The sequence below is a fragment of the Sphingomonas sp. BL-S-25 genome, from assembly GCF_055521555.1.
Genome location: NZ_CM145486.1, coordinates 1,652,228 through 1,709,898, shown reverse-complemented (window position 1 = coordinate 1,709,898; position 57,671 = coordinate 1,652,228). Strand labels below are relative to the sequence as shown.

Here is a 57,671-nt window from a genome sequence, read left to right as displayed (position 1 = left end):
CGTTGATGGGTCCGCGAGGTGCCGCTGCGCGTTCAGGAAATCGACCTTGATGAGCGATTTAAGCACGGCAGCGCCGCCCGGTTCGTTGCCCAGCGGCAGCGGTTGATATCCTTCCACCGCCTGAAACTTCGCATCAAATTGCGTGTGATCGAGGACGAAGTAGCGCAGCTCGTACTCGCGTCTCAGCTCCTCAAGCAGGTAGGCCGACAGCGATTTCGGCCAAGGCACATAATCGCCTGCGCCACCGACCAGCGCGGCCGCCCTCGCCCGGCCATCATCATGAGCGGCGCGGTAACGCTGGATCAGCTCGGCGATATTTTTCGGCGCAAGTTCGACGCGGACGCCAACGAGCGTTCCGGCCCAAGCGGTCGAAGGCAGGATGGGGATAACGAGATAGAGGTCTTCCGCTCCTACCTCGAACCATAGGTCGAGCGAAACGGTAGGAAACTCGGCCTCGGCGATTTCGCCCTCTCGTTCGCCGATCTCATCCAGCAACGGCCAGACATACGAACTGAAATCATACAGCGAGAACGCGTCTTTGCCGCCGGAGAGAAACATCTGCATCGCCTGCGTGGCAGATGTTTTTCCGCTGTTGTTCGCCCCAACGAAAATCGAGATGTCGGATGCGAGCTCGACATGAACGTCCCGAAGCCGCCGAAAATTCCGCAGTCGATAGGAATGTAGGTGCATCGTGTCCCCCCCGGACGTCAGACTATCGGCTGACAACACGCTTGGGAATCTTAAACACACACCCTTTCGGCGGTTGAATCTGAGGGTCCGTGCTGTCCCTAGTGTTGTCGCTTCCAATACAGTTCATGTGCGTGCGCTTTCAGGACCCGAACCGCCGCGACTGAATGTCCGAGCATTGCGCCTTTCTATCCGGCAACTGCCATGAATAGAAATGGCCGGTTCCGGCGGGGTCAGACATTCCCGGCGGATCATCGGAAAGGCATATGTTGGTCGTTAGCTGCCATATGGTTCGGGCTAGCCGCGAATGGCGCCTTGCGGCTCACAAGCAGTCAGTCTGCTGTGCCATAAGCTGCCCGTCGGCAACGCGCCCCATAGGCGGTCGCTCCGGAGGACGCGAAGCGCTCCTGTAAGCTGCCGTTCAAGAGATGTGCCGCGCTTCGCTGAACGCGAGAGCGCTTCCCGCCGCAACGGTGAAACCCCGCTTGCGTCCATGACGAGACCCGATCAGTCTGGCATGACAGGGGAGGGGGCATGGCCAAGGATCTAACCGCAGCCGTCTCCTGACGAGATGGAAGCCGATCTGAAGGTACTCGACGACTTCACGATAGAGCTTGGTAAGCGGCGAAAGGTGAGGTCCGCGGCGCGTTCCGCCCTCGAGAATCCGGTCGGCGCGACGCTGCTCTAGGCGAGCCTGATTTCCGAACATCCCTCCTTGCCAAGCACCTCCTTGGCGATTGCCGCCAAGTGCTCGTGGTGCGTGAAGAACAGGACCTGAGTTGATCGCGACAGCTCCGCGAGCACGCGAAATCCGGCGCGCGAGCGATCGTCGTCGAAGTTCACGAAGAGGTCGTCGGCGAGGAAGGGAAGCCGCACGCCAGCGCTCACAGACTGTTCAAGCGCCGCGATGCGCAGCGCCAAGAACAACTGATCAATAGTTCCTTCGCTCATCTGTCCCACTTCCACAACCGTCTTGCCGTCTTCGCAGAGGCCGATCAGTCTGGGCGTCGAGTCCTGCATTTCGGCATCTAGGCCTTTGTAGCGGCCCAGCGTCAGCGTCTCGAAGATCGTGCTCGCACGGGCGAGCAGCGGATCTTGGTGCCTCTTGCGGTACTTTTCGATCGCCCACCGCAGCATGACCGCCTGGGTGCGCTTCATCAGATAGGCCTCCGCCTGCACCGCCATTTCTGCACGCGCCGCCTCGGCGTCCGCCTGCGCGTCTGCGGCTGAGTGGCCGTCGACGTCGAGGTCCTCGAACCTGCGGCGCGCGTCGCCGTAGGTTCTGGCTGCATCCGAGATCGTGTCATCAAGCGCGTCGGCCTCCCTGATGATCTGCTCCCTACGCGATGCGATCTCGTCGGGCGTGGTCTCAGCGAGCGCTTCGAGCAGCTGTTCAAGTTCGTATCCGTCACCCTTCGCAACGATCTCCGTCTCGAGTTCACGAACCTTGGCACGCAAAACGCGCACCTGCGACGACGCGTCAAGGCGATCCGGGAGGAGGTCGGTGTCCTCAAGCGCGAGTTGTTTCATGACATCCGCGAGGCCGGTTCTGGCCGCTTCTGACTTTGCGTCAGCCTCGCCCTCTTCGGCCGATCGACGCGACACCTCGGCCTTGAGCTCTCGGGCCTGCGCCTCGGAGGTCCGGGCGTTCGCAAGACGACTTTTCAGGACGTTGAGCGGGTCGCTGCCGCCTGGGGCGCAGTCGAGCTTGGCAGCAAGTTCCGCCACGGCGGACTTGAAGCCGTTCGCGTCGCGCTCGATGCCGGCGACGCGAGTTTGAAGGGTGGCCAGCTCCTCGGAGGCGCTGCGAAGCTCGTCGATGATGTCGAAGCGCACATCGGCACCTTCCACCGGCAGATCGACCCCGGCGCGCTCCGACACGGCCTGCCACGCCCCAAGGCCCCTTTGCTCGTCCCCCTCGCGGGAGGCCATCGACCTGGTCAGGGAGTCCGCTTCGTCGACAAGCCTCGCGATTTCCTGTTCGAGTTCCCTTCTTGCGAGCGCCTGCTCCTCGCGTGTCGTCCGCGCGACTTCCGCTGCGGTGAGGATCGGCACGATCATCGGATTCGTCGGAGCTTCGATACCCAGAGCCCGACATAGCGCCGCCAACGCGACCCGCCGGCGAGAATGAGCACGCGCGAGTTCGTCTTCGACGCGGGCTGCAGCTTCGAATGCCTCGATCGCTTCGGTGCGAGCCGCTTGCCACGCGGCCAGAGCGAGCGGTGTAAGAAGTGGAAGTCCCGCCCGCGCGAGACGGTCGTCCCACTCGCGTCTAAAGTCGCTCAGAGCTGCCTCAGCCGCGGTCACGGCGCGGGCGGTTTGTTCTGACTCCAAGAGAAGCCGATTGCGCAGGTCGACCATCTCCGCGAGGCGGCCGGATGCCTCGGCCGACGAGTAGCGCCTATCGGCCAGCGCGTCCGCCTTCTCAACGAGATCGCCGTATGCGGCTGCTCTCCGTTGACCGTCCTCAATGACGGTTCCGGCCGTCAGTCCCTCCCGGATGAAATTCCAATCCGCGTCCCGGACCTGCCTGGCGGCTGCGAGCGCCTCCATCGTCACCGCTCCCTCCGAAACGCTTCCGCGCTCGATCTGCAGCGAGAGGGTCTCGGCCTCGTCCTGAAGCCGTGTGGCAGTGGTGGACGCCTTCTTCAGCTCGGTCTCCAGGTCCGCGAGGCGATCCCGCGCCTGCTGCAGTTCCGCGTCCGATAGCGAAGGTAGCATGAGCAGTTCGCCGGCCGAACCGCTCCAAGGCTTGAGTTGGGCAAGCAGCGCGTCCCGCCGGGCAACGGTCCGGTTCAAGGTTTCGGTTGCCGCGTCGCAGCGCTCGTCGAAGTCGGCGCCAAGCTGCCGGGCCGCATCGACAGCGGAGACGAGCCTGGGCAGGGCCGCGTCCACGGGCAGCTCGGCGAGCCTTTGCTCAAGGCGCGCGAGCCTTGAGCGTACGTCCCCAAGCTCCGATTCCGCCTCGTTGGCAGCTGAGCGCGCGGAAATGATGCCACTGAGGACCTGCCGGAGCTCGGCCACCTGAGTGCGTGTTGGCACGACCGCAATCGCGGATCCGAATTCCCTTTGAAGATTGCTTACCTGAAGTTCTAGCTGCTCACGCTTCGCGGCGAGTCTCGGCAAATCTTCGGCGGCCTTGGTCTCGGCTCCGCGCCGTTCGAGAAGCCTTTCGATCTGTTCCGAGACGTCGAGCACCGCGTCGTCGAGATCGACGGTGCCCAGTCGCCCTTCGGCCTCTGATAGGAGCCGCTTCGCTGTTTTGCGATCGCGTTCCGCCCGTTCGAGTGCGTCAAGGCACTCCCGTGCTTGCGACTCGATCTGCTCGCCGACGACGATGACGTCCCCGAGTTCGCCAAGCCCCTGGTGCGTCCGGGCGCGGGCTTCTACCAGACTGGCGACACCTCGGAGACGATCGAGCGAGCGCAGCTCCTGCTTCAGTGCCAGCCGCTCACCCTCGAGCTTATTCAGTGCCGCGTTAGCTTCTTCCGAGGCTGCGCGCGCATCCGACCACGCCTTCGGCTTGAGGCTCGCGTCTCGAACCGTGCGGAGACTGGCTTCTAAGTTGCGCTCGGCGGCGGTGTAGGTGCGGCTGGCCTTGGCACGCTTGCCCCAGATGCCGTCAGCATCGTCCTCGAGCTTGGCCAGCACCGATGCGACGGCCGTCAGGTTTGACCCCGCGGCGAAGAGCGCCTGACCCGCGTCGTCCTTCGCCTTCACCATCGCTTCGCCGCCTTCGCGCAGTGCGCTCTGATCAAGGCTGAAGGACCGGCCGAACGTTTCCCGCGTCTGACCGCGCAGCATGCCGACGAGCGGCGCCTCATCCATCGGCTTGTCGTCGACGTCGACCAGCGTCCCGCTGCCGCCCTTCCGTCTGCGGACGGCGATCTGTCGGTCATCCTCCTCTAAAAGGGCGCCTATGCGAAGCAGGGGATAGTCGAAGCGGAAGTTGTAGGGCGACCGGATAGGAATGCCGAACAGAAGATCCGTCACGGCGGCCATCGACGTGCTCTTGCCGGCCTCGTTCGCGCCATAGATGAGGTGGAGGTCGGAGGCGCCCGATCGGAACTCGAGGACGCGATCCTCGAAGTGACCATACTTCTCCAGACTGAGCTTGGCGAACCGCATCAGGCGTCTACTACCAGGCGAGCCCGCAGTGCGGTCGCGCTCACTTCGAGGATGCGGCCCCAGCTGCCGGCTTCGGCAAGCGCTCGCAGTTCGTCCACCTCGGGCGCTCCGAGCGAGGACCTGGCCGAGACGAGGAACGGTTCGAGCTCCCCGCTCAGCTCCGCCATGAGTTCGGGATCGGAATGCGCTTCGTCGATGATCTCGGCGAAGTCGAGACCAGCTTCCGGGCCTTGGGCGGCAGGCGGCGAGGTTACCTTGCTGACCACCTTCTCAATCCAGAGATCGGGCGAGATGGAGGTGGCGATCGCGCAAACCTCGTCGCGGAGTTCTGCAGCGCGGTCCTTCAGCGTGCCCGCGATCTCCGAGGATCCGTGAAGCGAAACACGGACGATCAGCGGTCGACCTGCGCCTTCGGTTGGCAAGGCGGACCCCAGAGCGGAACGGATCAGGTCGGTAACGCCGTCCATCCGGGCATCTGTGCAGTCCACCTCGATCCTGCTCCAGCGAAGCACGTCCAGCTCGACGGGCGTAACGGAGGTCACCTGCCTGTCGGCCACCTCCACGAGCACCGCGCCCTTCGGACCAGTCTCGCGGATGTTCCGTCCTTGAAGGTTGCCAGAGTACACGATGTGCGGTTCGGTGGAGACGATCTCCTGGGCGTGGACGTGTCCTAGGGCCCAATAGTCGTAGCCCTTCGCCCTCAGGTCGGGAACGTCGCATGGGGCGTAGGGCGCGTGCCCAGGAGCTCCGGAAAGAGCGGTGTGGAGCAGGCCGACGTTGAAGGCGTGCGGGATCGCGTCGGGGTATTTCTCAACGAGGTTGTCCGTGACCGCTGGCGTGGCGAAGCTCTGGCCATGCACCGCGACGCCGAGATCTTCCAGCAGGTGGGTCTGAGGCTGACGACTGCTGAAAAGCCGCACGTTGGCGGGCCACGGTATCTGGCGGGTTATCACCGAGGCCGCGTCGTGATTGCCCGCGAGCAGAAAGACCGGGATGCCTCCTCGATTCAGGCGGCCCATGGCGTGGGCGAAGTAGAGACCGGTCCCCATGTGCTTCCAGTCGCCGTCGTATAGGTCTCCGGCGATAACCAGGAAGTCGACATGTTCTCGGAGCGCTAGGTCGACCAGGTTGTCGAAGGCCGCACGGGTCGCACCGCGGACGTCTTCAAGCGGAATGCCCTCGTAGCGCGCGAGGCCGTGAAGCGGACTGTCCAAGTGCACGTCCGCCGCATGCAGAAATCGGAAGCTGCCCATTTACCTCCCCCCGGTTCGTCATTTCTCTGACGAACGAACGCCACGGTGCCCCATGCTTGGCTGACATTCAACAATCCGAGGCAACATAGCGAGCGTGCCGAGGCTCCGGAATAGGGTCAGCCGCTTCGCCAGACCGCTACGACTAACGACTTTTCGTTAGCAAGAGCTCGAATAGCTGGCCAATGGCTAATTTGCAGTCCGCCGTCCGACCTACTGACTCCGCAAGATACCCATGACCGCAGCTCCGGGCAGAACTCCAGCGAAAGTCTGCTATTACGCAATCTCAGCTTAGAACCTGCCGGGTAGCTTACGGCCCCGTTCCAGTCGTCAAGGCTTGCTATAAACCGCCTCTCAGTCATACCGTCGCCTGTGGTCAATCTGTTCGTCGGCATTACGGACCGCAGCTGGTTCGATCTGCTGTCCCAGGAGCAGCCTGAAGAGGTCAACTTCTGGCAGCCTAGTGGCTCGCGAAACTTCCGCGCGATCTCCGTCGGCGAACTCTTTCTCTTCAAGCTTCATGCGCCCAACGATTATATCGTCGGCGGCGGCGTATTCAGCCATGCTTCGAACGTGCCGCTGTCGCTGGCTTGGGAGGCGTTCGGGATCAAGAACGGGGTGCCGTCGCTCGTTGAGATGCGGCGTCGGATTGCGCGATATCGTCGTGACGAAGCGCTGCTCGATCCCCGCGTTGATCCGCTGATCGGGTGCCGGATCCTGACCCAGCCCTTTTTCTGGCCGCGCGAAAACTGGTTGCCTGTACCTCAGAGCTTTGCTCGCAACATCGTCACCGGCAAGCGATATAGCGCCGACCAGGCGGAAGGGCGGTACCTCTGGGATGCCGTCGTGGCGCGATCGACCTTGTTGGCTCCTCCCTCCTTTCAGGAGCCTGCGGGGCGATATGGCGCACCTCAAATGGTCCGCCCGCGCCTGGGTCAGGGTGCATTTAGGTTGGCGGTAACCGATGCGTATGAGCGGCGCTGTGCCGTATCGGGCGAGAAGACCTTGCCGATCCTGGATGCGGCCCACATTCGCGGCTATGGCGAAGGCGGCGCCCACGATCCGGCCAATGGTCTGCTCCTGCGCACAGACATTCACCGGCTGTTCGATCTGGGTTATGTCACCGTGTCCGACGATCATCGGTTCGAGGTCAGCCACCGGCTCAAGGCGGACTTCGACAATGGTCGCCATTATTATGATTTGCACGGCACGAGCGTTCGGCCGCCGCGCCCTGGCTATGCACCGCCGGCGCTGGATGCCCTCGCATGGCATCGTGAGAACCGGTATTTGGGATGATCTCTACCGATGCTCTCGATGCGGCCATGCGCCAGACTGCGATCGCTCATCTAGAGCGACTTGCGGCAAGTCGGCCGCTCTCGTCGGAGGATCTCGCCACGGGCTTTATATTCCGCGGCGAGCGCATCCCCCTGGTCAATATGCGGCGCGGTATCTTCAAGCCGCAGGTCATGCGCTACCTCCTCAGCATTCGGACCGTCTTCCCGCGCACCGGTGCTCGAATTTGGTATGATGATCAGCGGCGGGTTCACGAGCAAATCCACGCGGGTGAAGAACTGATCGACTATGCATTCATGGGCACCGATCCGGAGGCAGCCGACAATCGCTGGATGCGCGAAGCGATGGAGGCGCAGGTCCCGGTCATCTATTTCCTCGGCATTGCCCCCGGGCGCTATACCGCAATCTACCCCACCTTCATCGCGCATTGGTCTGCAGCGGACCTCGCCGCCAAGCTTGCCTTCGGGATGCCTCTCGCGTCGTCGGCGACTGCAATGCCGGCAGCGCCGGAACGGCGCTATGCCTTGCGCCTGGTGAGCCAGCGCCTGCATCAGGCGACGTTCCGAGAAGCGGTTCTGACCGCCTATGACGGTCGCTGCGCGATCTCCCATCTGCCCGAGCGCCGCCTCCTGGACGCGGCCCATATTGTCGCTGACCGGGACGAGCAGTTGGGCCAGCCGATTGTCGCGAACGGGCTCCCGCTCTCCAAGGTCCATCATGCCGCGTTCGACGCCAATCTCATCGGCGTCGATGCGGACTATCGGATCCATGTTTCCGAGCAGCTCTTGGTGCTCAACGACGGTCCTATGCTTGAACAGGGCATCAAGGCGATGCGGGGTCGTAGCCTGTTGATGCCGGCGCGCGACTTAGACCGCCCCGACCGCGACCGCCTGGCAGCGCGCTTCGAGCTCTATCAGGCTGCGAATTGATCAGCCGAGCTTGTCAGCGCATGCCGGGCCCTCGCTGGCCATTTCAGAGGTGTTGATGCTTCGCTGGGCCAGATGCTCTTTCATATGAGATCGACTTATCGATCCAACCTGGCTGTGGTCGAACGTGGCCCGTTCCATTCCGGTACCTGCTGGTCCTGACGCAGCCGCAGGCGTCGCCATTCGAGCGCGGTGAAGATGTCGTCCAGACTGGCACCGCGCTCGATCGGGAGCGCGGCATCGGCCTCGCGCAGAAAGCGGGCACCCAGTGCGGCGTCTTCAATCCAGGCGGACTGCCACCAACTGGTGACCCGTAAGCGTGCGCCGGCCATCGCCGACTGGCTGGGAAGGCGGTCGCGCTTCTGATGCTGATTGATCCGCCGGTCGGCCGGCATGAGGTTCCAAAGATCGCCGCACGGCCAAGCCGACCAGGGCAGGCAGTGGTCGATGTCGAGCCGCGCCGGGTTGAGGTGTTGGCCGGACCAGACGCAGCTGACGGGAAGGCGACGCGCAAGCAGGCGCTCGGCCGCCGTGCGTCCGAGGACTGTGTCGCGTAGCGGCTCCTCCCAAGCGAGCGCGGCTTCGGCTGCGCCAGGCGGGAGCGACCGCGACATGCGCTCGGCATAGCCGCGCATCAGCCGCGCCCATTCCGCGATCAGCACCGGCTCAACCCAGGCGCCGAGCCGGGTCAGCGTACGCCAGACCGGGCCGGGCACGGAGAGGCTGCCCCATTTGCGGAGCGTCTCGACATCGAGTGTCAGCGTCTCGGTCGGCCGAGTGGCGCGGGCCTTGCTGGCGCCGAAGACGCGTCGGTCGGTGCCGGGATAACGCGTAAAGTTCGCAGGCATGTTGGCGATGGTGGTTGCAGCCTCACTGATCGCGGCGGCTACCGCAGCTGCGCGGTCGCCGGCGAAGCTCGCACCGGGTCGCAGGTCGAGCGCGGCGAACCCGTCGGCGAGCAGCGCGCGGAACCCGGTCTTGGCGAAGCCAAGTCCTTCGGGTCCGCTGTTGCGCGGTGCCTGCGGCAGGCCAGCGCGAACAAGCGGCAGGTACATTCGGACCCAGTTCAGCGCGACCAGCCCGAGCGGAACCTCGACCGTATCCGGCTCGTCATGGCTCGGCCTGGCGGTTGCGGGGGCGACGTCGGCAACACGGGCGACGGAGCGGAGCAGCGCCAGCTTGTAGGTCGACGATTTATCGTCGGCGAGCACGATTCCGCGGATGAGCGGCAGCGCACCGCTCCCGTCGTCAGGCATGCGCAATACGACATGGGTCCAGCGAACATCGCCGCGGCCTATGCGATCGCCACTCGGGACCGCCCGGAGAAGTTCGAGGCCGTGCACGCGTGCCAGTCCCTCGATCTCGCCCAGGCTCACCTCGAACATCGGCCGGTCCGCGGGGGCAGCCCCTTCGCGAAGCGTGAGGATGATCAGCCCGCCCGGCTTGAGCAAAGTGACCAGCTTGCGGAACGCGCGCGCCCGATCCCCCGGCGCGATATGCTGCCAGACCGCTGCCAGCTGGATCAGGTCGTAGGCCAGGCCGAGCCCGTGCACCTTCGCCAGGCTCGGGAGCCGATCGTCGAGCCAGCGTATTGCCGGATCGGGGTGCCGCCGCTGCCCCTCGGTGCGCATGCCCGCTGCCGGCTCTACCGCAACCACCTGATAACCGCGCGTGACGAGCCACGCGGCATCGCGGCCAGAGCCCGCGCCGACATCGAGCGCCAGTGCGTCGACCGGATTGTCGGGCAGCAGGTTAAGGATGGGATCGTGGACCCGCAGTAGCGCCGGGTCGTCATAGCGTGCGGCGAGCGTGCTGGCCTGGGCATCGTAAATGCCGATCGCCGTCTCGCTGGCGGTCATATGGCGATGCGATCTTCCGGCCCGCCGAGCGCGCTCAGCCTCCTCCCGATCTCCTGCCACCGGGTCACGCCTGCAGCGTCACCGGCCAGGGTCAACGCGCCGATTCGCTCCGCGACGAATCGCGCCGCCAGGCTCCCATGGATCCTCTCGATCGCGAGCGCCTCCGCCCAGCGCTCCTCATCCTCGGTCACGACTGCGCGCCCCTGCTGTCAGCCTTGATTCTGGTTCCCGACATCGAAGCCCCTTTTGCGTCGCTGTGCGAACGCTACGAAGGGAGGCGGATGGCGGCAAGTGGTCGAGCCGTTGCGTCGCCGCCCAGTGTCGTGGGCACATGCTACCGGGATAGAGAGGCTGATGCCATGAGCGCGGCGATCAGGCCGGACACCGCGCGGACGCGGCGACGGTGGTAGCGATCGAGCGCTGCGGCGAGCGCGGATCGGTCAAGCTTGCTGAGAAAGCCCTGCAGAAGCGCCTGCTCCTCGATGATGTCGTCCAGCAGCTGCGGCTCGACCTTGCGAATCGGCGCCAGACGATCGTTCAGCTGCTCGACCGCGCGGACGTGCTCGGCATTGCCGCTAGTGCGTGCGATCGCGAGGAAGAGGGCGGGCAGGGGGATGGGTGTGTCCTGCGTCGGCGCGATCGTGCCGGGGCCTTTGCCGGTGGCCGGCCGCATCGCGCGCGCCGCGAGCACGAGGATCTGGCCGTTCCAGTCATAGAAATCGCGCAGCGCGGCCTCGGTCAGGAGCGGCACGCGGAAGCCATTGTGGTTTGGCGCTTCGACCAGTCGCTCGCCGGTGAGCCGGTGCAGCGCGTCACGGATGGGCGTGATGCTGGATGCGAGCTGCTCCCCAAGCAGGGTCGGCTCGAGCGGTGTGCCGGGCGGCAGCTCGCCCTCGGCCAGCATGCGCTTCAGTTCGTTGTAGACACGCTCAAACGTCGCGCCGGGGCTCATGGCCTGCGTTCCGCACGCTGGTTGGCGACATGCGCCTCGATCATGGCCTGCTGGTCCGGCCGGAGCGCATCGATTGCTCCGAGCGGGTGGCTGGTCTGCCGGTCTAGGAGGACCGACGGGCATTGGCCCTCGTAATTGCCGAGATTGGGCCGGTGCTGGCGGTAGCCGACGAGCGCGGCGAGCTCTGGCGCGAAGTGCCTAGCCGTCTCGGGCGGATAAGCGAGCCACTGGTTCTCGTACGGCTTTAGCCAGCCCAGGCAGTAGCTGACGATCGCGCCGCGGCGGGTTGCCGTGCTGCGATTGCCGCCGGCACCGTGCAGCGTCGAGCCGAGGAACAGGAGCGCGTCGCCGGGTTCGAGGTCGATCGCGATGGGTGTGATTTCGGCGCTTAATTCAGTGGCGCCGCTGCCATGGCTATCGGGCCAGATCAGCGTGGCGCCGTTGGCCTCGTGGTACGGCGTGAACGGCCACATCACATTGACCAGATATTCGATTGCACCCGTCGGTCCGCGCCACATGTCCTGGTCGCGGTGCGGCAGCTGCGGCAGCGCCTGCGGGTGGAGCGCGATCGCCTGGGTCAGATTGAGCTGGATGCAGTCGCACCATGGCTTGAGGACCTGCTCGGCGATGGCGAGGATCTCGGCATGCATGACGAGCTCGGCGGCGTGGGTGCTGCAGGCGAGCAGCCGTCCGAAGCGTTTGGTGCGCTCGCCGTAGAAGCCACCCTGGCAGAAGGGCGTGTCGGCGAAGGCTTGTGCGAGGTCGTGGTCGAGCGCCTCGATCGTCTTGGTACGGAGGGCCTGGCGCAGGATGCAATAGCCCTGATCGAGCAGTTGCTGGGTAGCGTCGTGGGGCGTCGGTGCGACGGGTCTGGGCTGGCTTGCCATCATGCTGCCTCCCGCTCGGGTTCAACCTCGGCATGGATGCCGTTGGCCGCAAGCAGCGCGGGCGTGTCCGGGGTGATCTCGATCCTGAGCGCCGCGAGCATCATGCTGCCGATCCGGCGCGGGCGGCCGAGAGGCTCGGCGTGCCAGCCGAATTGGAGGATCTGGTCGAGCCAGCCCTGCTCGGCGACGCCGGTATAGGTCGTGATGCCGTGCTCAAGTGCATAATGGGCCAGTGCCGCGACGAGTGCGTCCCGCCAGCGCCGGCGATCATCGGCGCGCAGGGTCCGCTCGAGGCAGAAGCGGGTGATCTCGAAAGTGTCCGGGCCGGTGGGCGGCGGCGCGTCGCACAGGTCGCCGAACAGGTCGCCGAGGATGTGCGGCCGGGTCGTCGGCAGCAATCGCGCCGAGGCGAGGTGGTTCTGGTTTGCGTCGGTGAGGATCAGGTATTGCGCATGGATGTCGTCATACCGGTCGACCTCATATCTGCCGGCGAGGACCGGCAGGTCCCAGCCGAGCAGGTCGATGAACACCCGCTTCCTAGCCTCGAACATCGCGCGCATCGCCGCGTCGCTTGCTGCACTCTGGTCGTCTTGCATGAACAACATCGCCGGGCTCCCCTGGTCGTGGAAAGCCCGGATGCTGTGCTCGCGCGGCCCCGCTTGCCATTCCCCAGAAATGGGGAGTTTTACCGGGTCATCGCATCGCTGAAGGTGAGCGCCCCGTCATAGAGGGCATGGATCGCCAGCTGGGTCCGGTTGAAGACCCCGTAGCGCTTCCGGGCCTCCTTCATGTGCTGGACCGCCGTATCATGTCCGATGCCGAGGATCTGCGAGATTGCCCAGTCCGACTTGCCGCGCGCTGCCCAATAGATGCAGTCGCGCTGCCGGTCGCTGAGCCTTGGTCGCTCGGTTGCGGCGCGGCGCACGCCCGACAGGCGGCGCGCGGCCTCGAATGCGGCCGTCCCGACATATTGGGTGAGCGGGATCCAGTCGGATCGGAAGCCTCGCCCATGCGCGGTCGCGAACGAGCACGATCCCTCGGATTCGCCGGGCATGTGCGCTGGCACCGTATAGCCGTCGGCGAGGCCCGCGCGCCTCGATCGCGCGAGTATCTCTTCATCGCGGCGCGACAGGTCGATGAGCTCGCCGAGCATCGCCCAGGAAAAGCCGAGTGCGCGCAGGTGGCTCGCCCGGTGCACCGGATCCGAGCGCCCCAGTTGTTCGCTGTCGAAATAGGATTCCCATTCGGCCGGATAATTGTGGAGGCGGATCGCCGGCCGGGCGCCGGGCATGGTCTCGACATGATGGGTCAGCGCGAAATAGCGAAACCCCATCTCGCGGGTGATCGCATCGACGAGCCTGGTGAGCTCGGCGACGCTTGCCGCGGCCTCGGCCGCCGTTGCGAATTGCTGTGCTGTCGCGATGACCATGAGCAGTGCCACACCGATATGGGACGCGCCCCAAGCCGCTGCGTCCGTGACCGAGCTTGCCCTGCTCCGCTGCGTCGCTTTCCCGTCGCCGCCGCGGTCGGATCGATAAGCCCTTGTCCCTAATCGAAATCCGGCGGCCGGGCAAACCTGCACCATGCGGGGTGCGATGGTGTCTGTCTGCAAGCGGGTCGGTTCTCCGGCACCTTGTGCATGAGGTCGGCGCCTGACGGCCGGCCCGACTGGCGGGCCAGCGCGCCGTACCGCGCGTTGGCCGGGATCGATCGTGCCGGTCTCGCCTGGGAGTGGCTGCGCCGCGATCCGGGCTATGCCGCGACGAGCGCCCGGCTGCGCCGCGTGGGCGCAGCGGCCCGGCATCTGGAGACGGAGGTGGACGCCCGGCCTTTCGGGCTGTGCTTTCGCCGAGGACGCACGCCTGAGCGCACCCGAGGCCCGGCTGCTCTGGCATGCCGATCTCGACCCTTTCGTCCTGCAGGTGCGTGCAGTGCCGACGCGTGGCGCAGACCCCGATGCGATCGACTTGGCCCGGCTGATGCGCTGGGCGACGATCGTGCGCGGGGGCGACCGCGAGCATGTCGCCTTGTCCGATGGCTGGCACCGGATCCGCATCGACGTGGTCGAGGGAACCCTCGTAGAGGAAGGCCCGGCCCGCCTCGACTATCTCCTCTCCGGCCTGACCCATGTCGATGCCCCGGTGCTGACGCTGCGCCGCATGCTGGGCCTCTGGCGCACCGGTCGGTTCGCCCGCCGCCTCTATCCGCCCGAGCCCGGGCTGCCGCGGCGCCTGGAGACATTACGCGTCGGCGATGCGATTGCGGCGGGAGCGTCGTATCGCGAGATGGCAGTCGCGCTCTATGGTGAGGAGCGTGTCCGCAGAGAGTGGCGGGGGCGTTCCGACTTTCTCCTGTCGCGCGTGCGCCGTCGCGCAGCCGAGGCTCGGGCAATGGCGGCGGGAGGCTGGCGAGCGCTGCTGCGAAACTAGGTGGTACGGCTCGGCAGGACGCCGTCATGATGGCGGTGCGTGAGAGCGGTCGATGATCGTCTTCAGAGACGGGGCGAGACGGTGACTTCCTGTACGGCGAAAGCCGACAGGTTTTCTGCTGCATTTCGCGGTTCGGTGGCGAGCGCGGCTTCGGTCTGCAACGTGCGCCGGTTCGATCGCATCGTCGCGCCGCTATGATTGCACAAGGTACGCGGTTCGGCCGAAATCCCCGATTGGGAACCGCCTTCTGCGACCCAGCAGCGTGGCGCGACATGCCCGGTTATTCCGACCTCGCCGCTTGTCTGCGCCTTCGCAGGTGCAGCAAATATAGTTAAGATGAAGGTAACCGAAGATGCAACGAGCCGCACGACGGGCCAAGTACGAATCGGATTTGCCATTTCCCGAACCATAGCAATGCAATGAATAAACCGAGATTATTCTCCCTGTCATCACAAAAAATCACACCATCATGATGGTTGCCTGTTGCGAATGTCTCGGTCGAGATCCCTCAACAATAGTCCGACAAGGTGTCATCGAGTCCGACTAGAGGGAAGGTGCGCTTATGTGCGGGCACGCTCAAATCCTCCCGTAGCCTGATCGATGCCGCCATCGCGAACCCCAACAGTTTGCCGTGGTGAGTCATGCAGCGACCCCGCCCAAACCCCTCGTGAGTCAGATTTCACAGGTTTTGGTATAAATCGCGCTGATCGCCCCCGTTCCCGCCGGCGAGTGAAATCGTTGCTTCGGGTCGACGTCGCTTGCAGAGGCCGCTGACGAGCGGCGCACGCAGGCCTATTTCATTCTGCCACTTTGGGCGCCCTGCAACCCGAATCAGGCCCCGTATCAACTGGATCGCCGGTCATTAGAGCCGTTTCGCAGTAGCCCTTGATACTATCGTCGCTCACCATTCCGGCGTTCCACGCTTCCCAAGCTGCGCGCATGCGTTTCAGGCGTTCCGGTTCGTGCGCAGCGCGGTTGGCATGTTCCATCGTGTCCACGGAAAGGTCGAAAAGGAACGGAAAATCGCCAAGCTGATAATATTTCCAGTGGCCCTCGCGCATTGCGCGCTGGCGATGCCCCTGGAAGCGCCAAAATAGCGGGCGATTGCGATCCTCCTTTCCTGCCAGCGCCCGCAGCAGCGAGACTCCGTCCCGCGCCGGTCGTCGCTTGTCGGGTATGCCGGCAGCGTCGAGGAAAGTCGCCATCCAGTCCATGGTCAGATTGGGAAACGCACTTTCCTGACCGCCAGCGACCCTGGCAGGATACCGCATGATCGCCGGAACGCGGATGCCGCCTTCCAGCAGAGATCCCTTCTTGCCTCTGAACGGCCACATGTCTGAAAATCGTTCGCCGCCATTGTCGCTCGTGAAGACGACGATTGTCTCTTCCGCCAGTCCGAGATTGTCGATTTCGGTCAACAGCCTGCCGATATTGCGGTCTAAGCTTTCGGTCATCTGCGCGTACACCTGCAATGACCCGCCATCGCGATGCATGTCTTGCCTGCCGAGTTGGCTATCCTCCGGTCCCTCCCATGGCCAGTGCGGTGCGTTGAAATGCAGGCTCAGCAGGAAGGGCTGGGCCCGTGTCGAGAATCGTCGCAAAGCATCGATTGCCTCATCGGCGAGGATCGTAGTCATATAGCCGGCGCGCTTTTCAGTGGAGTTCCCCCTACGCAGGGCCGGCTTTCCGAAATACTCATGCGTGAAATAGTCGATGCCGCCGCCGAGGAAGCCGAAGAATTCGTCGTATCCGTGCGCCAGCGGCCCCCCGGTCGGCGTGTCGCCCAAATGCCATTTACCGACCAGCGCGGTGCGATAGCCGGCGTGGCGAAGGGCACTGGCCATGGTGACGTGTCCCGGCGGGATCGCTTGATCACCCCAGGGTCCTGCGCTGAATGGCTCGACAAGTCCGCTGCGCAAACGCAGGTGATATTGACCGGTCATCAACGCCAACCGCGTTGGCGAGCATACCGGCGAGTTCGCGTAGCTGTCAGTAAATCGCACGCCTTGGGAAGCCAGTCGGTCCAGCACGGGTGTCCGAATGTGCCGCGACCCGTAGCAACCGAGATCCGCATATCCCATATCGTCGGCGAGAATGAATATGATGTTGGGCGCGCGTTTAGATGCTCGCGCGACTGCCGGAAGCGCGAGACTGGCCCCCGCCGCCGCCGCGCCGAGCAGAACCGCGCGGCGTCGGATATTGTCGGTCATTGCCATCTCGCTCAGTCCTTTCGCGTGATCAAACCTTGGCCAAACCCGGCCGGTCCGGTTTCTGATGTGACTAAGGTGTCACAATATTAAATTCGGGACTGAACTTGTCGAACAAGGTGAAAAATTCCGCCGCCTTTCCTGCGTCACCCCTGACAATGACCGCATTGGTCGTCACCCCATCAGCAAACGACAACGTGCCAAGCATTAATTTATCATACACCTCGTTCGACACCGTTATGTTTGCTTGGACGTTGCTTTCCGGCGACCTACTGTATCGAAACAGGCCGTCATGGACCGACACGTAGAAATCCTCGTCGGCAAAAGTGATTTTGATGCGGATGTCGGCCGTTGACGAGCGTTGCGGCGACAATGCAACACCGGAGTAATCGAGCAGCATTTCTGGCGAAATCTCGCTTATGTAATCTTTGGCTCGGGCGTTGACGGGAATTGGCGCAACGCCTTTTCGCAACTCAAGCGCAGCCGTGAGATAGATGTTTCGCATCGTTGCCGATGTCTGCTGATATCCGAGTTGCGTCAGTGTCCGTGCCTGAAGTTCGCGCGCCGCACGGTTCTCCGGCTGCGCCATGATGAGGCGGTTAAGCACCTCCGCGACCCACCGATACCGGCCTTCCGAATAATCTCGCTTTGCTCGCCCGATAATGGCTTCGGCACCGCCCATGTACTCCACATAGCGATTTGCACTTTGGGCGGCCGGTAGCTTGTCCAGATTTGCGGGGTTGCCATCATACCAGCCAAGATAGTGCTGATAGACGCCCTTCCCCGCGCTACGCAGCGTTCCGTAATAATCCTGCATCGGCCAGGATACTGCCAGTTCACGATTTCTTTCAAGATTCTCGCCGACCTCCTCAAGGGTGCTGCCCTTGTTGATCAGATTCAACGATCGATCGTGGACCAGCTTGTAGAAATCGCGGCTCTGCTCGAGGAACGTCCGAATTTCGGCGTTGCCCCAGGTTGGCCAGTGATGCTGGCCGACAACAACCTGAACGGTCTTGCCGTAGGTCAAAAGGGTCCTGTCGATGGTTTTCCACCACTTCGCAGTATCGCGCACTGGCGCACCACGTGGCGTGAGAACGAAATGCACCGTTCTCGCGGTCACTTCCGCCATGTTCAGGACGCCCGACTTGGGAAGATAGAAAATCAATTCGGCTGGCGCCTCCGTATCGTCTGCCGGCTGAAATTCGAACTGCACGCCATCGATTGAGCGGCTTTCGCCCTCGCCAGAAATTTCGACCGTCGGCGCGATGAACGATTGGCGGCCATTGGCTACGCCGGCACCCAGGCCTGCGCCGACGGTACCGAAAGGCGTGCGCGGGAGAAGGGCGCCCGAGAAATAGATGGTCCGCCGCAACATCGCCGTTCCGGCGGTAACGTTTTCGCCCACGGCCTCCTGGAGGAAACCCTTGGGTGCATAGATCGCAACCTTACCGGATGCCACGTCCTCGCGACTAACCACCCCCGCGACGCCGCCGAAATGGTCCACATGATTGTGGGTATAGATGACCGCAACCACAGGCCGCCGCGGCCGATGAGAGTAATAGAGTTCCAGCGCGGCACCGGCCGATTCGACTGAAATCAGCGGATCCACGACAATGATGCCGCTGTCCCCTTCGATCACCGTCATGTTGGCCAGGTCGAACCCACGCAGTTGGTATATGCCGTCGACGACCTTGAACAGCCCATTAGCAGAGTTCAGCTGCTGCTGCCTCCACAGCAGCGGGTGGACGGTCGCGGGCGCGGGCATGTTCCGGATTGCTTCGAAATCGGGAAATGTCCAGACTACTCGCCCGTTGGCATCTTTAATCTGGCTGTCCGCAGAGCGGGCGATCAAGCCTCGCTCTGCGTTCTTGAAGTCCGTTTGGTCCGACCAATCGAAACCGGCCTGCGATTCCCGAAACACCCGAGCGGTCGCAGGCGACGCACTCTCATCGAGAGAGGCGCTTTGCGCCCACACCTCCGAAAGACCACCAAGCAGCATGGAACCCGTCGCACTCAGGCCCATGATCACACACTTCGACCGCCGCGCGACGTTTCTATTCATGCAATCTCCGACATTGCGTTGGCCCGGCCGTCAATCCGGTCGGGAAAGCCGCTGGACATGGATGCAGGCGTCGTTGCGCGGCCCGCAACGGTGGTTGCCGGGCCGCCGCGACCGCTTGTCGAGCTCCAGGCACGGACGGAAGCGTTACCGCTGACACGTGGCCGGCTTGGATCTGCGGGCGACCTCATCTGTGCCTTGCAAAGAGTTTGCAAAAGCCCAAGCAGTGTGCATTGCACGTTCCGTACCTCTCGCCTGCCGTCATCCGCACCGAGCGACGACAGCGCGCCAGCAGCAATAGGCGACCTTGCGAGCCGTTGTCGGCTTGGCTGGAGCGCCCGCATCATCCCCTCGCTGCAATTCTCTTCATGTGTACCAGGACTATGTCGCAAACGGGCGCTCGCTGCCCTAACGATCGCGAAAATCCTCAGCACGATCACGCAGGCACTTAGTTGCGCCTGCCCTTGAAAACGGGCTTTGCATGACGACGAGCACTTCGGCCGGCAGTGGAGCTTTGCAGCGCGGCAGGTCGTTGATTCCGGTTATGGTAATCGCTAGCGTCGCTGACCGGAGATACCGATGTACGAACATTTCTCGAGCAGAAGGGTCAGTCAGGAGGGGAAGGTAGCGTGGTGGAACAACCTGCTGCAAAAGACCTATCCCGGTTTGAGCGCAGCCCCCGCGAGATCATGTTTTGATGCCGAAATTTTTCGGTGGGACTTAGGCGATATTCTGCTGACACGGCCGCGATCGTCCGCTGCGGTCGTCACCCGTCAACATAGCCAAGCCACCCGGAGCCAGGCGAACTTCGCCGTCCACCTCGTACACCAAGGGTCCGGGTATTTGCGGCAGCGCGGCCGGGAGGTGTCGCTTCGCTCAGGTGATTTGGTCGTCTGCGCGAGCGATGAGCCCTACCGTTTCGAGATGGACGGCCAACACGAGCTTCTCGTGATCGAATTCAAGAAGGACAAATTCGAAGGGCGGGTGCCGGGTTTAGATGAGCTCGTGGCCGTGCAGTTTGTTAGAGACGCTGCTGCCGTACGCATACTTCACCAGTATATCCTGTCCATGTGGCGGGAGGGCGAGGAGGATCTGGCCAATTCCATGGTCGACGGGTTGTCTTGTACGCTTCTCGATTTGCTGGCCCTCTCGGTGAAGGAGCGATCCAACCAGACTACGCGCCCAGACTGTCATCCGCTTCTAGTGAAAATGAAGCAGTTGGTCGAATGGCGTATAACCGACACTGCGCTTTCGCCATCAACATTGGCTGGCGAGCTTGGTGTGTCGCTGCGAACTCTGCAAAGTGTCCTGGCCGCACAGGGCACGACCCCCTTGAGCTATATCTTAGAAAGACGACTCCGGCAGGCGTCTGAAATTCTGCTTATGGAACGCGATCGCCAGATCATCGATGTCGCTTATCAATGTGGATTCTCGGACAGCAACTACTTCGCTCGCCAGTTTCGCAAACGCTTTGGACAGAGCCCTTCTGAGTTTCGTATCAATCATTGATACATTGTTGATGATGCAATCCTCTCGTCTCCCATCGGATCTTACAGTCGATTGGTGTGGGTAGCGCCCTCCGACGCCAACACGTCGGCCTTTCGCGTTCGTGCTGATAATCCGCGTAATCGTGCGCGCGCGCTTGGATATCGTCGCTAAAGAAGCTTCCGAAGCATCCCATGCGCAAAGTGGGAGCAAGCACATATCTGGGGAGAGAGATGATGTCGGCCACTTTCCGCGGTTCCGCAGTCATATTGCTGTTGAGCAGCGTTTCCGCCCCGGCGCTTGCTCAGACGACGCCCGGTGATGACGCCACCACGACTGACGGCGGACTCAACGAAATCATCGTTACCGCCGAGCGCCGACAACAGAGACTGCAGGACGTACCGATCGCTGCGACCGTCCTGACCGGCGAAGAATTGCAGAAGCGCGGGGTCACCAATCTCAACGATATCCAGCAGGTCGCCCCGTCGATAACGATCAACACGGTCAACCGGTCGACGTTCATCAACATTCGTGGGGTCGGGATTGCGCAGTCTGCTCCGACTTCCGGGCCGGGTGTCGCTTATTATATCGATGGACAACTCATTCCGCATGAGCAGTTCATCAGTCATAGCTTTTATGACATCGGTACGATTGAAGTATTGCGCGGCCCTCAAGGCACGCTTTCGGGACAGAACTCGACGGGGGGCGCGATCTATGTTCGCTCGCCCGAGCCCAAGTTCGATTCTGCTTTCCTCGTAGGCGATGTGACGATCGCCAATTACGGGCGTCATCGCAGTGTCGTCGCCGGCAATTTCGGCGGCGAAGACGTAGCGTTGCGCGTTGCCTATATCCACGAGGAGCGAGACAGCTTTACCCGCAACATCGCGCCGAATGCGCGCAGTCAGCCGGGCAATCTCAACATGGACGCTGTTCGTGCAAATTTGCGGCTACGCAGCATGGACGGCAAGCTCAACGTCAACGTTCGTGGCGAGGTATTCGACGTTCGCAGCGACAACATTGCTATAAAGAATCGAGGCGATCTCGCGTTGGCGGGCTCCCCGCTTTCCGATCCCTTCGTCATCTCGGAGGACGCTCGCTCTTATCTGGATCAATTCGGGTATCGAATTTCCACTGAAGCTAGATATGATCTTACGGGCGGCTTGCAGCTTCGAGGCCTTATCTCATGGCAGGACGGCAAGACGCGCGATCAAACCGATGGCGATCGCACGTCCAGCGCGCTACCGGTCCCCGCGAACCTGCTCACAACTGTTGCCAATACACGCCTTTTTCCCGGTCGTGTCGGCAAAATTTCTACCGATTTTAGGACCTTAGTCGGGGAAGTAAACCTCATCTCGACAGGGAACGGGCCGTTCAATTGGGTGGTCGGGGCCTTCCTGCTTGACGAGCAGATCTCACTCGATCTTCTGCGCGACAACCGCCACACGACCGATTTCGTGAGCTCCAACAGCGATATCGTTACGCTGGTTCGAAACAACTCCAAGTCCATCTTCGGACAGGCGAACTGGTTCGTGACCGACAGCGTCGAACTGATCGCCGGTCTGCGACACTCTTGGGATGAGCAGATTGACGTCCGTATTGCGGTTCCCGCCCCGCCCCCGCCCGCTGTTGCGGTCCCGCTGCCCTTCACTAGCGCGGCAAACTCGACACAATTGACTGGAAAGGTCGGCGTTAACTACCACCTGAGCGACGGTGCGATGCTGTATGCGACCGCCTCGAAGGGCTATAAGGCCGGCGGAGTCAATCTGACCCCGAACACCCCCAATTATCTGCCGGAGCGAAATTTCGTTTACGAAGCGGGATTCAAGACCGAGCTGTTCGATCGGCACCTCCGGGTAAACGGCGACGTTTTCCTTTCCGATTACAAGGACATTCAACTGGCCAGCCTGGTTCAGGGTCTGCCGCTCACGCAGAATGCGGCCAGCGGGAAATCGTGGGGCGGTGAACTGGAAGTGACTGCCCAGTTCGGTGGGTTGGGCATGAACATTGGTGTCGGGTATCTGAACGCTGAGTTCGCTCAAGGCGTGTGCCTCAATAATGTCAACAATCCTGCCGGCACGCCTGCGAGCTGCGGCGGATCGGCCGACGAATTCGTGCCGCAGGGACGAGTGCTGCCCTTCTCTCCCGAATGGACGGTCAACGCCGGCGTGCAATATGCCGTCGACCTCGGATCCTTCCAGCTCACGCCGAGGGTTCAGTGGTCCCACGTAACGACTCAATACGGGACCCCTTTCCCTAGCGGGGCTACGATCATCCCGGGCCGAGATCTTTTCGATGCGCGTCTCACCCTGGATATAAACGATGGCTATACAATCGAGGCTTTCGTGAACAACCTCACCAACGAAACGTACATCGCAACGCAGATTCAGAGCGCCTCGAGCGCCGACGGCGGCGTCGTGTTCGGTGCGCCACGCACCTTCGGTATCCGCCTGAAGGCTCAAATTGGCAGTTGAGGAGTCCTTTCACGTGGACAAGGCCGCAAGCACCATTTGCTACCTTCTTCTGTCAGCCGCCATGCTCGGTGGTGCCATCGTGTCATCCACGGCGGCGGGCGAAAACTATGATCGCTGGTGGACTCCGGGGGACGGGCAAACGTTCCCCGAGCAAGTCGATTATCCAAACGATCAGGGCACGTTGCGCGTGATGCTGACTGGCGGCCCGATGGCGACGAAGGGGCATCCGTTCTTCGAGCCTGTCGCGTCCAACGGGCGTGCATGCGTGACCTGCCACCAGCCCGCGGACGGCATGAGCCTTTCCTCCCAGACGGCACGTGAGCGTTGGGAAAGAACGGGAGGGAAAGACCCGCTCTTCGCTGCGGTCGACGGTTCGAATTGTCCGACCCTTCCGCAGTCTGAACGTGCGTCTCATTCGCTGCTGATCGATCACGGCCTGTTTCGGATCCAGCGCTCGTGGCCGCCGCGCGACGTTGCTGGCAAGGCGATCAAGCCGGACTTCAGGATCGATGTCGTCCGAGATCCCTGGGGCTGCAACAGCCGGGGCTATGGGCCGGCCAAGGGCAATGTCTCCGTCTATCGCCGGCCGCGGCCCGTCGCAAACCTGAAGTACCTGCTGGCTGTCGGCTTCGCCTACGATCCGAAACAGGGGATGCCCCTGCCGCTTGACCCCGAAACCGGTAAGCCAATGTCGGGCAACCTGATGGCGGACGGACGGGCGGGTACGCTGAATGCCCAGATGCGCGAAGCCAGCGCGACGCATCTTGCGTTGCTGCAAAAGATGAGCGCGGCGGACATGGCCCGCATTACAGACTTCGAATCCCGGATATTCGTCGCCCAGCAACGCAGCGCGCGTGGCGGCGCGCTTGATGAAGGCGGCGCGGAAGGCGGCCCGGCCAAGCTCGCCTCATCTCCAGCGGGCGTCCTCGGCGGTGCGCTGGGCAACGGAAAATTGCTCTGGAGCGAATATGCGGCATGGGAAAAGCTAGCTGATAAGGGCAAGCTTCCTGCCAACCAGCGTGCCTTTCGCGAGTCGGTTGCGCGAGGTGCTCGTATCTTCCGTGACCGCGCCTTTCTGGTATCGGATTCGGCCGGCATGAATGCGCCGATCGGCTTCGGCAACCCCGCCCGTTTCAGCTGCGCTACCTGCCACAACATGATGCAGATGGGAAACGACGTCGCGCCCGGTCAGATCGATCTCGGCACGACGACGCAGCCCTTCGCAGATCCGGCACCGCACCTGCCCCTTTTCCGGATCACCTGCCTGGGGGAACCCCACCAGTTCTACGGAAAGGTCATCTATACCAGCGATCCGGGGTTTGCGCTGACCACCGGCCGCTGCCAGGACGTCGGCAAGATCACGCTGCAATCGCTTCGCGGCCTCTCAGCCCGGGCGCCGTATTTTTCAAACGGGTCCGCCCGAGACCTGCAGGCGGTGATGGATTATTATGATCGCCGATACCGGCTGGGGTTCAGTGACCAGGACAAGCAGGACCTCATCAACCTGATGAGCGCGCTATGAAGACGTTCATTGCCATGATGATCGCCGCCGCCACCGGCGCGGAGGGGGCAGCCGAAACGGTCCAGTTCATCACCTGTCCCATTTATCGCGATACTGATGCCGGGGTGAAGTCGGGCTGCTGGCTGGCGGACGCGCGCGATACGGGCCGCCGGTTCGACATCAGCAATGCGCCATCGAAGCCGGACTGGAATCGCGAGGTGTTGATCGAAGGCACCGTTGCACCGGAAGCCACGAGCAATTGCGGGGGCGAAGTGCTGACCCCGGTTCGAGCCTCGATCTTGCCGGGGAAATGCTTGCCCCGCATGCTGCCGGCGGAGGGATATGAAGGGAATGCCTTTCGACCTCCGCGTCGACTTGTCCGACCATTGTCGGAACCGCGAACGGCGCCCCCACCGCCCTACGCCGACAAGCGCTTTTCGATCGTCTACGACTTCGACAAGGCGTTTCTGGTGTACCAGCTCGACGACTACCTGCTTGATCAGGCGGTTACCTGGCTCCGCGCCGCCAACCCGCGCCTGATCAAGGTGACCGGATGGGCAGCGACGCAGCCGAGGCCTGTGTCCGGGCGCATCATTGCGGAACGGCCGGGCATCGCGCGCGAACGGGCAGAGCGGATCGCCGAAGCATTGGTCAGACTGGGCATCCCGAGGCAGAAGCTGCGTGTATCGTGGCGGTCGGGCGCCCGACCCGCAGAGGTCGAAGGAGCGGACGGCCTTGTCGAGCCGTCACGGCGGCGGGTCGATATCGACGCCATCCTCTGACCCCGTGTCTCGCAGGCCGGCGGACGGTATCATACCTTGCCCCCGGCTCCAGACGTCACGGCGGACTGCATTTCCGCGCTCGATCCGTGGAGACCATCGGTTCTTCTGCTGCCGTCGCGGCTTCTCAAGGCAGGAAAAAGCTCATGACCCGTAAACTACTGATTGATGGCAACATGGTCGATGGCGCCGCGACGCTGGACGTCATCAACCCGGCAACGGGGGAGCGCCTGGAAACGTGCGCGCGAGCGGATGCGGATCAGCTGAATTTGGCTGTCGCGGCAGCGAGGCGCGCGTTCCCCGCCTGGGCGGCTCTTGGCTATGGCGGGCGTCGAACGCGCATGGTGGCCGTGGCAGATGCCGTGGAGGCGCGTTTCGACGAGTTCGCGAGGTTGCTGACCCAGGAGCAAGGCAAGCCGCTCGGCCAGGCCGCGTTCGAGGTCGGCGGCTTGGTTGCGGCATTCCGCTTCTTTGCAGAGCAAGAAATCCCTTTGAAGGTGATCCGGGAGGACGACAGTACGCGCATCCTCGAACAGCGCACGCCGCTGGGCGTGGTCGCGGCGATCGCCCCCTGGAATTTTCCACTTATGCTGCTGGCGCTGAAACTCGGGCCTGCGCTAGCCACAGGCAACACGGTCGTCGCCAAGCCGGCACCGACGACGCCACTCACGACGCTCCTGCTCGGGGAGGTCGCTGCGCCTATCCTCCCCCCCGGCGTGCTCAATGTTGTTACGGACGAGAATGATCTGGGCGCCATGCTCACGCGTCATCCGGATGTCGATAAGGTGTCCTTCACCGGATCCACCGCGACGGGCAAGCGCGTCATGGAGGGGGCCGCCAGCTCGTTGAAACGCCTTACGCTTGAGTTGGGCGGCAACGATGCGGCCATCGTGTTGGATGACGCGGATATCGTGGAAGTGGCACGAAGCATCTTCGCGGCGGCAACACTGAACGCTGGACAGGTATGTCTGGCCGCCAAGCGCGTTTACGCGCCGCGCTCTCTTTATGACCCGCTCTGCGCAGAACTCGCGCGTCTGGCGGATGACGCGGTGGTCGATGACGGCCTCAAGCAAGGGGCGCAGATAGGGCCCGTTCAAAACCGCCAGCAATTCGTAAAGATGAAGGAATTCCTCGCGGATGCCGAAAGCAACGGCGTCATCATCGCAGGTGGATTCATACCCGAGCGCTCAGGGTATTTTGTGGCGCCCACAATTGTCCGGGACATTTCCGACAGCTCGCGCCTTGTTCAGGAGGAGCAGTTCGGCCCCATCCTTCCCGTGCTTGCGTACGACGATCTAAATGACGCGATCATCAGGGCAAATAGCAGCGAGTACGGGCTTGGAGGAACGATATGGACTTCCGACCCCGATAGAGGGCTGGAGGTCGCCCGTAAGATCAACTCAGGTACAGTTTGGATTAACAAGCATATGGATCTTCCGTTCGATATCCCGTTCGGCGGCGCCAAGTCCTCCGGGTTTGGGACGGATGGCTTGCACGAATACACCCAGCAGAAGATTATCAACATAAAGTTGTGACTTGTTCATGCTCATTTCAGATTAGTGACATGATCCTACCGATATCTTTAATCGCGTCGAGGGGTAATTGAGCGATGAAAATTACTGCGGCCGTTGCCACATCTCCGGATCTTCCGATCGCGCTTAAGGAGCTTACTTTATCAGGTCCCGCAGCTGGAGAGGTACTGGTAAAGATGGTGGCAACGGGCGTTTGCCATACTGACGAGATGATGTGGAAGCAGGGTTTGCCCGTGCCGCAGCCAGTCGTCCTCGGCCATGAAGGGGCAGGCATCGTAGAGGCCATTGGTGAGGGCGTGAGGAGTATCAAGATTGGCGACCACGTGGTTATGAGCTTCAACTCCTGTGGCCACTGCCCGAGCTGCGATTCTCACGAAAGCAGCTATTGCTACCAATTCTTCCCGCGGAATTTCTTCGGAATGCGCGAGGACGGCACGAGTGCGCTGTCCGACGACCAAAGCCTGGTCCATGCCAACATCTTCGGCCAATCCTCTTTCGCTACATATGCCATCTCGCACGAGCGCAATACCGTCGTGATACCGCAGGATTTTGATCTGAAGATTGCCGCCCCGCTGGGTTGCGGCATCATGACCGGGGCGGGCGCTGTCATGAACGCGCTCCGCGTCAAGCAAGGGCAGAGCATCGCCGTGCTCGGCGCTGGGTCGGTCGGCTTGGCGGCGGTACTCGCGGCGGTGGTGGCTGGCGCCGATCCGATCATCGCGGTTGATCTGCGTGAAGACCGGTTGGCGCTCGCAGCACAGCTTGGCGCGACGCACACGATCTTGGCGGCCAGCGGCGATGTTTCGGAAAATGTCTTTGCGATTGCCGCGGCGGGCGTCGATTTCGCTCTGGATTGTACGGGCGTCGCCTCGGTAATAGACCAGGGGGTCAAAATGCTGGCACCCCGCGGCACATGCGGAATCGTCGGTGCGAGCCCGCCGGATGCCAACATCTCGGTCAACCTCGTTCACATGATGAGTGCGGGCAGAAGGTTGCGGGGTATCGTCGAGGGTGATTCGGCACCCAAGGATTTTATACCTCGGTTGATATCGCTCCATCAGGACGGACGCTTTCCGTATGACAGACTGCTGTCATATTACAACTTCTCGGACATAAACCTGGCCTTCGAGGATGCTCATCATGGACGGGTTATCAAACCCGTACTGTTGTTCAACTCGTAGGATGCGCTCGTGCGATCTGACTTGCCTTTGTCTGCAGGAGCGGGGGCGTGTTTCTGAAACTTCGTTCGCCGAACGAGATGGCAGGAGTCGGGCGTATGATCGCCGCATACCGAACGGAATTACTTCGGGCGAACGACACGGCTTCGTATCGACGGCGATGTGCCGCTTGCGTCCGACGACCTTCTTGCCCGCGTCAAACCCGCGCTTTTCCGCTGATGGAAGCTTGACCGACTGGCTGTCGATCACCGCCGCGCTCGGGCTCTCCTCCCGACCCTGCCGTGCGCGATCCAGCATCAATTCGACGTCGTGGATCGTCTGGAACAGGAAGCGCCGCGCCACTCCCGGAACCAGCCATAGGCCGTCTGCCATGCGCCGAAGTGGACCGGCAGCATACGCCACCCACAGCCCGAGCGAACCAGATAGCGAACCGCGTTGATGACTTCGCGTAAATTCACCTCACGAGGGCGGCCACGGCATCCGGGCTTGGGCATCAGCGGCGCAAGACGGTCCCATTCCTCATCGGTCAGGTGACTGGGGTAGCGCTTCGTCTTCCTGGCAATTCGAGCCATCCGCCGTCGGCTATCCTGTGTCAACATGCGCAGGATGAATCAGACCGCCACCCTTCCGGCAAGCCTTTCCAGCCGATTTCCAAACGGTCTCTTACTGTCCCGCCGCGCCGCTTGTCCGTCTGACTGCTTCGTGAGACAAGCAAGCTTCGCCATGACAGACAGGGCCACCGCCGACGCGCACGAGCAACTGGATCGCCGATGGCGCCCGGCGCTCAGGTCGTTCTTCCGGCGTCGGATTCACGACCAGCATGAAGCCGATGATCTTGTCCAGGAAGTGTTGACGCGGCTCTGCCAGCAGACCGAGCCGCGCCCGGACAGTTATGTGTTCCAGATCGCCCAGAACTTGCTGATCGACCGTCAACGCCAGCGCGCCGTCCGCGATCGTTATCGCGAGGCGCAATCGGCTTTGCCCGATCGAGACCGCGACCTCATTGATGCACATGTGATTGCGGAAGGTCGCGAACAACTCGCACTGGTGTCAGCCACCCTATCCCAACTGCCCGAGCGGACCCGGACCATCTTCATTCTCTACAGACTCGAGCAGATCAGTCAGGACGAAATCGGTGAAGCCCTCGGGATCTCGGCGAGCGCCGTGAAGCAGCACGTGGCCAAGGCAATGGTAGCGCTCGCGCGTGCTATGCGAGATGCGCGATGACGGGGATCATCCAGAACGAGCCGATGGATCGCGACGAGCAAGCCGCATTGTGGTGCATGGAATTGGCGGAGGGCGAGCTTTCGCCGGAGCGCCGTCAGGCGCTCGAACGCTGGACGTCCGACCCGGAAAATAACGAAGCGTTCCAACTTGCCGCCACCGCATGGGAGATGACCGAAGCGGCTTCGACGCTGCCCGAATTGGTGCGTATGAGAACGGACGCGCTCGACGCTTATGCGCGTGGCCAGATGCGGCGGTGGAAAAAGCCGACGGTTGCCCGTCGCGGGCTGGTGGCGATTGGTGTGGCAGTCGCGGCGGCGTTGCTCGCCGTCATCGGGTGGAGCTGGCTGCCTGATCGCCAAAGCTACATCACGCCGGTCGGGGAGCGCCGAGTGGCCATGCTCGAGGACGGGTCGAGGCTCTCGCTGGACGCCGACAGCGTGGTCCAGACGAGCTTCGACACCAGACGTCGGTCGATGACGCTGGAAAAGGGGCGGGCTCGATTCGATGTCGCCCACAATCCACTTCGACCCTTCACCGTGCTCGCCGGCGACAAGATGGTCGTGGCGACCGGGACGTCCTTCACGGTCGAACGGCTCGGCAACGAGGTTCGCGTCGTGCTGATCAACGGCCATGTCGCCGTCGTGGAGCGCAGCGACGATGCCGGGCCGAGCGCCGCTGCAGCCCGTTCGGACATCGTGCTGTCGCCTGGGCGTGAACTGGTGATGCCTGCGATCGGGAACGGGCATGTCACGGTCCGGCCGGTCGAACTGCAGAGGGTGGAAAGCTGGCAGCAGGGACAAGTCAGCTTTGAAGACACGCCGCTGCCGGTGGCGGTCGAGCGCATGAACCGCTATCTGCGGGAACCGCTGGTCGTCGGCAATCAGGCCGCCGGGCAGGTTCGGGTGACCGGCGTGTTCGATAGTACGGATGCGACCGGATTTCTGGAAGCGCTGCAGGCCCTGAGCAAAGTTCGCTCCGAACGACGCGATGGCAAGGTGGTGCTGACGGGCAAATGACGGGCGGCCAGTACGGCATTGGCGGCGTGGCATGGTGTCGCTGACCAAGCGATCCTTGGCGGGCACGGTCCTGGCGGCCGCGCATGTCCTCGTGCCCGATGCGTCCGCCCAGTCTTCCCAGCGTCGCTTCACCTTGCCAGCGGAGGATCTGGCAACCGCTCTGAGGCGCTTCGCCAGCCTGGCGGGAAGTCAGGTGGCCTTCGATGCCGCGACGGTGAAGGGAAAGCGTTCTCGCCCCGTGAGCGGGACGATGACGCCCGCGCAGGCACTTGGCCAGCTGTTGTCGGGCAGTGGGCTTGTCGTTCAACGAACCCGTTCGGGGGTCTTCATCATCGTGCAGGGGCGGGCGCCGGCGCGGGTGCCACCGCCTTATGTGGAACCGCTCCCGGAGACCGAGATCATCGTGACCGCGCGAAAGCGCGAAGAACGCGCGATCGACGTACCGGTGGCAGTGACCGCGCTGCCGGGCAGGTCGCTTCGCAGGCGCGGGGTGCGCTCACTCGGCGACGTCCTCCAGGAGGCGCCGGGCGTCGGCATCTACGAGCAGGGAGGCGCGGTCCAGAAGATCACGATTCGAGGAGTGTCCACGTCGCTGGGCGCCAATGAGAATGGCTATTATCTGGACGATTTGCCGTTCACCGGCGTTACCGTTCCGATCGCGCCAGACGTGCGCGCCTGGGACCTTGATCGGATTGAAGTGCTGCGTGGTCCTCAAGGCACGTTGTTCGGCGAGGGATCTATGGGCGGAACCGTCCGGATCCTGACCAATCGCCCAAGGCTCGATGACTGGGAAGCTGAAGGCGCGGTCGGGGCCTCCGCTACGACTGACGGTGGCGTGAATTCGAGCCTGAAGGCACTGCTCAATGCGCCGCTGCTTCCAGGAAAGCTCGCGTTGCGCCTTGCCGGTACGCGCGAGCACTTGCCCGGATGGGTCGACACGCCCGCTGGCGGGCCACGCAATGTCAATGATCAGCGGATCGCCACCTTGCGCGCAAAGCTGCGCTTGAAAGCGAGCGAGCGGCTCGATCTGGAGACGAGCTACTGGCGTTATCTCGGCGCTTTCCGGTCAGGCGGTGCCCTGGCGACCGATGACGGCCAGGCCTCCCGGTCGATACTCCTTGATACGACAAGCGGTTACCGCATTCTGAGCGCTACCGCGCGATACGATCTTGGAAAGGCAACGGGTTTCTACGGGTTTTCCGACGCACATCTCGACCTCGATCAATCAGGCTTGCTTGTGGGAGGCAAGGTCGAGTCGACGGCATATATCCGTCTCAGCACGCATGAAGCTCGTCTTGCTTCGTCATCGGGCGGGCCACTCAAATGGACCATCGGCGGCTATCTGCGTAATGCCCAGCGGACAGATCATTTTGGTTTCGGGCTCTATGGCTTGAACAATGAACGGATGGACCTGAGCAAAGCGGAGGCATTGTTCGGCGAAGCGACGTATCGACTAGGCTTCGCGCCGGTCGATGTGACGGCGGGGCTGCGCTACTTTCATGAGCGGCTTGCCAGTACCGAAGCGGCTGCGGGGCGGGTCACCGATATGCGGGGCGGTAGCTATCGAAGCTGGAACCCACGATATTCTGTTGCCTGGCATCCGCGCGCCGACGTCATCCTCTACGCCAGTGCGGCCAAGGGGTTTCGCGCCGGCCAATTGCAACCGGCCGTTGCCAAAGCGCTGGCGCCGTCAATCGGCCTGATTCTGCCCGAGACATTGGGCCAGGACTGGATCTGGACATATGAGGTCGGTGCGAAGGCAGCATTCTTTCACCATCGGCTAGCGATCGACGCGGCGATGTATCACAGCCGCTGGCGCAACGTCGCGGTCCGCATTCCGATCGGCACGACCGGGTTTAACGGCCTGATCAATTCGCCAGGCACTCGCATGTACGGTATCGAACTGAGCGTCAGCGCGACGCCGATTGCCGGTCTGAATATCAAGGCTGGCGGCTCCTACATCGACGCGGTCTATGTCGGGTCGGTCGCTGATACTGGCATCGTTGCTGGCGCCCCGGTAGACGATGTGGCGAAGCTCACGGCCAGCACCTCTGTCGAATATCAGCGCAACCTGGGCAGGGGCATCGATGGCTATGGTCGGATCGGGTGGCACTATAGCAGCCCCCGGCGCTTTGTATCTTTCCCGGGCTATCTGCCGGGCGACAGCATCAACCGGATCGATGCCCGCCTTGGCCTGTCGGTCGGCGGAGCGACAATCGCTGCGTTCGTCGATAACCTGATGGATGACCGGGGCGCGACCAGCTTTCGAACGGTCCAGCCGATTGCCTTGGCTCCAGACGATATCCTCGCCTACCGGCTGCGACCGCGGACGATAGGGCTCGAACTGAGCATCCGTCTTGGCCCGCGCCCGTAACCGGCGCGTCACGGATTCTAAATAATTTCGCAGCATCTGCTGTCCCTGCGGTCCTGTGCGCCGTCATGCCCCAACAGAGCCAAATCTAGGTGGGGACCATTTCATGACTCGCACAAGCGTCAGCTGCTCGATCATTGCAGTGTTGGCTGGACTGACACCCGCTGCCGCCATGGCGCAGGAGGACGGGGGGCGGCCGACGCCTCCTCAGGCCGGGGCCGCCGACAATGAGATTGTCGTCACTGCGCGTAAGCGCGAGGAACGGGCCCTCGACGTGCCGATCGCCATTTCGGCCGTCTCGGGCGAGGCAATCGAGAAGCGCGGCGCGAGCAATCTGGCGGACTTCCTTCAGGAAGCCCCGGGGGTCGGCATTTTCGACCTTGGCACAGGCGTCAACAAGGTCACAATCCGTGGCATCTCGACCTCGCTGGGTGCCAACGAAAACGGCTATTATCTCGACGACCTGCCGTTCACCGGTGTGACAGTTCCGCTGGTGCCCGATGCGCGCGCCTGGGACCTGGATCGCGTGGAGGTGTTGCGCGGCCCGCAAGGCACGCTGTTCGGCGAAGGCTCGCTGGGCGGCACGATACGGGTCCTCACCAAGGGGGCCGATCTTGAAAACTGGGAAGCCAAAGGCCTGGCGATGGCGTCAGAAACCGAGGGCGGTGGGACCAACACCGGCTTCAAAGGCGCCTTCAACGCTCCCATCATTCCCGGCATTCTCGCCGTCCGCGTGTCCGGCACGCGTGAGCGCTACGAGGGCTGGCTTGACGACCGCGTCACCGGCCGCACGAACCTGAACGATCAGAGCTATAACACCTTCCGCGCCAAGGTGCAGTTCAACCCCAGTGACCGCCTGTCCTTCACCGGCAGCTACTGGAAGAGCAATAGCAGTTTTCCGAATGGCGGCGCGACCGGCTCCGACGACGGCCAGATCTCACAATCGTCAGTGCTTTCCAACGAGTTCAATTTCGAGCTCTATGGAGGGTCTGCACGCTATGATTTCGGCGGTGCGCAACTCTTCTACGGCTACTCGCATAATGATGCTGTTTTGCCCCAGTTCGGCAACCTCTACGGGGGGCGTCTGGACGCTACGATCGACCTCAGTGTCACGTCACACGAGCTGCGTCTGGCGTCGCAGGGCGCCGCGGCACTGCAGTGGACCGTCGGCGCTTATCTACGTAACGCAGAGCGTGCGGATGCCTTCCTGTTTCCGCTGTTCGGGCTCGACAATACTGACCTGACACGCAGCGAGGCGCGGGCGGTTTTCGCGGAAGGCACTTACACGGTCGGTACGGTCGATCTGACCGCCGGTTTGCGCTATTACGAAGATGAGCTGTCCGGGTTCGAAAGCAATGCCGGCGTGATCGCGAATGACAAGCCGCGTACCTATCGGTCATGGAACCCGCGCTTCTCCGTTGCATGGCATCCAGCCCCTAACGCTACGATCTACGCGAGCGCCGCGAAGGGCTTCCGTTCCGGCCAGTTCCAGCCGACGGCGTCGCTCGCGCTGGCCGGGCCGCTTGGCATCGCGCTGCCCGCCGCGCTCGATCAGGACTCGATCTGGACCTACGAACTGGGCGCTAAGGCCGAGATGTTCGACCGCCGCGTCACGGCAGAGGTCGCGCTGTTCTATAGTGATTGGAAGGACGTGGCCGTTCGTATTCCGATCGCGACGACCGGTTTTAACGGCCTGATCAGTTCGGAAGGCACGATCACGAAAGGCGTGGAACTCAGCCTGACGGCGCGGCCGGTCGACGGCCTGTCTTTGGCTGTCAGCGGCGCCCATATCGATGCGTCATACAGGGGCGCGGTCCCCGGCACCGGAATCGTCGATGGCGCGCCGGTGGATGAAGTCGCCAAGTTCACCGCCAACGCATCCGCTGATTACCGCACGGAATTGTCGAATGGCGTGTTCGGGTTCGCGCGCGCAAGCTGGCAGCATAGCTCGCCGCGCCGTTTTGACTCGTTTCCACTCTATCGCGCCGGCGATACGATTGACAGGGTCGATGCTCGGCTTGGCCTGGACGTCGATGCGTTGACGCTTGCCGTGTTCGCAGACAACCTGACGGACGATCGCGGCGCGACCACCTATCGCACGGTGCAGCCGCTTAGCGCCACCCTGAACGATGTCACCTCTGCACGACTGCGTCCCCGCACTTTCGGCGTCGAGGCGAGTTTCCGCTTCGGCGGGCCGGTGCGCTGATGCGGGGCTTATCCCCAGGAGCGCCAATGTTTCGATTTGGCAGCAGCCGCACGGCGCAAAGGCCTTCGCCTCACGCCACATGTGCTCGCCGATGGCGAGCGTCTTCAGGAGGCGACACCCCGCGGCGCGACGCGGCGGTTCACGGTCAGGGCTCGTTGGGCTCGCTTGAAATCGGGAGAATGAAAATGTTGGGTAAACCCCTGCTCGCGGCGCTGCTTTCCGCCTGTGCGTGCGTGCATCCCGCCTCCGCGCAGGACAAGTTCCAATGGCTGGAATCCCCGACTGACCAGCGCGCGCTTGATTGGGCCAAGGAACAAACTCAGGCTGCACAGGCGAAGATCGCGGCCATGCCGGACCATGCCGCGATCGAGGCGGAGTTGAAGACCTTGCTGGCGGCAGGCGATCCGCCGCCCGCCTATGCCGTGACCGGCGACAGGCTGGTGCGCTTCCAACGATCCGTCTCAAATCCGCACGGCGTGCTTGCGGTCAGCCGTCGTGACAGGGCCGGCAAACCCGGCGCATGGCGGCAGGTTCTCGACGTTGATGCGCTCGGAAGGGCCGAGGGCAAGATATTCGAACTGCGCTTCAGCGGACCGCTTACCTGTGCGCCGCCCACCTATACCCGCTGTATGCTGTCGCTGTCGCTGCAGGGCGGCGACGAAGTCGAGCTGCGGGAATTCGACCTGACCACGGGCAGCTTCGTGAAGGACGGCTTTGTCACGCCTGCCGGCCGCAATTTTGCCGCGTGGCTGGATTCGGACCGCCTTCTGATCGAACATAGTGTGAACGGGGCGCCGACGCTGGCGACGAACTGGCCTGCCCAGGTGCAGATCTGGTCGCGTGGCACACCGCTGGCCAGTGCCCGGCCAGTCTATCGCGCGCAACCTGGCGATGCATTGATGATGATCTCTGCCACAGGTGAGGGCAAGGATCGCGTGGGCGTGATCACCCGGGTGCTTGACTATTCGACGATGGAACATCTGGTCGTCCGAGCTGACGCTTCGGTCGAGAAAACACCGCTCCCGCAAAAGGTGCGAATGATCCTCGGCAACACCGGGGGCGGGCGGGTCTATGCCCAGCTCAGCGAAGCCGTCACGGTTGAGGGCACTGCCCTGGCTGCGGAATCGGTGGTGGCGTACGACACCGCGAAGCGCCGCTTGAGCCTGGTTTACGCGCCGCCGACGGGCGACTTTCTCCAGGACAGTTACACCGGCATCGCACCGGCTCGCTCGGGGGTGAAGCTGGTGACGACGAACCGCGGCACGAAGCGTATCGTGACCGCGACCGCGACCCCCGGCGGGTGGTCGGTCAGCAAAAGTGCAAGCGAACCGGTAGGAACAGCCATCAGCTTTGCCGCTGCTGATCCCGATTCGAATACGCTGGTCGTTCAGCGCGCGGGCTATCTGTTGCCCAGTCGCCTCGATCTGGTGGAGCCCGGGAAGCGGGGGGTGGCACTGTACGCGCAAAAACCCGTTCTCGATGCGAGCGAGTTCGTCACTGAACTGAAGACCGCTACGTCAAAGGACGGAACCGCTATCGATTATTATCTCGTGCGGCCCCGGAAGACCAAATCTGGTGCGACGCCGCTGCTGATGACCGGATACGGCGCATTCGGAATCACAGTTGCCCCGGACTATTTCGGCTATTCCGTCGGCGGCAAGTCGCTCGTGCCATGGCTTCGCCGCGGTGGCGCGCTAGCGATACCGATGATTCGTGGCGGGGGCGAGCGTGGCGCCGCCTGGCATCAAGCGGCAATGCGCGAGAAGCGGCAGAACAGCTATGACGATTTTGCCGCCGTGACCGAGGCGTTGATCAAGGAAGGTCTGACCAGTCCCAAGCATATCGGCGTGTTCGGATCGTCAAATGGTGGCCTGCTTGCCGCGACGATGGGGACGCAGCGGCCGGACCTCTATGGCGCAATCGTCAGCGACGTGCCGCTGACCGACCTGGTCCGCATGCGTCACATGGGGATGGGGGCAGCGTGGGAGAATGAATATGGAAACCCGGACGATGCCGCGATGCTCGCCGCCATCCTGCGATATTCACCCTATCAGAATGTGACCCCGGGCAAAGCCTATCCACCGTTCATGATCACGGTTGCCACGTCGGACAATCGCGTTGGTCCCGGCCACGCCCGCAAGCTGGCGGCCCGACTGGAGGAAGCGGGCGCGACCGTCTATTTCCTGGAGGATCAGGAGGGTGGACATGGCGTCAGCGATCCGCTGAGCCGGCCGGAACTGATGGCCGATCGGATGACGTTCTTGATCAACACGCTGAAATGACCTCAATGAGGGCGCTGTCACGTCTCCGCGACAGCGCCATTTTTTGTGGAGTGGGAGCAGCTTTCAACGCGCGCCGGTCCCTGAAGGCACCTGTCTTGCCGCGGGATTGCGTCGCATTTGCCAGCATCGCCGGGTAATCCAGCGAGGCCGATTTCGGGTGCGATCGGCTTAGCCAGCGGCGCGGGTGCGGCCTGGATGTCGGAAGGCCAGCTTGCGAACTGGTGCGCGGTGAGCGGGGCAAATACGCCTCCGCCACTGCATCATACGCCCGTCGTGCGCTCTAGCTTCAGCGATTTCGGGCCGCGATCGCCAGATCGGTGCGGTGCAGCCGCGGAAGCTCGCTGAGGTTACTGGCCATCGTTCGGAAGTCCGGACGGGCTGGGCGCGTAAGAATCCGGGTCCTCCGTGACAATTCGACGATGCTACACCGCAGAAGCGAGGCAGGATCGGATATGCCGTTTTTGGAAATGCGGCGTCACCGATCACCACGCGAGTGTCGGGAAACAATGCTTCGAATGCGAACCAGCCTGGCTTTCGCCCTCACTAGTTGACGATGGCGATCAAGGCCAGGTTCGGCGAATGGTGGAGAGTCGCTTCAGTCTTTCCGCCCCGGGAAATCGTCGCAGACTGCGCAGGTATATGGCCCGGCCTCGTTGCGACGAAGCCGAATCATTCGAACGATGCGCGCGGGGTTCCGGCAAGGTAAACCTCGAAGAACTAGAGCGGTTTCCACACGAACTGACTCGACGGGGATTCCCATTTCCGGCCTGATGTGATTCAGACTTCCTGCTGGTGGCAGGAGGCCAGCATGGAATGGCACACACGCTTTCACAGGATCTTCGGGACAGGGTTGTGGCCGCGATTGACGGCGGCCTGAGTTGCCATGCCGCGGCGGCGCGCTTTGGTGTCAGCGTGTCGAGTGCGATCCGCTGGCGTCGTCTTGCGTTGGACCATGGCCGTGCCGTGGCCAAGCGACGCGGCGGCGACCGGCATTCGGGCAAGATCGAAGCGCACGGCGACTTCATCCGGGAACTGATCGCCGAGCAGGGCGACATGACCCTGGTGGAGGTTCAGGTGCGGCTGATCGAGCGCGGCGCCAAGGTCGGGATCGGCACGGTGCATCGCTTCTTCGTCCGTCACGGGATTACGCGCAAAAAAAGACTGGCCACGCGATCGAACAAGACCGTCCCGACGTCCTGAGGCAACGCCAGCGCTGGTTCGACGGCCAGATCGACCTCGAGCCCGAATGCCCCGTGTTCATCGACGAGACTTGGACTGCGACAAACATGACCCGCAGCCACAGGCGCTGCGCCAAGGGCGAGCGATTGCGGATGGGCTTCCCACATGGCCATCGCAAGACCACAACGCTGGTCGCCGGCCTGCGCATGACCGGCATGGTCGCACCTATGGTGCTGGACGGGCCGATCAACGGCGATTGGTTCGAAGCCTATGTGGCGCAGGTCCTGGTGCCAGAGTTGCGGCCCGGCGACGTCGTCATCATGGACAACCTCTCCAGCCACAAGCGGGCCGCCGTGAAAGAGCGGATCGAAGCGGCCGGAGCAACCCTGCGCTTCCTCCCGCCCTACAGCCCCGACTTCAATCCCATTGAAAAGGCCTTCTCCCGCCTCAAGGCCATGCTGCGCAAGGCGGGCGACCGAACCGTCAGCGGGCTGTGGGGGTTGATCGGCAGGCTCGTCGACATCTTCCAGCCCGCCGAATGCGCCAACTACTTCAGCTCATGCGGATATGAACCGGAATGAGTGGAAACCGCTCTAAAGCCAGCGGCGTGGCGCATCGCCGGATCAGTCTTCGAGTCCGCGGTTCAGGCAGAAGGCAGATGTCGAGCAAGCGCCGCGACGAACGGGGCGATCGTCTCCTCGCGCAGCCCCGCAATATTGATACGGCCCGACCCGGGCATGTATATCGCGTCATGCTGGCGCAGCTCGGCGACGGCCTGCGGATCCAGGGGCAGCAGCGCGAAGAGGCCCTGTTGAGCGGCAATGGGAGCGAGGGCGGGATGTGCTTGTCCCAGCATGCGACGCAGGTGATTGATCCTATCGCACATGCCATCCAATTCATCGCGCCAGTCACTGCGAAGGTCTTGGTCGGTCAGAATCTCGCGAACGACGGCAGCTCCATGATCGGGCGGCATTGACCACAGGCTTCGCGCCAGAACCAAAAGCGTTTCGCGCACCGGCACCGCGATGTTCGGAGTGGGCGACTGGACCCAAAGCGCCCCGACACGTTCCCGATAAAGTGCGAAATTCTTGTCGCAGCTATAGGCGACCATCGCTTCCGGAACGGCCTGTAACATGGCGCGAGCACCGGCTGCGTCTGCTTCCAGTCCCCGACCAAGCCCCTGATAGGCCAGGTCGATCAACGGCACGAGCCCGCGCGCGCTGACCAGTGCGGTGAGCGTCTCCCACTGCTCTGTGCCGAAAGCGGTTCCGGTCGGATTGTGGCAGCACCCGTGGAGGAGCACCACGTCGCCTGCACGTGCCTGATTCAGGCCGTGAACGAAGGCGTCGAAATCAATATCTGCGCGGCGCGGGTCGAAATAGGGGTGGGACCGTACCGACAAACTGGCCTCGGCGAAGATGGGCGCATGGTTCGGCCAGGTTGGACTTCCGATCCAGATCGTCGGCGCGCCATCGGTTCGCGCGAGCAGCTCAGCGGCAAGGCGCAATGCACCGGTGCCGCCCGGTGTCTGGATGCCCGTAATCCTGGCATCGCCAGCAAGCGGGTCACCCAGCGCCACGGCGGCGAGGTGATCGGTGAATAGCTGATCGCCCTCCGCGCCGAGATAACTCTTGCTGTCCTGAGACGAGAGCAGCCTGGCCTCGGCTGCCTTGACGGCGCGCATTACAGGCGTGCGCCCTGTAGCATCGCGATAGACGCCCACTCCGACATCGATCTTGTGCGGTCGCTGATCCGCTCGATGCATGCCGATTACCGCCAGCAGTGGATCGGGCGGCTGCCGATCGAGCGAGCCGAACAAGGCAGAGCGCGTCCCGGCATCAACTAGGTCGCTCATGCCGCGGCCCTCCCACGCGCATAAGCCTGCGTCCCCAGCGTGAAGACCTTATCTTCGGGCAGGATGGCTTCGATTTCGATATCGGGTAAATTGCGGACCTTCTCGTAGAGCGGTCCGAAGTCGGTGTTCAGTGTCTGGTCGAGCAAGTCGTCGAAGCTGTCGATCACGAAATAATTCTGCTGGAAATCGTCGATCCGGTATTTGGTGCGTATCAGGCGCTCCATGTTGAAGCCGATGCGGTTGGGCGACGGGTCGGCCAACGCGAACACGGATTCAGTATAGGAGGAGACGATCCCAGCGCCGTAAAGCTTGAGGTCCTGGCCGGTGCGGATGAGGCCGAACTCCACCGTATACCAATACAGGCGGGCCAGCCGATCTGTCATGCCAAGCGCGGCCGCCCGTTGTCCGCCCCGGCCATAGGCCTGCATATAGTCGGCGAACACCGGATGCGCGAGAAGCGGTACATGGCCGAACACATCGTGAAAAACGTCCGGCTCCTGCAGATAGTCGAGCTGATCCGGGCGTCGGATGAAATTGCCGGCTACAAAGCGGCGATTGGCGAGATGGTCAAAGAACACCTCGTCGGGTACAAGGCCGGGTACCGCGACCACCTGCCACCCGGTCAGCTTCATCAGCTTCTCAGATAGCTCCTCGAAATCGGGTATGCCGCGCTTCGACATGCGCAAGATGCCGAGACCCGACATGAACTCCGGTGCCACCCGATCCTGAAGCATGCGGACCTGACGCTCGAACAGAGTGTCCCACGTCGCGTGTTCTTCCGCGGAATAGGCCTCCCATCGTTGTGGGATCGTCCAATCCGCAGCAGCGTCGGTCGGGGGCGTGAGCAGGGTTTCGGTCATGCCGCGCTTATCGCGGGTTGCGAGAATAATTACCTTCCAATAACTGCGTCAAAATGACGGAAAGTGAAACGAAATTTGAACGAGGACTGCGTTGACGAACCACATGTTCCACCTCGACCCGATCGATCGAAAAATCGTCTCGGAACTGCAGGCCGATGCCACCCTGAGTCACGCGATGCTGGCCGAACGTGTCGGGGCGTCGTCGGCGTCCTGTTGGCGTCGCGTTCGCGCGCTCGAGCAAGCCGGGGTGTTCACCAGAACCGTTCGGCTAGTCGATCAGAACGCTGTCGGACGCGGGGTGAATGTGATGTGCAGCATCCGGATGCGTAGCCACGCGGCGGATGCTCGCCAGGCATTCGAGGAGTATGTCGCCAATTGCCCCGAGGTGATCGAGTGTTTTTCGATGTCAGGGGACTGGGACTATCTTCTCCGGGTCGTCGCGGCCGATGTCAGCGACTACAACAAGTTTCTGATGGACCAGCTGCTCAACCATCCGTCTGTCGATGGCGGATCTTCCCACTTCGTATTGGCGCTTACGAAATATACGACGGCCTTGCCTGTCTGACGAACTCGTACCGAGCCGGAGCCGGGAGTAGTTGGCAGATCCTGCGATGACGTCAGTCGGCGAAACGGACCCCCCTGTCACGGTCCAGCCAGATACGTTCGGCGAGATGGTCGCTCGGCGCTTATGACCGAATACGACGGTGAACCCTGGCCGTAACACGTTCCTGAAAGTCGACGGGGACACTTAAGCGGGCCTCGCGAGGCTGTCAGGTTGACAGTGTTAGAGCTTGGCGGGTTCCATTCTGGAAGGGGCTCGGAGATGACGTGAGAGATGGAGCCAGAGTTTCTGGATGAGTTGCTGCCGGGCGGCTCCTGCTGGCCGCGCCCGCAATAAAGCTGTCATCGGCCGCAGCTACGGGGGTCGGCGCGATGAACCCCTCTGCCTCCCAGTTGACCGCGGAACGCGCCGACCTGCTGCGATATGTCGGTCGCCGCGTGGGCGACATGACTGTCAGCGAGGATATCGTCCAGGAAGCGTATCTCCGCTTGCTGACCTTCGAGGCAAAGCCGGGGAACCGGGTGTCGAACGTTGCCGCACTGCTTCGGCGCATATCGCTCAATCTGGTCCGCGACCATTCGCGAAGCTTGCGCCGCCGCGCGACGGTCGAGCTTTCAGAAGACATTCCCTGCCATGCGCCGCTCGTGCAGCAGCAACTGGAGCGGCGAGAATTGATCCTGTTGGTGTCGGATATCCTCAAGGCGATGCCTCGTCTGCGTCGCGAAGTTTTCGTCCGCCGGCGCGTGCATGGGGAAACGGCTGCGGAAGTCGCGAAGGCCCTGGGGCTTTCGCCCAGCGCTGTCAGCAACCATGTTGCGCGCGCCATTTTCGACTTGGACTTGGCTATCGAGAGGGTCGAGAAGCGAGGCGGCTCTGTCCGAGAGTGACCCGACCCGCTGGGAAGCGGCGCAATGGGTGGAACGGCGCACGAGCGGCGAGTCGTTCGACGAAGCCGCCTTTGCCGCATGGCTGGGAGGCGACGGGCGTCGAAAAGCCGTGTTCGAGGCGATGTGGGGTCGAGTCGTGGGACCCGACATGGACGCTGCGGTGTGGGCCTTTGAACGCCGGCGTTCTGCCAGGCGCACGGTGCTCGCGAGCGGCGTTTCGGTGCTGCTGGCTGGGGGCCTGCTTTATCAGGCCATGCCCATGCTCGAAATGGGCCTTGCCACCCCTCAACTCTATGCAGCGCAAAAGGGGGGCGTCCGCGATGTCAGGCTCCCGGACGGCACCCGCCTGACATTGGCAGGCGGCGCGCGCATCGAAGTCCGTTACACGCGCCATGATCGCAGGGTCGAACTGCTGCACGGCGCGATCTATGCCGACGTGATTCATGACGAGCGGCGCCCGTTCCGCATCGAGACGCCGAACGCAGCTGTCGTGGATATCGGCACCAGCTTCGAGGTGCTGAGCAAGAATGGAGAGACGCGCGTCACCGTCACGTCAGGGACCGTGGACTTCGGAAAGGGCGGCTGGTTCGAGAGGCCCATCCGCCTGAGGGCGAAGCAGGCGGCTATCGTTGGCGGAGCAAGCATGCGTCGGCTCGCAGACATGCACCCGACCGACGTTGCCAGATGGCGCAACGAGTGGACGGAATATCGGGGCGTCCCGCTGCGGCAGGTCGTTGCCGATCTCGACAGCCTGTCAGCGCAGCGGATCGTGATCGACGACGACGTGCTGGCCCGAAAGCCTGTGAGCGGTCGCGTTCGACTGGTCGATCCTATGGGCCAGCTTCAGAATTTGGCGATCACTCACGATTTTCAGATTCGCCATGCCAAAGGCGTGGTGATTGTAACCGCTAAGTAATATTTCAGGAACGACTTTGTTGTAGAAATAAAAGTGAAACAAAAAACTTTGTGAAATCCTGAAGCTGCACGCGTCTTACTCTCCGGGTCCAATTAATACTCAGAGGGGAATTTCGGTGTTCACGATCCATGATTCGCTCAGGGCGGGGGCTGCAGCCATTGCTCTGGTTGTTGGTGCCGGCATCGCATCATCTCCTGCGAGCGCCCAAAGCGGCATTACGCTTTCCGCAGCAAGTCTGGAGGAGTCGCTGAACGCCCTTTCCCGCCAATCGGGGGTGCAGATTTTGGTCGACCAGACGCTGCTTCGCGGGAAGTCTGCTCCCGAAATCCGGTCGATCTCCTCGACCGAAGGCGCGCTGGATCTGCTGCTTCGAGGGACCGGCCTGACATATCGCAAGCGCGGCGACGCGTTTCTGATCGTGCGCGGTCGAGCCGTTACCCAGCGGAGCAATGCCGACCGCCGCGCTCCGCGAGCGCTGGCAGGGGCGTCGCGCCCGGCTGTGGCAGCCGACGAGGCAAGCGATCAAGTCCAGCCGGAAGAGATCACCGTCACCGGCTCCCGGATCGTGCGTAACGGCTTTGACGCGCCAACGCCCGTCACTGTGCTTGGCGAAGAGGAAATCCGGCGCGACGCGTCAGTCAACATCGCGACCTATCTCCTCAAGATACCGGCATTCGCCGGGAGCCTCTACAACAATGGCAGCACGACGAGCGCAGGTCTTCCGGGCATCAGCTCGCTGTCGCTGCGCAATCTCTCGCCGCAGCGCACCTTGGTCCTGCTGGACAACCAGCGTCTGCCTGTCGCGAACACGGGCGATTATGTCGATATCAACGCCATCCCCAACGGCATCATCAAGCGCGTGGACATCGTCACGGGCGGTGCGTCTGCCGCCTGGGGATCCGATGCTGTCGCCGGCGTGGTCAACTTCGTGATCGACAAGGACTATACCGGACTGAAGGGCGAGCTTTCCGGCGGCGTCACCGAACGAGGCGACGATGAAAACTACAAAGTGTCGCTGACCGCGGGCACCAAGTTCGCGGACGGTCGCGGTCACCTGATCGTCAGCGGGGAGACCTCGTACAATGCCGGCGTGAGGGGCGTGCCACGCGATTGGTACAAGGGGTTCCGACGCGTCGTTAATCCGGCCTATGCGGTCGGCAATGGACAGCCGTACATCCTCCTGGCCGAGCATGTCGGCCCGCGGCAGGTGGCGCCCGGTGCCATCGTCACTGCCGGTCCGCTCACAGGCCTCGTATTCGGGCCGGGCGGGCAACCGTACCAGCTGAACGAAGGTCAATATGCCCCCGGCGCGGCCTATATGATCGGCGGCGACTGGCAGATGGGGGACTGGCACTCCATCACCCAGAACATGCAGGTGCCGGTGTCGCATCAGAACGTCTTTGCGCGGGCGAGCTATGACGTCGCGGACAACATCAACTTCTACGCCCAGTTCATGTATGGCCGGTCGCATGTCGATACGCTGACGACACCCTACTACCAATATGGCGGCCTCACGATCCAGCGTGACAATGCCTTCCTGCCGGCCTTGGTCCGCGCAGCGATGGATGCCAATGGCGTAACGAGCCTGACAGTCGGCACGTGGAACCAGGCGATCGGCGCGCTGCGGTACAAAACCGAGAAGCAACTCTATCGCTATACGCTGGGCGGCCGGGGCAATTTCGACCTGCTCGGCTCGAACTGGACTTGGGCTGCTTACGCCACTCGCAACAAGAGCGACTTTTCGCAGGATTACAGTGCGCCGATCATGGCCAATTATCGGCGAGCGATCGATGCCGTAACGGGGCCGAACAATGTGCCGGTTTGCCGTTCGACCCTGACCAGTCCCAATGACGGCTGCTCGCCCTTCAACATCCTCGGCACCGGTGTCGCCACCTCATCGGGTCTGAACTATGTGATGGGCGTTGCACGAATGAAGGGTTGGGTCACCCAAGACATTCTTGCTGCTTCGTTCAACGGCGAGCCGATGAGGACCTGGGCCGGCCCGGTCTCCGTCGCCTTCGGGGTCGAGCATCGCCGCGAAAAGGAGAATGGCTGGTCCGATCCGATCTCCCAGGCACGAGGCTATTGGGCGGGGAATTATCAGCCGCTGGTCGGCTCGTACAATGTGACCGAGGCCTTCCTCGAAACGGTCGTCCCGATGCTCAAGGACTCATCCTTCGGCAAATCGCTCGAACTCAACGCCGCGATCCGCCATGCACATTACAGTACCGCCGGCGGCGTGACGCCCTGGAAGCTCGGCCTGACCTACACGCCGGTCGACGATCTGACGCTGCGCGCGACGCGGTCCCGCGACATTCGTGCCGGCAGCCTGTCCACCCTGTTCCAGCCCGGTCAGGTGCTGACCCAGGCGCTGTTCAATCCATGGACCGGCACTACCCAGACGACGCAGTACACGACCATCGGCAACCCTCAGATCGCGCCGGAAAAGGCTGACACGACCGTGTTCGGGGCTGTGCTGAGGCCGCGCTGGATCCCCGGCCTGACCTTCTCCATGGACTATTGGGACGTCAACGTCCGCGACGCCATCACCACGATCAGTGTGACCAGCCTGATCGATGGCTGCTACACCGGGCGCTTCCCGCAATATTGCGAATTTGTCGGCCGCGATGGCGCGAACAATTTCACCGCTATCACGCAGGTCCCGGTCAATCTCGCCAAGTTCAATGTTCGCGGGCTGGATTTCGAGCTGGGATACAGCGTTCCAGTGGGTGACGGCGAGCTGTCCTTGCGTGCCCTTGCCACGCGCGGATTGAAGAACGTGACGAACAGCGGGCTGCCGGGCGCAGTCGATTCCAATTCCCTCGGCATGAACTCCGCTATGCCTCGCTGGCGCTACAACATCTCCGCCAGCTACCGGCACGGGGCGTTCACCGGCGCGCTTACCGGGCGCGGCATTTCGTCCGGCGTATATTCGAACGACTATATCGAGTGCACCAGCAACTGCCCGGCCAGGACCGCCACGACGGACACGATCAGCGAGAACGACTATGGCGGCGCGCTCTACTTCGACCTTTCCCTGAGCTATCAATTCATGTCGACGCTGGAAGGCTTCTTCGCCGTCACCAATCTTGCCGACAGGGACCCGGAGCCGGTCGCGCAGGGCATCGGAGTCAGCAATCCGCAATGGGGCATCATGCCGCCAGGCAATGGCTATGACTATCTTGGTCGCTCCTTCCGCGCGGGCGTCCGCTTCAATTTCTAGAATATCGTCCGGGGCGTGTAGGACGCGCCCTGGTTCGCTCCAGGTTCAAGGGAACTTCAAATGGCAACCGATTTCGGGCGCAAAGCCCTGCTCTTCGCCTGCGCGCTCGTCATGGGCGCGGCCAGTCCAGCGCAGGCAAGATCGCTGCTGCTGGTCAGTATCGATGCGATGGGACCGGACTATATCCTCAAGGCCGACGAACTGGGCCTGAAGGTGCCCAATCTGCGCAGCTTTCTGAAGGACGGGAGCTATGCGCAGGGCGTTCGCGGCGTCGTGCCAACGGTCACATGCCCGAGCCATGCATCCATCGTCACCGGCGTGTCGCCCTCGAGTCATGGGATTACCGGCAACGATCCGCTGAAGACCGACGGTTTCGCCTCGTCGCTGTGTACATTTGCCAGCGATATCAAGGTGGATGCATTGTACGATGCCGCCGCGCGGGACGGGATCACGACCGGGAGCGTCGGCTGGCTGAACACCGCCGGAAGCCCCAGCATCAAGTATAACCTCCCCTATACGGACCCCTACAAGTCCGAAATCGCGGTCAAGTTCCAGGAGGTCATGGCCCGCCCGGATGGGCTGTTGACCGACCTGCAATCGCACCTCGGAAGCTATTACCAGGACGCCGACGAGGCAGGCAGCACAATCCGCCTGCGGTTCGCGACCGAGATCATGAAACGATACAAGCCCGGCTTCATGATGTTTCATACGGTCTCGGTCGATCACGCCGCACATGCCCATGGACCGTGGAGCGCCGAGGCCAGACGGGCGATGGAGCATGAAGATTCGGTTCTCGGCGAGATCATCAAGGCCGCCCTCGCCAATGATCCCGATACGGTGATCGCCGTCGTATCCGATCACGGACAGGCTGCGTACACACGCATTCTCAACATCAACATCCCGTTGATCGAGGCCGGGCTCATCGAGATCGAACCGCTGACGCCGGGCCGCGCGGTTGAAGTGAAGGACTGGAAGGCGAAACGCTGGGGCGACGCCATCCTGCTCAAGGATCCGTCAGACGATGCGACGCGCGCCAAGGTCGCGGATCTGTTGCACCGGCTGGCGGCCGATCCCTCGAACGGTATCGATGGCATCATCGAAGGCCGAGAGGTGGAGAAGCTCGGCGGCTATCCCGGCGCCAGTTTCGTGCTGGTGATGAGGCCTGGCACCGTGGTGGGTGGAGGCTATATTGGCGACAGGCTCGTCACGCTTTCGTCTGCGCGAGGAACCCACGGCTATCTGCCCGACGTCTCGGCGATGAACGCCTCGTTCTTCATCAAGGGCAGGGGCATCAAGGCCGGGCAGAATCTCGGTGTGGTCGACATGCTTCAGGTCGCCCCCACGCTCGCCCAGGCGATGGGTGTCAGGCTGAAGGATGCGCGCGAGCTGCCCTTGCCGGTGTTCGAAGCGTTCCACCCCGATAGAACGTTGCCCTGATCGCGGCGTCGACGTCGTGGGGAGCATTGCGCACCCCCCTCGTTCTCGTTTCGCGCTCGGCCTTGGGGCTGGGCGTCGCTCATCAGCGACGCCCTTGTACTCGCTCATCTTCCCTTCGCTGAGTAGCATGACCAGTGGCCGCCCCTTGCCGTCGCAGACGGCATGAAGCTTGGAGTTCAGGCCATCTTTGGTGCGCCCGATACGTCGGGGAACAGCCCCTTTTCAAGCAGGCTGGCTGCCGTGCGGTATGCCTTGAGATGGTGGCAGCGATCATCAGTTGGTCCGGCTTGCCGCCCTTGGATCTCGCCGGCCGCCGGGTGCTTGCGCCGGATACTGGCGATCGCGAAGCAACCGTGTCTCCATTATGAAGAGCCGCTCGTCCTGCTGCTTTGGCTTGGGATCCTCCAACCTTGTGAGCTCGTAGAATCCGTCAGCGAGAATAGGACCGCAGTTGGACTTCAACTCACGGCCGTCCGCCCGGTGAGTGTAGCCCGGCTTGCCGGTCGGTCCCGGTCAGCTCCAGCTTCGATTCAGCAGCTCCGGGGATGAGTTCGCGCTGTCGATCCCCGCAACGATCGGGGCAATATCAGTGATCTTGATGCCCTTGCGCGCCGCGACATTCGGCATGCCCTTGGGCGCTCCTGCCGCGATTTCCAGTTCCTCGAAAGCGTAGCGACCATTGGCCTGCTCGCGACCTGCACGGTCGGAGCGGCCAATGACCCAAAAAATGGAATCGGGAGATATCGACCCACGCATCTTTGAGTGGGCTGACTGAAGGGCCGGGAAGCGAAGCAGGAGCGGAGACTCCACCCTGCGTACATGTATCCTAAGCAGGGCCGCCTGAGACGCACCGCTCGCCGCTAGGCCATTCGCTGCGGGCGGCTCCATTCCTGCAAGCTCAGATCAGAAAATTCTTGCTTTGTTAAAAAGACGAGCGCACGCTTTGTTAAATGGGTTTAGGAGGGTCAGACATGCGAGGGATCAAGCAAGCAGCTCTAATTGGAATCGCGATTCACGCATGTGCGGGCGCTCAAGCCTATGCCCAGTCGGCACAAGACGTGGGTACGGACGCACCCGGTTCGAACGAGATCGTCGTCACGGCACAGAAGCGCGAACAGGCGCTGATCGATGTTCCGCTCTCCATCACTGCAGTCAGCGCAGAAGAGCTCTCACAGCGCGGTGCATCGACGATACAGGACCTGCAATATGCGGTGCCCGGCTTGTCCATGACCGAATTTTCGCCGGGCCAAACCCGCGTGCAGCTGCGTGGCGTTTCCGTGTTCAGCGGCCTGCCGACAGTAGGCACCTACCTCGACGAAATCCCTCTGAACCTAGAATCCAACCAGACCGGACAGGATGTCCGTCTGCTCGATATCAACCGCATCGAGGTGCTGCGCGGGCCGCAGGGCACCTTATATGGACAAGGGGCAGTTGGCGGCACCATTCGCTATATTACCAACGAAGTTGACCTGTCGAAGACGGGTGGGTCTGTTGGAGTGGAAGGGGGGCTCGTCGATAGAGGCGGCACGGACTGGAAGGTGGACGGCGCGGTCAATGCACCAATCGTCGAGGATCGCATCGGCATTCGTCTCGCCGGGTCGTTCCAGCAGTTCGGCGGTTGGATCGACAATCCGTATCTAGGCGAGAAAAACGTCAACGGCGGACATTCCTATGTCGTGCGTGGGAAGCTGGCCTTCAAGCTATCTGATGATTTCCGCGTGACGCTGATGGCGCAGCACCAGGAACTGGAACTTGGCGCTCAGAACCTAAGCAATGCCGATCGACAGGTATTTGACCAGGTTGCAACGCCCTTTTCGTCCAAGGCAACGATCCTGAACGCCAACGCTACGTATGACCTGTCGTTCGCACAACTGCTCAGCTCGACGGCATATGTGCGCCGAAGAGATATCTTGACCCAAGATCTGACTGCCACTTTCGGACCGTTCCTGCCCTTGTTCGGCGTCGCCCCGGATTCTGCCTCCAGTATCGCACTGACCAGCCGCGGTACCAACAAGGTTTTCACCCAAGAGCTTCGCCTGGCTTCCACGGGTTCGGGTTTGCTGAATTGGACCATCGGCGGGTTTTACCGGGACTCGAACACGGATGCCGTTGGAGACGCAACCGTCCTTCCACAGCCGCTGCCGCCCTCAATCGTTCTGTACCGTGTACGTGGCACATCTCCGTCGGACTCCGAATCATGGGCGGTTTTTGGTGAGGCCAGCTACAAGCTGACCGATACGCTCACTGCTGCCGGCGGCTTGCGCTACTTCGAGGACCGCCGGCGGCAGGACAGCGTCTCGACCGTTTTCAATTCGCCGGCGGTCGACCGCGGTACCGCGACGTTCCATGCGCTAAGTCCCCGCTTCAATCTTGCGTGGCAACCCAACGACGACGTCAATCTCTATGCCAACGTCGCGCGCGGTTTCCGCAGTGGCGGTTTCAACCTGACCTCGACAGGCGCAGGCCTTGGAGAGGTGCCGCCTTCCTACAAGCCCGATTCGATCTGGACGTACGAGGTGGGCAGCAAGTTCCGCACGTCCGATCGCAAGCTCAATGTCGAACTGGCTGTTTACAGGAACGAGTGGACCGACGTTCAGACGGCGACCAACATCCCGGGTCTGCCGACCACCTTCACAACCAATGGCGGCAAGATCGCGGGCTGGGGTGTCGACGGGTCTGTGGCATATTCACCCTTCTCGGCCTTGACTTTCACGCTCGCTGGGGGCTGGAACGACATGGCGTACAAGACCAGTTCAGCCGAGCATCTCGCCGGTGACCGCGTTGACTATGTGCCGCGCTTCACGGGATCGGCATCCGCTGAATATCGCGTGACTGTCGGGGCGCTACCCGGATTCGTACGGGTGGACTACCAGCACGCCGACGCGTTCCAGCTTTTTGCTCGCAATTTTCAGCCGGCGCCAGCGCGGAGCGATCCTCAAGACATTCTCAACGCCCGCATCGGGGTGGACGGCGATAGCTGGTCGGCTTCGATCTTCGCGCGCAACATCCTCAATCGCAACTCGAGCATTTACCCTGCTGTCGGAGCGTTGATTTACGATGCGCGTCTGCAACCCCGGGTGATCGGGCTTTCACTGAACTTTCGTCAGTAAGATCGAGATTGTTGATGAGCGATTATGATTGGGCGGCGCGGTATGACTTCGCGCAGTCGGCACTCGTCGCGCCGAGGCTTGCGAGTAACGGAACAGTCATTCCGATCTGGATCGACGCCCACCGGTTCTGGTATGAGCGGCGAGACGAGTCCGGCCGGCATCTGCGCGTGTTCGACGCGCGGACCGCTGCCGAACTGCTGACCGTGTCGGTCGCCCAGTTGGCGAAGGAAATCGGCAACGCGCTCGATGCCACCGTGGATCCGGATGATGTCATCATCGGCAATCCGAAGTTTGATCTGGAGACACGGAAGCTTCGTTTTGAAGCGTTCGGGACGGCTTATGCCTTCGATCTCGATCGTGCAGAATTGGCGACGGCCGAAAAAAGCGACGACCTGACCTGGCTGGCATCTCCGGACGGCGGCCAAGCGTTAATCGTACGCGACTATAATCTATGGGTGCGCGATCTTGCGGAGCAGAAGGACCGTCCATTGACGGTCGGCGGCACGATCGACAATGCCTATGGCCTACCACCGATAGCGATGCGGGCTTTGGCGGACAAGCAGGGCGGCATACGGCCCGATGCGCTGTGGTCGCCAGACGGCAAGTGGGCCCTGACGCTCCAGACAGACGAACGAGAGGTGCCGGCATTGCCGGTAGCGGACTATGCGCCAACTGAGGGCGTCAGGCCGACGATCCGCTCGAACCAGACCAGCCTCCCCGGCGATCCAAAAGTGACCGAATTCCGGATCATCGCCATTGAGGTCGACACCGGCCGAAATGTCGAGGCACGCTACCCGCGGCTCAAGGCCGTGCGCATGAATACCACACCGTTTAACGCCAATCTCGTGTGGTGGAGCGCCGACAGCCGGACCGCCTATTTCGTCGAAATCGAGCGCGGCGAGAGTCGCGCGCATGTGGTGGCGTTCGATGTGGCCACGGGTGCGACGCGGATCGTGTTCAGCGAGGAAAGTGACACTTACGTCGAAGTCAGCGTCATCGTCTATACGCCGGCACTGATCGTTCCATTGCCTGAGACGAACGAGCTGATTTGGTATTCCGAGCGATCAGGACGCGGCCATCTTTATCTATACGATCTGGTGACCGGCGCGATGCGGCATGCGATCACAGAGGGGGAGTGGCAGGTCCTCGACGTGCTGCGCGTCGACGCGCGCAATCGGACCGTCTTCTTCCTTGCAGGCGACTTCCATGAAGACGTGTCCCCCTATCTGTCCAAGCCATGCTCGGCCTCGATCGATGGAAGCGACATTACCATCCTGTCGTCCGAACCGGGTGAGCATCGCGTCTGGCGCCCAGGCGACATGTCCCTAGTCACAAAGAAGCTTGAGGGGATCGACAGCGAGGCCGTGTCGGGCATCTCACCCGATGGGACGTATATCATCGAAACGGTCAGCGACCTTGACAAATTGCCCACAACCTATCTCCGAACGAAGGTAGGCGAGGAAATCTGCGTTCTGGAAGCGGCTACCATCGACTTACCTGACGGGTGGACGCCGCCGGAGCGCGTTCGCTGCCTGGCTGCGGACGGGAAAACGGATACGTTTGGCGTTCTGTTCAAGCCACTGGGCTTCGATCCCGCTCGGACCTATCCGGTGATCGACTATATTTATGGCGGCCCTCAGGCTTCGAACGTGCCGCGCGGCCATTTTGCCGATGGCGATGTGCTGGGCGGGTCGAGCTATGTTGAGGGTGCGCACCTCTCATCCCTTGGGGCTTTCGTCCTGATTCTCGACGGCCGCGGCACGGCATTGCGGGAACGGGCTTTTCGAACAGCATCTTATCGGGCCGCGCATACCGCCTCGAACCTGGAAGACCATATCGCGGCGATCCGTCAACTCGCCGAAAGCAGGCCGCAGATGGATCTCAATCGTGTCGGGCTCACCGGCTTCTCCGGAGGTGGCTACATGACCGCGATCGGCGCCCTGCGGTTTGGCGACTTTTTCAGAGTCGCCGTCGCCGGCGGCGGCAACTACGATCAGGCGTTGTTCTGGCACAGTTGGGGCGAGCGCTATCATGGCGAGTTCGCGGCTGCGCATTATGCCGAGCAGGCAGCCAAGACTTATGCGGAGGGGCTGGTCGGGAAGCTGCTGTTTATTCACGGCATGCTCGACGGCGGCTGCCACCCGTCGGCACTGTTCCAGCTTACGCAGGCGTTGATCGAAGCCGACAAGGACTTCGATGCCATCCTGATGCCGCGGGCGGGACACGAATGGACCGGCTACGGCCTTCGCCGCCGCTGGGCCTATTTCGCGGAGCATCTCATCGGCGAGATTCCGCCTGCGGTAAAGTCTTTCACTCTGCCGATCGACAGTCTGCTCGCTCGAGTAAAGCGGAACGCAGCCCGTCCGGAGGTGGCGCAGTGAACGCGGCGGAGTTGATTCATCCGGCCCAGCCGAATGTGGCTGCCGATGCACTTGCGGTTACGGTTCGGATCGTCACCGGGATGGGCGACATCCTGGTCGACCTGAACATGCAGGCCGCTCCGCTTACGGCGAAAGCCTTTTTGGAAGCCGTCGATGCGGGGCACTACGATGGCGGGTCGTTCTTCCGCACGGTGAGCCCGGACAATGACGCGGGCGCCCCGCCGATCAGCGTCATTCAGGGCAGCGCAGGCGCCACTGGCGAACCATTACTTGTCCCGCACGAGCCGACTTCGACGAGCGGGCTGCGGCATGAGGATGGCACCATCTCGCTCGGGCGGCGGGATGGCGGCCAGTGCAGTCAATTTACATTCTTCCTCTGTATAGGCCAACAGGCTGCACTGGATGCTGGGGGCGGCCGGACGTCGGACGGCCTTGGCTTCCCAGCTTTTGGTCAGGTCCGATCTGGTATGGACATCGTTCGCGCGATCCATTCGCAATCGTCCGGCGCAGAAACAACCGATCCCTATTTGACGGGGCAAATGCTTGACGCGCCAGTTCCGATCTATCGCATTGCGCGCGAGGCGTGCGATGAAGCCGCTCGCCTCAACCAGATTTGCGCCGATTACTGGTCGATTCAGGTTGTGGAATTTCCGATCGAAGCCAGCGGGGCGGGTGCGACAAGCGCCGCACGGCGGCTGGACGGCGTGCTCGAGGCCGATCATGCCCGCCGAGCTGAGGTCTTCGGCGCACTGGCCCGTCGCTCAAAGGCAATTGATCGCTCCGCCTTGGGGCCGGATGCGCTGATCACGCTGGATCTACTCCAGCGACAATTGGACGCTGCGACCGAGGAATATCGGATTGGCGGACGATTCGTGCCGGTGCTCTATCCATTCGGCTTTTTCGATGTTCCGGACATGCTGGTGCAGATGGCACCGCTTGCGACATCGCGGCAGCGCGGCGATCTTCTGGCACGGCTGCACCTCGCCCCCGACTTCCTCCGCGACAGTCTGACGATGCTGGAGCAGAGTTTCGCGCGAGGGTATCGCGTGCCCCGAGCGCTTGTCCCGCGCATCCTTGCGACCCTCGACGCCCATCTTGCCCCGATCGGCCTTCAACGGAAACTGAACGATCGTCTGGCTGAATTCACAGATGAAGCATTGGCAACCGCGCTGCGTGATGCGCTCATGGTCCGGGTGCTCCCGGCGCTTAGGATTGTGCGAGAGCGCTTTGCATCTCTGGTAGAAACGCAGCTGACCGACAAGATCGCAGTCATCGCGCAACCGGGCGGCAAGGACTGGTACCGCCATCAGGTGCACCGGCAGACGTCGCTGGCGATAGAGCCGGATGCCGCACATCAACTCGGACTGGCCGAGGTCGAGCGGATCAATACCGAAATCGAGGCGGTCCTGATTGCTATGGATCGCGCCGGCGAACGGTCACAGCTCGCTCAGGAGCTGGACGGGCGGCGGGCCAGGGATGCGGACGATTTACTGCTCCGAACTCGCGCTCTCGCCAAACAGATCGATGGGCTGATACCGCAACTGATCGGTCGTACGCCCCGCTCGCCTTACGGCGTTGAGCAGATGAGCGTCGATCAATCGAGGGGGCAGCCTCCAGCTCTAGCGCTCCCGGCGCCCGCCACTGGCGAGCGGCCCGGGATCTATCTGCTTACGGCGTTGGTGGAGAAATGCCCCCTGCACCTCCTCGTGCCGCTGACGCTTCACGAGGCCTGGCCAGGACACCTCATGCAGCTCGGACTGGCCAATGAACTGGATCAGCTTCCAGCATTCCGACGCTATGGCTGGAGCCACTATAACGGCTATGTGGAGGGCTGGGCCCTCTACTGCGAACGGCTCGGCCATGATGTCGGCCTTTATCACGACGCTCGCGACCGTTTTGGCCTGCTGACCTTCGAGATGTGGCGTGCGGTCCGCCTGGTCGTGGATACTGGCATTCACTGGTTTGACTGGACTCGTAATCAGGCAATCGAATTCATGGAAATGCAATGCTTCCTGCCGCGCGATACGATCGAGAGTGAAGTCGATCGTTACATCGGCATGCCTGCCCAGGCGCTGAGCTACAAGATCGGTGAGCGAGTGATCACTCGATTGCGTGCGCAGGCTGAGGAATCGCTCGGCGAGCGGTTTGCGTTACGTGATTTCCACGATGCGGTGCTGGAAACGGGACCAGTGTCGCTGGATGCTCTCGAAGATCACATGATGCGCTGGATGAAACGGGTCGTGGCATGACGGCACAGGCTGCGGCGGCGCCGCAAACCGGCAGTGACCATCCGGTTGTCGCCGACGAGCCGGACCGCGTAATCGCCGGCGGTTGGTACACGCTTGGGGTGATGCTGATCATCATGCTGTTCGCGTTCATCGACCGTCAGCTGCTTATTCTGGCGGCGCAGCCGCTGGCAGCCACATTGTCACTTTCCAATACCCAGCTCGGTCTCGTTCAAGGGCTCGCCTTCTCGATCTTTTCGATTGTCGCGGTGTTCCCGATCACTTGGCTTGCGGACAGATATGATCGCCGAAAGGTGTTGGGTGCATGCCTGATCCTGTGGTCAATCGGTACGGCCTCCTGCGGCCTGTCACAGAATTTCTGGCAGCTTTTTCTTTCTGCGATCGCAATTGCGACTGGCGAGGCCGCTCTCGCGCCGTTGATGTCAGCCTTTGTTCCCGACCTTTTCAAAGGTCGCAAGCGGGTTCTAGCGAACAGCGTGATGTACATCTTTGGCTATATTGGCGTTTCGTTGTCGCTCGCTTTAGGCGGCGCCGCGCTCGGCATGCTCGATCGGGTTCATGCGGACTTGCCTGCTGCCATGCAGCAGCTTGAATCCTGGCGCCTCGCGTTTCTGATCGTGTCATTGCCGTTGCCGGCCCTGTTGCTGCTGCTGGTGCGCGCCAGGTTGAACGGCGAGCAACTGGGCAATTCGCCTGGCCTGCCGGCTTCGACTGCTCAGGCTCGCGCTTTCATGTGGCCGCACCGCCAGACTTATCTGCGCGTGCTGGGCGGACTCGGCATGTATCTCCTCGCGTTCAGCGGGTTTATGATATGGCTGCCGCTTATTGCGACCCGACTGTTCGGGGCGACGCCGGAGGCGAATGGCTTCGGCATGGGGGCATCCAGTGCCGCGGGGGCCGCAGTGGGCATTTTGATCGGTAACCTATGGGTACGCGGGATGATGCGTTCCCGCGGACCGGAGGCGGCGGTTGCCGTAGCCTGGCGGGTGCTGTTCATCGGCATCCCGGCGCTCCTCTACTTTCCTTTCGTTCGATCAAGCGTAGAATTATACGCTTGTATGGGCATCCTGATGATCGCGGGCACTGGAGTTGGCACGCTGATCCCGACGATCCTGCAGGATATGGCGCCGGCGCCGTTCCGGGTGCGGTTCTTCGGAATCTGGAGCATTCTTTCCGCGCTGCTGGCCGGATCGGCGCCTAGCGTCGCGGGCGCCTTGTCGGATATGATCGGCGGCGAGCGAGGACTTTTGTATTCCATCGTGGGGCTGGCCGTACTCGGCTGGTCTGGGGCGATCGCGCTGCTTCAAGGTGGCGAGCGCCGCTTTACGGAATTGGCCAGGGCGACCCGGGGGTGGCATTGACGCGGCGGCTGACGGCAGCTTTGGGCAGCGGCCAGCCGATATGGCCCCTGTGGTGAATAGATAGCGGGACGAGATGCCAAAGCGCGATCAGGAATATATGAACCGCCAGCGCAATGCGATTACAAAGGCGGCGCTCACCGTATTGCTCGAGAAGGGGGTGCATGAGACGTCGTTGCGGGACATCTGCCGCGCGGCTGATGTATCAATGGGCGCGTTATACACGCACTTCAAGGATCGCAACGAAATCGTCTACGCCGCCTGTCTTCTGGACCACGCCGGTGCCGATCAGCGGCCTCGTATAACGACATGGCAGGAATATCTCGACCAGTATTGCGGTGACCGGTTTTGTGCCGGCACTCGAGCGGCTAAACGCGTTAGGATATCGTTGCAGCTAGTCGCTGAACTCACGCAGACCGACCGCAATCCGGCTGGCTTGTCGGAGATTTATCAGCTCTATGTCGATGCGCTCTCCAGTCACTTGCGCAGCCTGCACGAAAACGACGTGATAACGCTTCCCCACGGGTTATCGCTCACCACGGAAATGCATATGCAGATCATCACTGGCGCAGATTATCGGCAGGTGGCTGATCGGGAGGCCGATGTTACCAGCATCCGCAACGCTGCCTTTCTCAGTCTGGCGCTGACCGCTGGCTTGATCGATTCGCGCGGATCAGGCACTGATCCTGAGATGACTGCGCTACAGGCCATTTAACGGCGGGAAATTCTTGAGACAATTTCCATATTCGAGCCATAATCTCTTTGTCCGAGCGAAAAATGCCCTGACGTCCAGAGGACTGACTGAGACATCGCAACTAGTCGCGCTTGCCCCTCCGGCATAGAAAATATACTCATTTGGGAGATGGGCCTCCCTCTTAGGCGAAACTTATTCCACGAGATTTGCGCGATAACGTTTTATGGTTTGATTGGCT

Annotated in this window: 40 protein-coding genes and 3 pseudogenes (1 of these 43 cut by a window edge); 26 read left to right on the top strand and 17 right to left on the bottom strand. The window is 62.3% G+C overall.

Going from position 1 to position 57,671, the window contains the following annotated elements; translation table 11 throughout:
• The 3 genes from ACZ1H8_RS08165 to ACZ1H8_RS08155 form a co-directional block, all read right to left on the bottom strand.
• On the bottom strand, window positions 1-690 hold the 5' end (the start) of the coding sequence (locus tag ACZ1H8_RS08165; protein WP_465180825.1) for an ATP-dependent nuclease. 1,608 nt of this gene lie to the left of the window's left edge; 690 of the gene's 2,298 nt are visible here — the first part of the coding sequence; it begins with the start codon at window positions 688-690; the stop codon falls past the left edge of the window.
• Between the two features lie 681 nt (window positions 691-1,371).
• Entirely contained in the window at window positions 1,372-4,815 is a 3,444-nt protein-coding gene (locus ACZ1H8_RS08160) for an ATP-binding protein (RefSeq protein WP_465180824.1), read from the bottom strand.
• Window positions 4,815-6,068: a metallophosphoesterase family protein gene (locus tag ACZ1H8_RS08155; RefSeq protein ID WP_465180823.1), complete on the bottom strand. Its 1,254-nt coding sequence runs from the start codon at window positions 6,066-6,068 to the stop codon at window positions 4,815-4,817. The genes ACZ1H8_RS08160 and ACZ1H8_RS08155 overlap by 1 nt, the downstream gene beginning before the upstream one ends.
• A gap of 369 nt (window positions 6,069-6,437) precedes the next feature.
• On the opposite strand from ACZ1H8_RS08155, the gene ACZ1H8_RS08150 reads away from it, so the two are divergent.
• Both ACZ1H8_RS08150 and ACZ1H8_RS08145 read left to right on the top strand, forming a co-directional pair.
• Window positions 6,438-7,361, top strand: coding sequence for an HNH endonuclease (locus ACZ1H8_RS08150; protein WP_465180822.1), 924 nt, complete (start codon window positions 6,438-6,440; stop codon window positions 7,359-7,361).
• A complete protein-coding gene (locus ACZ1H8_RS08145; protein ID WP_465180821.1) occupies window positions 7,358-8,287 on the top strand; it encodes an HNH endonuclease in 930 nt (309 codons plus the stop codon). The genes ACZ1H8_RS08150 and ACZ1H8_RS08145 overlap by 4 nt, the downstream gene beginning before the upstream one ends.
• Window positions 8,288-8,382: 95 nt before the next feature.
• Here ACZ1H8_RS08145 and ACZ1H8_RS08140 read toward each other — a convergent pair whose 3' ends face one another.
• The 6 genes from ACZ1H8_RS08140 to ACZ1H8_RS08115 all read right to left on the bottom strand — a co-directional run bounded on the left by ACZ1H8_RS08140 (window position 8,383) and on the right by ACZ1H8_RS08115 (window position 13,411).
• The gene (locus tag ACZ1H8_RS08140) at window positions 8,383-10,143 is read right to left on the bottom strand and encodes a methyltransferase domain-containing protein (protein WP_465180820.1); all 1,761 of its coding nucleotides are present in this window, start codon (window positions 10,141-10,143) and stop codon (window positions 8,383-8,385) included.
• A complete protein-coding gene (locus tag ACZ1H8_RS08135) occupies window positions 10,140-10,334 on the bottom strand; it encodes a DUF6961 family protein (protein WP_465180819.1) in 195 nt (64 codons plus the stop codon). The genes ACZ1H8_RS08140 and ACZ1H8_RS08135 overlap by 4 nt, the downstream gene beginning before the upstream one ends.
• A gap of 143 nt (window positions 10,335-10,477) precedes the next feature.
• Complete coding sequence (locus ACZ1H8_RS08130) at window positions 10,478-11,095, bottom strand: GntR family transcriptional regulator (protein ID WP_465180818.1); 618 nt, start codon at window positions 11,093-11,095, stop codon at window positions 10,478-10,480.
• Window positions 11,092-11,985, bottom strand: coding sequence for a phytanoyl-CoA dioxygenase family protein (locus tag ACZ1H8_RS08125; protein WP_465180817.1), 894 nt, complete (start codon window positions 11,983-11,985; stop codon window positions 11,092-11,094). Before ACZ1H8_RS08125 ends, ACZ1H8_RS08130 begins: the two co-directional genes overlap by 4 nt.
• Complete coding sequence (locus ACZ1H8_RS08120) at window positions 11,982-12,587, bottom strand: acyl-homoserine-lactone synthase (RefSeq protein WP_465180816.1); 606 nt, start codon at window positions 12,585-12,587, stop codon at window positions 11,982-11,984. Before ACZ1H8_RS08120 ends, ACZ1H8_RS08125 begins: the two co-directional genes overlap by 4 nt.
• Before the next feature lie 80 nt (window positions 12,588-12,667).
• Window positions 12,668-13,411, bottom strand: a complete 744-nt coding sequence (locus ACZ1H8_RS08115) for a LuxR family transcriptional regulator (RefSeq protein WP_465180815.1) — start codon at window positions 13,409-13,411, stop codon at window positions 12,668-12,670.
• 210 nt (window positions 13,412-13,621) lie between these two features.
• Here ACZ1H8_RS08115 and ACZ1H8_RS08110 point away from each other — a divergent pair.
• Together ACZ1H8_RS08110 and ACZ1H8_RS08105 are read left to right on the top strand one after the other, a co-directional pair.
• A pseudogene (locus tag ACZ1H8_RS08110) lies at window positions 13,622-13,771 on the top strand (transcriptional regulator domain-containing protein); the annotation flags it as partial.
• Entirely contained in the window at window positions 13,737-14,411 is a 675-nt protein-coding gene (locus ACZ1H8_RS08105; RefSeq protein WP_465180814.1) for a DNA -binding domain-containing protein, read from the top strand. The pseudogene ACZ1H8_RS08110 and the gene ACZ1H8_RS08105, both read left to right, overlap by 35 nt.
• 62 nt (window positions 14,412-14,473) lie before the next feature.
• Here the strand turns inward: ACZ1H8_RS08105 and ACZ1H8_RS08100 are convergent, their stop codons facing one another.
• From ACZ1H8_RS08100 to ACZ1H8_RS08090, 3 genes are all read right to left on the bottom strand, one after another.
• A complete protein-coding gene (locus ACZ1H8_RS08100) occupies window positions 14,474-14,809 on the bottom strand; it encodes a hypothetical protein (RefSeq protein ID WP_465180813.1) in 336 nt (111 codons plus the stop codon).
• A 399-nt stretch (window positions 14,810-15,208) separates the two neighbouring features.
• A complete protein-coding gene (locus tag ACZ1H8_RS08095; RefSeq protein WP_465180812.1) occupies window positions 15,209-16,621 on the bottom strand; it encodes a sulfatase-like hydrolase/transferase in 1,413 nt (470 codons plus the stop codon).
• 70 nt (window positions 16,622-16,691) lie between these two features.
• On the bottom strand, window positions 16,692-18,680 hold the full coding sequence (locus ACZ1H8_RS08090; RefSeq protein ID WP_465180811.1) for an alkyl/aryl-sulfatase: 1,989 nt from the start codon (window positions 18,678-18,680) through the stop codon (window positions 16,692-16,694).
• Window positions 18,681-19,256: 576 nt separating this feature from the next.
• Here ACZ1H8_RS08090 and ACZ1H8_RS08085 point away from each other — a divergent pair.
• The 6 genes from ACZ1H8_RS08085 to ACZ1H8_RS08060 all read left to right on the top strand — a co-directional run bounded on the left by ACZ1H8_RS08085 (window position 19,257) and on the right by ACZ1H8_RS08060 (window position 27,626).
• A complete protein-coding gene (locus ACZ1H8_RS08085) occupies window positions 19,257-20,186 on the top strand; it encodes a helix-turn-helix domain-containing protein (protein WP_465180810.1) in 930 nt (309 codons plus the stop codon).
• A 209-nt stretch (window positions 20,187-20,395) separates the two neighbouring features.
• Window positions 20,396-22,633 carry a TonB-dependent receptor gene (locus ACZ1H8_RS08080; protein WP_465180809.1) on the top strand — a complete coding sequence of 746 codons (2,238 nt, stop codon included), beginning with the start codon at window positions 20,396-20,398 and terminating at the stop codon, window positions 22,631-22,633.
• A gap of 13 nt (window positions 22,634-22,646) precedes the next feature.
• A complete protein-coding gene (locus tag ACZ1H8_RS08075) occupies window positions 22,647-24,155 on the top strand; it encodes a hypothetical protein (protein ID WP_465180808.1) in 1,509 nt (502 codons plus the stop codon).
• Complete coding sequence (locus ACZ1H8_RS08070; RefSeq protein ID WP_465180807.1) at window positions 24,152-24,916, top strand: OmpA family protein; 765 nt, start codon at window positions 24,152-24,154, stop codon at window positions 24,914-24,916. The genes ACZ1H8_RS08075 and ACZ1H8_RS08070 overlap by 4 nt, the downstream gene beginning before the upstream one ends.
• Window positions 24,917-25,059: 143 nt before the next feature.
• Window positions 25,060-26,448 (top strand): aldehyde dehydrogenase family protein, encoded by a 1,389-nt coding sequence (locus tag ACZ1H8_RS08065; RefSeq protein ID WP_465180806.1) that lies wholly within the window; start codon window positions 25,060-25,062, stop codon window positions 26,446-26,448.
• 74 nt (window positions 26,449-26,522) lie between these two features.
• Window positions 26,523-27,626, top strand: coding sequence for an NAD(P)-dependent alcohol dehydrogenase (locus tag ACZ1H8_RS08060; protein ID WP_465180805.1), 1,104 nt, complete (start codon window positions 26,523-26,525; stop codon window positions 27,624-27,626).
• 144 nt (window positions 27,627-27,770) lie between these two features.
• Here ACZ1H8_RS08060 and ACZ1H8_RS08055 read toward each other — a convergent pair.
• A pseudogene (locus ACZ1H8_RS08055) lies at window positions 27,771-28,222 on the bottom strand (IS5 family transposase); the annotation flags it as partial.
• 124 nt (window positions 28,223-28,346) lie between these two features.
• Here ACZ1H8_RS08055 and ACZ1H8_RS08050 point away from each other — a divergent pair.
• The 6 genes from ACZ1H8_RS08050 to ACZ1H8_RS08025 all read left to right on the top strand — a co-directional run bounded on the left by ACZ1H8_RS08050 (window position 28,347) and on the right by ACZ1H8_RS08025 (window position 38,485).
• On the top strand, window positions 28,347-28,850 hold the full coding sequence (locus ACZ1H8_RS08050; protein ID WP_465180804.1) for an RNA polymerase sigma factor: 504 nt from the start codon (window positions 28,347-28,349) through the stop codon (window positions 28,848-28,850).
• Window positions 28,847-29,866, top strand: coding sequence for a FecR family protein (locus tag ACZ1H8_RS08045; RefSeq protein WP_465180803.1), 1,020 nt, complete (start codon window positions 28,847-28,849; stop codon window positions 29,864-29,866). Before ACZ1H8_RS08050 ends, ACZ1H8_RS08045 begins: the two co-directional genes overlap by 4 nt.
• 31 nt (window positions 29,867-29,897) lie before the next feature.
• Window positions 29,898-32,240 carry a TonB-dependent receptor gene (locus ACZ1H8_RS08040; RefSeq protein ID WP_465180802.1) on the top strand — a complete coding sequence of 781 codons (2,343 nt, stop codon included), beginning with the start codon at window positions 29,898-29,900 and terminating at the stop codon, window positions 32,238-32,240.
• A 169-nt stretch (window positions 32,241-32,409) separates the two neighbouring features.
• Window positions 32,410-34,443 (top strand): TonB-dependent receptor, encoded by a 2,034-nt coding sequence (locus tag ACZ1H8_RS08035; protein WP_465180801.1) that lies wholly within the window; start codon window positions 32,410-32,412, stop codon window positions 34,441-34,443.
• A 185-nt stretch (window positions 34,444-34,628) separates the two neighbouring features.
• On the top strand, window positions 34,629-36,725 hold the full coding sequence (locus ACZ1H8_RS08030) for a prolyl oligopeptidase family serine peptidase (protein ID WP_465180800.1): 2,097 nt from the start codon (window positions 34,629-34,631) through the stop codon (window positions 36,723-36,725).
• Window positions 36,726-37,538: 813 nt separating this feature from the next.
• Window positions 37,539-38,485, top strand: a protein-coding gene (locus tag ACZ1H8_RS08025) for an IS630 family transposase (protein ID WP_465180799.1) whose coding sequence is annotated in 2 segments (ribosomal slippage) — window positions 37,539-37,875 and window positions 37,875-38,485 — 948 coding nt in all. Because the reading frame shifts where the segments join, the coding sequence is not laid out codon by codon here.
• A gap of 62 nt (window positions 38,486-38,547) precedes the next feature.
• Here ACZ1H8_RS08025 and ACZ1H8_RS08020 read toward each other — a convergent pair.
• Together ACZ1H8_RS08020 and phhA are read right to left on the bottom strand one after the other, a co-directional pair.
• Window positions 38,548-39,759 (bottom strand): aromatic amino acid transaminase, encoded by a 1,212-nt coding sequence (locus ACZ1H8_RS08020; protein ID WP_465180798.1) that lies wholly within the window; start codon window positions 39,757-39,759, stop codon window positions 38,548-38,550.
• Entirely contained in the window at window positions 39,756-40,619 is an 864-nt protein-coding gene (phhA, locus tag ACZ1H8_RS08015; protein ID WP_465180797.1) for a phenylalanine 4-monooxygenase, read from the bottom strand. Before phhA ends, ACZ1H8_RS08020 begins: the two co-directional genes overlap by 4 nt.
• Window positions 40,620-40,722: 103 nt before the next feature.
• On the opposite strand from phhA, the gene ACZ1H8_RS08010 reads away from it, so the two are divergent.
• The 5 genes from ACZ1H8_RS08010 to ACZ1H8_RS07990 all read left to right on the top strand — a co-directional run bounded on the left by ACZ1H8_RS08010 (window position 40,723) and on the right by ACZ1H8_RS07990 (window position 47,644).
• Window positions 40,723-41,184 carry an Lrp/AsnC family transcriptional regulator gene (locus tag ACZ1H8_RS08010; protein ID WP_465180796.1) on the top strand — a complete coding sequence of 154 codons (462 nt, stop codon included), beginning with the start codon at window positions 40,723-40,725 and terminating at the stop codon, window positions 41,182-41,184.
• 368 nt (window positions 41,185-41,552) lie between these two features.
• The gene (locus ACZ1H8_RS08005; RefSeq protein ID WP_465180795.1) at window positions 41,553-42,068 is read left to right on the top strand and encodes an RNA polymerase sigma factor; all 516 of its coding nucleotides are present in this window, start codon (window positions 41,553-41,555) and stop codon (window positions 42,066-42,068) included.
• A 28-nt stretch (window positions 42,069-42,096) separates the two neighbouring features.
• Entirely contained in the window at window positions 42,097-42,984 is an 888-nt protein-coding gene (locus ACZ1H8_RS08000; RefSeq protein WP_465180794.1) for a FecR family protein, read from the top strand.
• Window positions 42,985-43,258: 274 nt separating this feature from the next.
• Window positions 43,259-46,207 (top strand): TonB-dependent receptor domain-containing protein, encoded by a 2,949-nt coding sequence (locus ACZ1H8_RS07995; protein ID WP_465180793.1) that lies wholly within the window; start codon window positions 43,259-43,261, stop codon window positions 46,205-46,207.
• A 60-nt stretch (window positions 46,208-46,267) separates the two neighbouring features.
• Window positions 46,268-47,644, top strand: coding sequence for an alkaline phosphatase family protein (locus tag ACZ1H8_RS07990; RefSeq protein WP_465180792.1), 1,377 nt, complete (start codon window positions 46,268-46,270; stop codon window positions 47,642-47,644).
• Between the two features lie 90 nt (window positions 47,645-47,734).
• On the opposite strand, the pseudogene ACZ1H8_RS07985 reads toward ACZ1H8_RS07990, so the two are convergent.
• Window positions 47,735-47,904 (bottom strand): annotated as a pseudogene (locus tag ACZ1H8_RS07985) (IS5/IS1182 family transposase); the annotation flags it as partial.
• A 253-nt stretch (window positions 47,905-48,157) separates the two neighbouring features.
• A complete protein-coding gene (locus ACZ1H8_RS07980) occupies window positions 48,158-48,400 on the bottom strand; it encodes a hypothetical protein (protein WP_465180791.1) in 243 nt (80 codons plus the stop codon).
• A 215-nt stretch (window positions 48,401-48,615) separates the two neighbouring features.
• On the opposite strand from ACZ1H8_RS07980, the gene ACZ1H8_RS07975 reads away from it, so the two are divergent.
• From ACZ1H8_RS07975 to ACZ1H8_RS07955, 5 genes are all read left to right on the top strand, one after another.
• A complete protein-coding gene (locus ACZ1H8_RS07975; protein ID WP_465180790.1) occupies window positions 48,616-50,754 on the top strand; it encodes a TonB-dependent receptor in 2,139 nt (712 codons plus the stop codon).
• 14 nt (window positions 50,755-50,768) lie between these two features.
• The gene (locus ACZ1H8_RS07970) at window positions 50,769-53,135 is read left to right on the top strand and encodes a S9 family peptidase (RefSeq protein WP_465180789.1); all 2,367 of its coding nucleotides are present in this window, start codon (window positions 50,769-50,771) and stop codon (window positions 53,133-53,135) included.
• Window positions 53,132-55,384 carry a DUF885 family protein gene (locus ACZ1H8_RS07965; protein WP_465180788.1) on the top strand — a complete coding sequence of 751 codons (2,253 nt, stop codon included), beginning with the start codon at window positions 53,132-53,134 and terminating at the stop codon, window positions 55,382-55,384. The genes ACZ1H8_RS07970 and ACZ1H8_RS07965 overlap by 4 nt, the downstream gene beginning before the upstream one ends.
• Entirely contained in the window at window positions 55,381-56,742 is a 1,362-nt protein-coding gene (locus tag ACZ1H8_RS07960; RefSeq protein ID WP_465180787.1) for an MFS transporter, read from the top strand. The genes ACZ1H8_RS07965 and ACZ1H8_RS07960 overlap by 4 nt, the downstream gene beginning before the upstream one ends.
• Window positions 56,743-56,839: 97 nt before the next feature.
• Window positions 56,840-57,454 carry a TetR family transcriptional regulator gene (locus ACZ1H8_RS07955; RefSeq protein ID WP_465180786.1) on the top strand — a complete coding sequence of 205 codons (615 nt, stop codon included), beginning with the start codon at window positions 56,840-56,842 and terminating at the stop codon, window positions 57,452-57,454.
• Window positions 57,455-57,671: the final 217 nt, after the last annotated feature.

Bases quoted from the DNA above. Each gene is read 5' to 3' on its own strand.
- ACZ1H8_RS08160 (WP_465180824.1), bottom strand. From the start codon at position 4,815: ATGCGGTTCGCCAAGCTCAGTCTGGAGAAGTATGGTCACTTCGAGGAT.
- ACZ1H8_RS08155 (WP_465180823.1), bottom strand. From the start codon at position 6,068: ATGGGCAGCTTCCGATTTCTGCATGCGGCGGACGTGCACTTGGACAGT.
- ACZ1H8_RS08145 (WP_465180821.1), top strand. From the start codon at position 7,358: ATGATCTCTACCGATGCTCTCGATGCGGCCATGCGCCAGACTGCGATC.
- ACZ1H8_RS08140 (WP_465180820.1), bottom strand. From the start codon at position 10,143: ATGACCGCCAGCGAGACGGCGATCGGCATTTACGATGCCCAGGCCAGC.
- ACZ1H8_RS08130 (WP_465180818.1), bottom strand. From the start codon at position 11,095: ATGAGCCCCGGCGCGACGTTTGAGCGTGTCTACAACGAACTGAAGCGC.
- ACZ1H8_RS08125 (WP_465180817.1), bottom strand. From the start codon at position 11,985: ATGATGGCAAGCCAGCCCAGACCCGTCGCACCGACGCCCCACGACGCT.
- ACZ1H8_RS08120 (WP_465180816.1), bottom strand. From the start codon at position 12,587: ATGTTGTTCATGCAAGACGACCAGAGTGCAGCAAGCGACGCGGCGATG.
- ACZ1H8_RS08115 (WP_465180815.1), bottom strand. From the start codon at position 13,411: ATGGTCATCGCGACAGCACAGCAATTCGCAACGGCGGCCGAGGCCGCG.
- ACZ1H8_RS08105 (WP_465180814.1), top strand. From the start codon at position 13,737: ATGCCGCGACGAGCGCCCGGCTGCGCCGCGTGGGCGCAGCGGCCCGGC.
- ACZ1H8_RS08100 (WP_465180813.1), bottom strand. From the start codon at position 14,809: ATGGCAAATCCGATTCGTACTTGGCCCGTCGTGCGGCTCGTTGCATCT.
- ACZ1H8_RS08095 (WP_465180812.1), bottom strand. From the start codon at position 16,621: ATGACCGACAATATCCGACGCCGCGCGGTTCTGCTCGGCGCGGCGGCG.
- ACZ1H8_RS08090 (WP_465180811.1), bottom strand. From the start codon at position 18,680: ATGAATAGAAACGTCGCGCGGCGGTCGAAGTGTGTGATCATGGGCCTG.
- ACZ1H8_RS08085 (WP_465180810.1), top strand. From the start codon at position 19,257: ATGTACGAACATTTCTCGAGCAGAAGGGTCAGTCAGGAGGGGAAGGTA.
- ACZ1H8_RS08080 (WP_465180809.1), top strand. From the start codon at position 20,396: ATGATGTCGGCCACTTTCCGCGGTTCCGCAGTCATATTGCTGTTGAGC.
- ACZ1H8_RS08070 (WP_465180807.1), top strand. From the start codon at position 24,152: ATGAAGACGTTCATTGCCATGATGATCGCCGCCGCCACCGGCGCGGAG.
- ACZ1H8_RS08065 (WP_465180806.1), top strand. From the start codon at position 25,060: ATGACCCGTAAACTACTGATTGATGGCAACATGGTCGATGGCGCCGCG.
- ACZ1H8_RS08060 (WP_465180805.1), top strand. From the start codon at position 26,523: ATGAAAATTACTGCGGCCGTTGCCACATCTCCGGATCTTCCGATCGCG.
- ACZ1H8_RS08050 (WP_465180804.1), top strand. From the start codon at position 28,347: ATGACAGACAGGGCCACCGCCGACGCGCACGAGCAACTGGATCGCCGA.
- ACZ1H8_RS08045 (WP_465180803.1), top strand. From the start codon at position 28,847: ATGACGGGGATCATCCAGAACGAGCCGATGGATCGCGACGAGCAAGCC.
- ACZ1H8_RS08040 (WP_465180802.1), top strand. From the start codon at position 29,898: ATGGTGTCGCTGACCAAGCGATCCTTGGCGGGCACGGTCCTGGCGGCC.
- ACZ1H8_RS08035 (WP_465180801.1), top strand. From the start codon at position 32,410: ATGGCGCAGGAGGACGGGGGGCGGCCGACGCCTCCTCAGGCCGGGGCC.
- ACZ1H8_RS08030 (WP_465180800.1), top strand. From the start codon at position 34,629: ATGTTGGGTAAACCCCTGCTCGCGGCGCTGCTTTCCGCCTGTGCGTGC.
- ACZ1H8_RS08020 (WP_465180798.1), bottom strand. From the start codon at position 39,759: ATGAGCGACCTAGTTGATGCCGGGACGCGCTCTGCCTTGTTCGGCTCG.
- phhA (WP_465180797.1), bottom strand. From the start codon at position 40,619: ATGACCGAAACCCTGCTCACGCCCCCGACCGACGCTGCTGCGGATTGG.
- ACZ1H8_RS08010 (WP_465180796.1), top strand. From the start codon at position 40,723: ATGTTCCACCTCGACCCGATCGATCGAAAAATCGTCTCGGAACTGCAG.
- ACZ1H8_RS08005 (WP_465180795.1), top strand. From the start codon at position 41,553: ATGAACCCCTCTGCCTCCCAGTTGACCGCGGAACGCGCCGACCTGCTG.
- ACZ1H8_RS07990 (WP_465180792.1), top strand. From the start codon at position 46,268: ATGGCAACCGATTTCGGGCGCAAAGCCCTGCTCTTCGCCTGCGCGCTC.
- ACZ1H8_RS07980 (WP_465180791.1), bottom strand. From the start codon at position 48,400: ATGCGTGGGTCGATATCTCCCGATTCCATTTTTTGGGTCATTGGCCGC.
- ACZ1H8_RS07975 (WP_465180790.1), top strand. From the start codon at position 48,616: ATGCGAGGGATCAAGCAAGCAGCTCTAATTGGAATCGCGATTCACGCA.
- ACZ1H8_RS07970 (WP_465180789.1), top strand. From the start codon at position 50,769: ATGAGCGATTATGATTGGGCGGCGCGGTATGACTTCGCGCAGTCGGCA.
- ACZ1H8_RS07960 (WP_465180787.1), top strand. From the start codon at position 55,381: ATGACGGCACAGGCTGCGGCGGCGCCGCAAACCGGCAGTGACCATCCG.
- ACZ1H8_RS07955 (WP_465180786.1), top strand. From the start codon at position 56,840: ATGAACCGCCAGCGCAATGCGATTACAAAGGCGGCGCTCACCGTATTG.